Annotated in this window: 48 protein-coding genes and 1 riboswitch (1 of these 49 cut by a window edge); of the genes, 31 read left to right on the top strand and 17 right to left on the bottom strand. The window is 50.9% G+C overall.

What is annotated here, in order from left to right; translation table 11 throughout:
- Positions 1 to 173: 173 nt before the first annotated feature.
- Positions 174 to 734 (top strand): 16S rRNA (guanine(966)-N(2))-methyltransferase RsmD, encoded by a 561-nt coding sequence (rsmD, locus tag BM231_RS05750; RefSeq protein ID WP_093517510.1) that lies wholly within the window; start codon positions 174 to 176, stop codon positions 732 to 734.
- 834 nt (positions 735 to 1,568) lie between these two features.
- Entirely contained in the window at positions 1,569 to 2,870 is a 1,302-nt protein-coding gene (locus tag BM231_RS05760; protein WP_093517514.1) for a porin, read from the top strand.
- Positions 2,871 to 2,970: 100 nt separating this feature from the next.
- Here BM231_RS05760 and mutL read toward each other — a convergent pair whose 3' ends face one another.
- Positions 2,971 to 4,932 (bottom strand): DNA mismatch repair endonuclease MutL, encoded by a 1,962-nt coding sequence (gene mutL / locus BM231_RS05765; RefSeq protein ID WP_093517516.1) that lies wholly within the window; start codon positions 4,930 to 4,932, stop codon positions 2,971 to 2,973.
- A gap of 202 nt (positions 4,933 to 5,134) precedes the next feature.
- On the opposite strand from mutL, the gene BM231_RS05770 reads away from it, so the two are divergent.
- The gene (locus BM231_RS05770; RefSeq protein ID WP_093517518.1) at positions 5,135 to 5,989 is read left to right on the top strand and encodes a TIGR01459 family HAD-type hydrolase; all 855 of its coding nucleotides are present in this window, start codon (positions 5,135 to 5,137) and stop codon (positions 5,987 to 5,989) included.
- 96 nt (positions 5,990 to 6,085) lie between these two features.
- On the opposite strand, the gene BM231_RS05775 is transcribed toward BM231_RS05770, so the two are convergent.
- Both BM231_RS05775 and BM231_RS05780 read right to left on the bottom strand, forming a co-directional pair.
- Positions 6,086 to 6,760 carry a protein phosphatase CheZ gene (locus tag BM231_RS05775; protein WP_093517520.1) on the bottom strand — a complete coding sequence of 225 codons (675 nt, stop codon included), beginning with the start codon at positions 6,758 to 6,760 and terminating at the stop codon, positions 6,086 to 6,088.
- A 175-nt stretch (positions 6,761 to 6,935) separates the two neighbouring features.
- Entirely contained in the window at positions 6,936 to 7,319 is a 384-nt protein-coding gene (locus BM231_RS05780; RefSeq protein WP_008552155.1) for a response regulator, read from the bottom strand.
- Positions 7,320 to 7,599: 280 nt separating this feature from the next.
- Here BM231_RS05780 and BM231_RS05785 point away from each other — a divergent pair, with 280 nt between their 5' ends.
- The 9 genes from BM231_RS05785 to BM231_RS05825 all read left to right on the top strand — a co-directional run bounded on the left by BM231_RS05785 (position 7,600) and on the right by BM231_RS05825 (position 19,090).
- Positions 7,600 to 8,046, top strand: a complete 447-nt coding sequence (locus tag BM231_RS05785) for a MaoC family dehydratase (protein ID WP_093517522.1) — start codon at positions 7,600 to 7,602, stop codon at positions 8,044 to 8,046.
- A 233-nt stretch (positions 8,047 to 8,279) separates the two neighbouring features.
- Entirely contained in the window at positions 8,280 to 9,281 is a 1,002-nt protein-coding gene (locus BM231_RS05790) for a bifunctional riboflavin kinase/FAD synthetase (protein ID WP_093517524.1), read from the top strand.
- A gap of 24 nt (positions 9,282 to 9,305) precedes the next feature.
- Positions 9,306 to 10,244 (top strand): DMT family transporter, encoded by a 939-nt coding sequence (locus BM231_RS05795; protein ID WP_093517526.1) that lies wholly within the window; start codon positions 9,306 to 9,308, stop codon positions 10,242 to 10,244.
- 162 nt (positions 10,245 to 10,406) lie between these two features.
- A complete protein-coding gene (locus BM231_RS05800) occupies positions 10,407 to 11,381 on the top strand; it encodes a DMT family transporter (RefSeq protein WP_093517528.1) in 975 nt (324 codons plus the stop codon).
- 339 nt (positions 11,382 to 11,720) lie between these two features.
- The gene (ileS, locus tag BM231_RS05805; RefSeq protein WP_093517530.1) at positions 11,721 to 14,654 is read left to right on the top strand and encodes an isoleucine--tRNA ligase; all 2,934 of its coding nucleotides are present in this window, start codon (positions 11,721 to 11,723) and stop codon (positions 14,652 to 14,654) included.
- A 27-nt stretch (positions 14,655 to 14,681) separates the two neighbouring features.
- Positions 14,682 to 15,188, top strand: coding sequence for a signal peptidase II (gene lspA / locus BM231_RS05810; RefSeq protein ID WP_093517532.1), 507 nt, complete (start codon positions 14,682 to 14,684; stop codon positions 15,186 to 15,188).
- A 198-nt stretch (positions 15,189 to 15,386) separates the two neighbouring features.
- On the top strand, positions 15,387 to 16,124 hold the full coding sequence (locus tag BM231_RS05815) for a hypothetical protein (protein WP_208860113.1): 738 nt from the start codon (positions 15,387 to 15,389) through the stop codon (positions 16,122 to 16,124).
- Positions 16,125 to 16,311: 187 nt separating this feature from the next.
- Entirely contained in the window at positions 16,312 to 17,721 is a 1,410-nt protein-coding gene (locus BM231_RS05820; RefSeq protein ID WP_093517536.1) for a M16 family metallopeptidase, read from the top strand.
- A gap of 13 nt (positions 17,722 to 17,734) precedes the next feature.
- The gene (locus BM231_RS05825) at positions 17,735 to 19,090 is read left to right on the top strand and encodes a M16 family metallopeptidase (RefSeq protein ID WP_093517538.1); all 1,356 of its coding nucleotides are present in this window, start codon (positions 17,735 to 17,737) and stop codon (positions 19,088 to 19,090) included.
- A gap of 44 nt (positions 19,091 to 19,134) precedes the next feature.
- Here BM231_RS05825 and BM231_RS05830 read toward each other — a convergent pair whose 3' ends face one another.
- Positions 19,135 to 20,574, bottom strand: coding sequence for an EAL domain-containing protein (locus tag BM231_RS05830; protein ID WP_093517540.1), 1,440 nt, complete (start codon positions 20,572 to 20,574; stop codon positions 19,135 to 19,137).
- Between the two features lie 425 nt (positions 20,575 to 20,999).
- On the opposite strand from BM231_RS05830, the gene BM231_RS05835 reads away from it, so the two are divergent.
- The 7 genes from BM231_RS05835 (at position 21,000) to BM231_RS05865 (ending at position 27,671) form a co-directional block, all read left to right on the top strand.
- On the top strand, positions 21,000 to 22,406 hold the full coding sequence (locus BM231_RS05835; protein WP_093517877.1) for a sigma-54-dependent transcriptional regulator: 1,407 nt from the start codon (positions 21,000 to 21,002) through the stop codon (positions 22,404 to 22,406).
- 174 nt (positions 22,407 to 22,580) lie between these two features.
- Positions 22,581 to 23,156 carry a hypothetical protein gene (locus BM231_RS05840; protein ID WP_093517542.1) on the top strand — a complete coding sequence of 192 codons (576 nt, stop codon included), beginning with the start codon at positions 22,581 to 22,583 and terminating at the stop codon, positions 23,154 to 23,156.
- Positions 23,157 to 23,533: 377 nt separating this feature from the next.
- A complete protein-coding gene (groES, locus tag BM231_RS05845) occupies positions 23,534 to 23,821 on the top strand; it encodes a co-chaperone GroES (RefSeq protein WP_057464068.1) in 288 nt (95 codons plus the stop codon).
- Between the two features lie 65 nt (positions 23,822 to 23,886).
- Positions 23,887 to 25,539, top strand: a complete 1,653-nt coding sequence (gene groL / locus BM231_RS05850; protein WP_093517544.1) for a chaperonin GroEL — start codon at positions 23,887 to 23,889, stop codon at positions 25,537 to 25,539.
- 94 nt (positions 25,540 to 25,633) lie between these two features.
- Positions 25,634 to 26,080, top strand: coding sequence for a DUF4268 domain-containing protein (locus tag BM231_RS05855; protein WP_093517546.1), 447 nt, complete (start codon positions 25,634 to 25,636; stop codon positions 26,078 to 26,080).
- 125 nt (positions 26,081 to 26,205) lie between these two features.
- On the top strand, positions 26,206 to 26,859 hold the full coding sequence (locus BM231_RS05860) for an NAD-dependent epimerase/dehydratase family protein (RefSeq protein WP_093517548.1): 654 nt from the start codon (positions 26,206 to 26,208) through the stop codon (positions 26,857 to 26,859).
- Positions 26,860 to 27,077: 218 nt separating this feature from the next.
- Positions 27,078 to 27,671 (top strand): hypothetical protein, encoded by a 594-nt coding sequence (locus BM231_RS05865; RefSeq protein WP_093517550.1) that lies wholly within the window; start codon positions 27,078 to 27,080, stop codon positions 27,669 to 27,671.
- Positions 27,672 to 28,207: 536 nt separating this feature from the next.
- Here BM231_RS05865 and BM231_RS05870 read toward each other — a convergent pair.
- Positions 28,208 to 29,596: a sugar porter family MFS transporter gene (locus BM231_RS05870; protein WP_063310076.1), complete on the bottom strand. Its 1,389-nt coding sequence runs from the start codon at positions 29,594 to 29,596 to the stop codon at positions 28,208 to 28,210.
- 295 nt (positions 29,597 to 29,891) lie between these two features.
- Here BM231_RS05870 and BM231_RS05875 point away from each other — a divergent pair, with 295 nt between their 5' ends.
- Both BM231_RS05875 and msrA read left to right on the top strand, forming a co-directional pair.
- Positions 29,892 to 30,359, top strand: coding sequence for a GNAT family N-acetyltransferase (locus BM231_RS05875; protein WP_093517552.1), 468 nt, complete (start codon positions 29,892 to 29,894; stop codon positions 30,357 to 30,359).
- A 118-nt stretch (positions 30,360 to 30,477) separates the two neighbouring features.
- The gene (msrA, locus tag BM231_RS05880) at positions 30,478 to 31,107 is read left to right on the top strand and encodes a peptide-methionine (S)-S-oxide reductase MsrA (RefSeq protein ID WP_057463732.1); all 630 of its coding nucleotides are present in this window, start codon (positions 30,478 to 30,480) and stop codon (positions 31,105 to 31,107) included.
- Positions 31,108 to 31,191: 84 nt separating this feature from the next.
- On the opposite strand, the gene BM231_RS05885 is transcribed toward msrA, so the two are convergent.
- The gene (locus BM231_RS05885) at positions 31,192 to 32,433 is read right to left on the bottom strand and encodes a PQQ-dependent sugar dehydrogenase (RefSeq protein WP_093517554.1); all 1,242 of its coding nucleotides are present in this window, start codon (positions 32,431 to 32,433) and stop codon (positions 31,192 to 31,194) included.
- A gap of 286 nt (positions 32,434 to 32,719) precedes the next feature.
- Positions 32,720 to 32,850: riboswitch (SAM-I-IV-variant riboswitch) on the top strand.
- A 47-nt stretch (positions 32,851 to 32,897) separates the two neighbouring features.
- On the opposite strand from BM231_RS05885, the gene BM231_RS05890 reads away from it, so the two are divergent.
- Positions 32,898 to 33,278 carry a hypothetical protein gene (locus BM231_RS05890; protein ID WP_208860115.1) on the top strand — a complete coding sequence of 127 codons (381 nt, stop codon included), beginning with the start codon at positions 32,898 to 32,900 and terminating at the stop codon, positions 33,276 to 33,278.
- 29 nt (positions 33,279 to 33,307) lie between these two features.
- Here BM231_RS05890 and BM231_RS05895 read toward each other — a convergent pair whose 3' ends face one another.
- From BM231_RS05895 to BM231_RS05925, 7 genes are all read right to left on the bottom strand, one after another.
- Positions 33,308 to 33,757 (bottom strand): group III truncated hemoglobin, encoded by a 450-nt coding sequence (locus BM231_RS05895; protein ID WP_244527144.1) that lies wholly within the window; start codon positions 33,755 to 33,757, stop codon positions 33,308 to 33,310.
- Between the two features lie 32 nt (positions 33,758 to 33,789).
- Entirely contained in the window at positions 33,790 to 34,218 is a 429-nt protein-coding gene (locus BM231_RS05900) for an acyl-CoA thioesterase (protein WP_063299644.1), read from the bottom strand.
- A 59-nt stretch (positions 34,219 to 34,277) separates the two neighbouring features.
- Positions 34,278 to 34,691 carry a group III truncated hemoglobin gene (locus tag BM231_RS05905; protein WP_093517558.1) on the bottom strand — a complete coding sequence of 138 codons (414 nt, stop codon included), beginning with the start codon at positions 34,689 to 34,691 and terminating at the stop codon, positions 34,278 to 34,280.
- 80 nt (positions 34,692 to 34,771) lie between these two features.
- Positions 34,772 to 35,461, bottom strand: coding sequence for a Crp/Fnr family transcriptional regulator (locus BM231_RS05910; RefSeq protein WP_063295455.1), 690 nt, complete (start codon positions 35,459 to 35,461; stop codon positions 34,772 to 34,774).
- 219 nt (positions 35,462 to 35,680) lie between these two features.
- Positions 35,681 to 36,478 carry a ChbG/HpnK family deacetylase gene (locus BM231_RS05915; protein WP_208860116.1) on the bottom strand — a complete coding sequence of 266 codons (798 nt, stop codon included), beginning with the start codon at positions 36,476 to 36,478 and terminating at the stop codon, positions 35,681 to 35,683.
- 81 nt (positions 36,479 to 36,559) lie between these two features.
- Positions 36,560 to 38,065, bottom strand: a complete 1,506-nt coding sequence (locus BM231_RS05920) for an ArnT family glycosyltransferase (protein ID WP_093517562.1) — start codon at positions 38,063 to 38,065, stop codon at positions 36,560 to 36,562.
- A gap of 85 nt (positions 38,066 to 38,150) precedes the next feature.
- A complete protein-coding gene (locus BM231_RS05925; protein ID WP_093517564.1) occupies positions 38,151 to 39,299 on the bottom strand; it encodes a glycosyltransferase in 1,149 nt (382 codons plus the stop codon).
- A 260-nt stretch (positions 39,300 to 39,559) separates the two neighbouring features.
- Here BM231_RS05925 and hisS point away from each other — a divergent pair, with 260 nt between their 5' ends.
- The 6 genes from hisS (at position 39,560) to BM231_RS05955 (ending at position 50,729) form a co-directional block, all read left to right on the top strand.
- Entirely contained in the window at positions 39,560 to 41,080 is a 1,521-nt protein-coding gene (gene hisS / locus BM231_RS05930; RefSeq protein WP_093517574.1) for a histidine--tRNA ligase, read from the top strand.
- A gap of 1 nt (position 41,081) precedes the next feature.
- Entirely contained in the window at positions 41,082 to 42,203 is a 1,122-nt protein-coding gene (locus tag BM231_RS05935; RefSeq protein ID WP_093517576.1) for an ATP phosphoribosyltransferase regulatory subunit, read from the top strand.
- Entirely contained in the window at positions 42,203 to 43,168 is a 966-nt protein-coding gene (hisG, locus tag BM231_RS05940) for an ATP phosphoribosyltransferase (protein ID WP_093517578.1), read from the top strand. Before BM231_RS05935 ends, hisG begins: the two co-directional genes overlap by 1 nt.
- A 257-nt stretch (positions 43,169 to 43,425) precedes the next feature.
- On the top strand, positions 43,426 to 48,165 hold the full coding sequence (locus BM231_RS27325) for a calcium-binding protein (protein WP_093517580.1): 4,740 nt from the start codon (positions 43,426 to 43,428) through the stop codon (positions 48,163 to 48,165).
- Positions 48,166 to 48,477: 312 nt separating this feature from the next.
- A complete protein-coding gene (locus tag BM231_RS05950; protein WP_093517582.1) occupies positions 48,478 to 49,686 on the top strand; it encodes a calcium-binding protein in 1,209 nt (402 codons plus the stop codon).
- 209 nt (positions 49,687 to 49,895) lie between these two features.
- Complete coding sequence (locus tag BM231_RS05955; RefSeq protein WP_208860117.1) at positions 49,896 to 50,729, top strand: GNAT family N-acetyltransferase; 834 nt, start codon at positions 49,896 to 49,898, stop codon at positions 50,727 to 50,729.
- Between the two features lie 83 nt (positions 50,730 to 50,812).
- On the opposite strand, the gene BM231_RS05960 is transcribed toward BM231_RS05955, so the two are convergent.
- On the bottom strand, positions 50,813 to 51,469 hold the full coding sequence (locus BM231_RS05960) for a DNA-3-methyladenine glycosylase I (RefSeq protein ID WP_093517881.1): 657 nt from the start codon (positions 51,467 to 51,469) through the stop codon (positions 50,813 to 50,815).
- 155 nt (positions 51,470 to 51,624) lie between these two features.
- Positions 51,625 to 52,374: a protein phosphatase CheZ gene (locus BM231_RS05965; RefSeq protein WP_208860118.1), complete on the bottom strand. Its 750-nt coding sequence runs from the start codon at positions 52,372 to 52,374 to the stop codon at positions 51,625 to 51,627.
- A gap of 447 nt (positions 52,375 to 52,821) precedes the next feature.
- Here BM231_RS05965 and BM231_RS05970 point away from each other — a divergent pair, with 447 nt between their 5' ends.
- The 3 genes from BM231_RS05970 (at position 52,822) to BM231_RS05980 (ending at position 55,365) form a co-directional block, all read left to right on the top strand.
- Positions 52,822 to 53,532, top strand: a complete 711-nt coding sequence (locus BM231_RS05970) for a L,D-transpeptidase (RefSeq protein ID WP_093517586.1) — start codon at positions 52,822 to 52,824, stop codon at positions 53,530 to 53,532.
- Between the two features lie 208 nt (positions 53,533 to 53,740).
- Positions 53,741 to 54,511 (top strand): SurA N-terminal domain-containing protein, encoded by a 771-nt coding sequence (locus BM231_RS05975; protein ID WP_093517588.1) that lies wholly within the window; start codon positions 53,741 to 53,743, stop codon positions 54,509 to 54,511.
- A 353-nt stretch (positions 54,512 to 54,864) separates the two neighbouring features.
- Positions 54,865 to 55,365 carry a translation initiation factor 2 gene (locus BM231_RS05980; protein ID WP_093517590.1) on the top strand — a complete coding sequence of 167 codons (501 nt, stop codon included), beginning with the start codon at positions 54,865 to 54,867 and terminating at the stop codon, positions 55,363 to 55,365.
- Between the two features lie 63 nt (positions 55,366 to 55,428).
- On the opposite strand, the gene glcF is transcribed toward BM231_RS05980, so the two are convergent.
- Positions 55,429 to 56,739: a glycolate oxidase subunit GlcF gene (gene glcF / locus BM231_RS05985; RefSeq protein WP_093517592.1), complete on the bottom strand. Its 1,311-nt coding sequence runs from the start codon at positions 56,737 to 56,739 to the stop codon at positions 55,429 to 55,431.
- 3 nt (positions 56,740 to 56,742) lie between these two features.
- A protein-coding gene (glcE, locus tag BM231_RS05990) for a glycolate oxidase subunit GlcE (protein WP_093517594.1) crosses the window boundary here: on the bottom strand, positions 56,743 to 57,671 show its 3' portion. The gene runs 271 nt beyond the window's last position; the window shows 929 of its 1,200 coding nt (coding positions 272-1,200); its start codon lies beyond the right edge, outside the window; its stop codon occupies positions 56,743 to 56,745.

A 57,671-nucleotide genomic window follows, 5' to 3' on the forward strand; every position in this document is an offset into this window, starting at 1 on the left:
AAGCGCGGTTTCAGCAAAGGCCCTCGTGAAGGTGGCCGCGATGGTGGCAAGCCAAGCTTCAGCAAAGGCCCACGTGGCGGCGGCAAGAGCTTTGGCGGCGATAAAGCGCGTGGTGGTCGCCCGGGTGGTGATCGCTCAGGCGCACCTCGTGGAAACAAAGGCGGCAGAAAATCGTGAGAATTGTTGCTGGACGCTTTCGGGGAACTGCTCTCGCTACGCCCAAGACACAAAATACACGGCCTACCAGTGACCGGATGAGAGAGACCATTTTTAATGTGCTCGCTCATTCCTATGACAACCCGGTTCAGGATGCACGCGTTCTGGACCTGTTTGCAGGGACCGGCGCTCTTGGTCTGGAAGCGATGAGTCGAGGCGGCAAGTACTGCGTCTTTGTTGAAGAAGCCGTCGAGCCGCGCGGTCTGATCCGCCGGAATGTGGAGACCACCGGACTGATGGGCGCCACAAAGATTTTGCGACGTGATGCAACATCTTTAGGGGAAGCGGGAACGATTGCCCCGTTTGACCTGGTGTTTCTGGATCCGCCCTACCGCAACGAGCTGGGCGAGAAGGCCTTGGCAAGTGCAGTGGCTGGTGGTTGGCTCAATGAGGGCGCACTTTGCATCTGGGAAGAAGATGCGAGTGTTTCTCCAGTAATCCCTGATGGGTTTGAAGGGCTGGATGTGCGCCATGCGGGCGACAGCCAAATCCTCATTCTCCGCTACAACGGCGTGTAGCTCAGAGCGACCCTATATATAAAGAGTAGATGAAGGCCTTTCCGATGTGGTTTCGGGAAGGCCTTTTTTTGTTGCCCTCCCCTCTTCACGCTGATTGGACTGCTGCTGTGCCGTGTAAGTGGGCTAGGGGATGTCGCGGGACGACGAGAACTGCACGCAGAGGTGCCCTTGCGTCTTTAGCCGAGGTGTTGTGGCAGGTGGTTGCTGTCTGGCAGTTTGAGGTGGTGGCACCGTGCTGTGGCAGAGAGCTTGGTCCGGTGCAGATGGGCTGGAGGGATACATTGACCCTCGGCCTCTTAAAAAGCAGAGATTTGCGGGATTGGGCCTCACAGTTCACATAGCAGCGCGTCAGTCCTCAAAAGAACGCAAAATTCCCCAAAACAACGCAAAATACGAATACTTGTAATTACTATCAATGTACTTATCGGGGAATATTGATCATTCCTGATAGAGATCCACATTGTGCCTATGATTCGAATGACGCAGGTTGCATACGAAAAGAGCTCGCAAATCTGCGTAATGATTTTTTAACAAACAATAACAATGACTTAATTCAATGATCAGCACCCCTGAATTACGTTTGTTACATCTACTTAGTTTGGGATAAAAGCGTTGCAGGAATGAAACAGCGATTTCGATTAGCTTGATAACTCTAGGTTATTTTTAGAGTTATTATTGCATCCATAAGCATGTGCTGGCATCAATTGCTGCAGGGAATTCGCGTACACAACAATAAAATTAGTTTTGCTTAGGTAGCATTTGGGCCACCTTAAGTAGTTTCGTCAATTAACCTTGTTTGAGGAGTGGGTTTCTACCCGATTTAGGAGTCGAATTATGCGCCACTTTACAACTAGCGCCGCAGCAGCGCTTATGATGAGTGCCACTCCGGTCCTTGCAGCCGATCTTCCCGTTGCACCGGAGCCCGTAGAATATGTCCAGATTTGTGACGCCTACGGTACTGGATATTTTTATATTCCAGGCACTGATACCTGTTTGAGAATTCGCGGTCGTGTTCGTGCTGAATACCGTTTCAACAATTTTGGGGCGGCCCCAAGCGACTGGTCTGAGCGGACAAGAAATTCAACATCCACTCGTGCACGTGGCTACCTCCGCATGGACGCCCGAACTCAAACAGAATACGGCTTGCTTCGTGCTTATATCGATTTGTTCGGAACAGTCGACACACCTGGCTTTATTCAGGATGACAGCTCTGTTCCTAACGTGAACAACCCGGTCGGCTCATTTGGAGTTGAACAGGACAACACTGTAATGACGCTAGATTATGCGTTCGTACAGTTTGGCGGTATGACCATCGGTCGTGCACAGTCCTTCTATGACTTCTGGACCGGTTATGCCTACGGTGCGATCACCACCGTTGCGTACTCTGACCAAAACCTCTGGCTTGCTGGTTACACCTTCGATCTGGGTAACGGCTTGTCCACCAGCTGGTCTGTAGAAGACAGAACAGCTCGCCAGCAGAACCTCTTTACTGGTGAATATCTTGACTCAACCGGATTTAACCAAGGCTACGGTGGCATGCGCTTCCCAGACCTTGTTGCTAACATCCGCCTTGACCAAGGTTGGGGTTCCGCACAGATCATGGGTGCTTTGACAGAGATCCGTTATCTGGAATCTTACCCATCAGGCCTTCTTGGTTGGGCTGTCGGTGGTGGCCTTGAGTTCAATATCCCATGGTTCACCAGCTATCTTTCCGGCTTCCAGGGTGTTGTTCAGGCAACCTTCTCTCAGGGCGCACTTGGTTACGTTAACAGTGACTGGCAGAACGTTGTCTGGGATGCAACCTCACTTACAGATGGCGAAGACGGCATTGCAACCGGTTGGTCCATCGCATGGGGTTTCCAAGCTGACTTCTCTCCTGAATGGAATGCAGCAATCCAGGCTTCTTTTGCTAATGCACGCTCCAAGTTCCTTTGGAACCAAAACCAGTGGGATGTTGTTGGTAAGATTGGCTGGACACCAGTTAGCGGCTTCGAAATTGGTACTGAAGTTGCATACCGTAACGTAGGCTTAGGTGATCTTTATCCAGATAACTCTACTAACGGCGGCAACCCAACTCGCCCACTCGGCCAACAGGATATCATCTCAGTCCTGCTCCGTGTTCAACGGGACTTCTGAGGCCACATGTCAGAACCCATCGATCACCTAGTGTGATCGAGAATACGAACTGGAAGAGGCGGATCATTGATCCGCCTCTTCTGGTTTTTTGCTATGAAGACTAATGACGCCCAAACAAGCGCTCAATGTCGGAGAGCTTCAGCTCAATCCATGTTGGCCTACCGTGATTGCATTGCCCTGATTTTGGCGTTGCTTCCATATCACGAAGTAGGTTGTCCATCTCTTCAGGCCGCATTCTCCGCCCTGCTCTGATTGATCCGTGACATGCCATTGTCGCAGCAACGAGATCCAGTTTTTCTCTGATACGGGTTGAGCTGTCGAACTCTGCAAAATCATCCGCAAGATCCTGCACAAGCGCTTTGATGTTTAGACGTTTAAGCATGGATGGAGTTTCTCGCACCGCGATTGCCCCAGGACCGAAGCGCTCCAGAACAAGGCCGACTTCTTCCAGTTCCGTAGCACGTTCTTCCAATCGTGCAACATCCTCTTCAGGAAGGTCGACAATTTCCGGGATGAGGAGCATCTGCCGGGATACATCGCGCTTCGAAAGATCCTCTTTCAGCTGTTCATAGACAAGACGTTCATGGGCTGCATGCTGGTCTACGATAACTAAGCCGTCTTTGGTTTGCGACACGATATAGGTTTCGTGGATTTGCGCTCTGGCGGCCCCTAGCGGGAAGTTTTCGCGATCGTCCGGTAACTGGTGTCCGTGGGCTCGCGAGTCTGCGGATGGCGCATCGACCAAATGATAGGCCTGCGTTCCCTGCTCGTTCGCCTGCAGCTGTGGCTGCGATTGATCCAGTGGGCCAGAATAAGGCGCATTCGCTTCCATCAAGCCTAACTGCGTTTCACTGGATCCGACTTCAGGTATATCTGCAGCGCTCCACGCGCGTGCAGCGTCTTCTTCTGGTCGATAGGATGATTGTTGCCATGAATAGCTTTGAGGGGCCTCTCTATGACCTTGAGGTGAATGCACGGATGCCCCTGAATGAACATTAAAACCTGCGCTTTGTCCCATTGGGCGGATGGCGTTGATTGCGGATTGGGTATTTGCAGTGGATGCTCTGAAGCCAGACTGGACGAAGGCATTTTTCAGCGCACCAATCATCAATCCGCGAACCAGCTGTCCATCTCGAAAGCGCACATCCGCCTTTGCTGGATGTACGTTTACATCCACCTGGTGCGGGTCAAGGTCGATGTTGAGCACTACAATCGGATGACGATCACGCGATAGCACATCTGAATATGCTGCTTTTAGAGAACCCAAAAGCAACTTATCCCTGACCGGGCGGCCATTTACGAAGAAGAACTGGTGTTGCGAGTTGGCGCGGTGGAAGGTTGGCAGGCCTGCATATCCATACAGATGCACCCCTTCTCTCAGCGCCTCAATCTCCATGGCGTTTTTTGTAAATTCTGCACCGAGTATTTGCCCGATCCGGGCGAGATCCGCATCATCTCCGGTGCAAGCTGGCAGTTCCAGCTGCCGTCGATCTGATCCAGAGAGTGTGAATCTGACTGTTGGATTTGCAAGTGCGATGCGCTTGATGATTTCTGTGATCGCTGTTGCTTCAGCACGGTCGGACTTTAGGAACTTCAGACGTGCGGGCACGGAGAAGAAGATATCTTTTACTTCTACGCGCGTTCCAGAGTTCAGTGCAGCAGGTTCGATATCATTGTTCTGGCCACCTTCAACCTCAATTTTCCAGGCGTGAGGCTCTGAAGCGTGGCGTGTGGTTATTTCCAGGCGTGAGATCGCGCCAATAGATGGCAGCGCTTCTCCACGAAAGCCCATGGTTCGGATGTCCATAAGATCATCTTCAGGCAGTTTGGATGTGCAGTGGCGGCGGACAGCGAGTTGAAGGTCTTCCTTCGTCATTCCCGCACCATTGTCCGTGATGCGCAGCAGGCTTTTCCCACCAGTTGCGGTGACAATCTCGATGCGCGTTGCACCGGCATCAACTGCGTTTTCAACCAGCTCCTTGACGACACTCGCAGGCCGCTCGATCACTTCACCAGCGGCAATTCTGTTGATTGTCGTATCGCTAAGTTGTCTTACCGCCATAACCGCTCCGTCTTAAATATTGTCCTGCATATACATGGCGCATCCAAATCATGTTTGTGACAGAGATTTGCGTTCAGTATCCATGCGGGATGAGCAGTGATTTTATCTACTTGTCGTCGCCACTTGCTCAGGCTATGAGGATTTGGCTCAACTCTACTCTTTTTTCAAGAGCGTATCCAAGTTTCCTCCAAGAGAACATCATATGAAGCAGCAATCCCCCATCACTGGCCTCAGCCAGATTGCAGATCAGTTCAACGGCATTCTATGTGATGTCTGGGGTGTTTTACATAATGGCGTGAGCGCTTTTCCGGCAGCAATTGATGCACTTGGCACCTATAAGGCGCGCTATGGCAAACCTGTCGTGTTGATCACAAACGCACCACGCCCTTCCAGAGAGATTGAAGAGCACCTTCGCAGTTTGGGTGTTCCCAGAGCCTGTTACGACTCAATTGTCTCGTCCGGAGATGTCGTTCAAGCAGACCTTAGAGCTATTGATCACGCAAAAGTCTACCACATTGGTCCGAAAAAGAATCATAGCCTGTTTCATGGCGCCAGTTTTGACTTTGTGGAGCCAGACACTGCGGACATCATTGTCTGCTCGGGTTTGAACGATAGGCGCGTGGAAGAACCGGAAGATTATCGCTCTCACTTTGAAGACTTATTGAAGCTGGACCTGCCGCTCATCTGCGCAAATCCAGACATTGTCGCTGAGCAAGGTGACAAGCTGGTCTGGTGCGGTGGCGCGCTCGCAAAGCTTTATGAAGAGATGGGTGGCCGTGTCATTATTACGGGCAAGCCTTTCCATCCGATCTACGATATGGCGCGGGCAGAACTGAATGTACACGCTGGTCGAGCGCTTGAAAAAGGAGAGATTCTTGCAATTGGTGATGGCTTACCGACTGATATCAAGGGAGCAAATGCCCAAGGTATTCCTGCACTGTTTTTGACAGAAGGCATTCATGCGGCTGATCTTGCAGGGGATGCAGAGGCTGTTGAAAGCATGCTCAAGGCAGAAGGTCTGCAAGCGCACAGTTTCATAGGGCGTTTGAGCTGGTAAGACGAAAGCAGTCTGCGCCATTTCAGGTCAAGCAAACTGCTTTTGAAGTTCTTATTGGTGGGCTGCAGCCCACTGACAATATGATCGCAAGGAAAATCAGGCGAACAGCTTGTCGATATCATCCTGCTGCACATCACCGAGCATAGCATCAATCTCATCCTGAGAGACACCTTCGCCTTTGTGTTGCGGGCCATGGAGGATCAGTTCACGCTTGCGGCGCTCTTCCTCAGTCTCTTCGCCATTGCTCTCGCTTTGAGCTTCTTGCTCAAGACGTAAACGCTCGACGAAGTTGGACACACGCTCATCAATCGTGTTCAGGGTGCTGACAACCTTAGAAATGCGTTGTCCGGTAATATCCTGAAACGCGCAGGCCTGAAAAATCTCCATAACCTGATTGTTGACGGTGTCCTGGTAGGCTTGAGCATCATCAGAATCAGCTGCCATAATGGCCTCAGCTGCTTCCATGATTGAATGTGTTGCTTCCTCTGTTGAAGAAACAATAGCGTCCAGCTCCCGACCAGCATCAGGGATATGATTGTCTCTCATATCTGCGACACGAAGCTTACTGATCTCGGCTTTCATCCGCGCAATTTCCGCGCCGATTTCTGCCAGTTCCATGGTCACTGCAGGTTGGATATGTTCAATGATGTCCCCCATTGAACCTGTCATAACCTCTGCAAGACCCATCACATCAGTTAGTGTGACTTCGCTGGATTTCTCACGGCTTTCTTCCAGAAAATCGATGAGTTGCTGAATATCAATTTTGGTCAAAACACTCTTCCCTTTGCCTGAGTAGGGAACGTCTCCTCCAGCAGGCAAAATCGCCTGCCGGGACAGAGCTCTACCCGACCTTGTAACCGGTCAGTTGGGTGCACAGAAGGGTTGGGGCGCTATCGTTATCGCGTCCTCACCCCAGCCCATATTCTTCAATTGTGCGCAAAGCAAATTAGTCGGCAAAAACCGCTTCGATTTTGCCTTTAAGAGTTTGCGCGTTAAACGGCTTAACGATGTAGTTGTTAACCCCTGCCTTTTTGGCAGCGATCACGTTTTCCGTTTTAGACTCAGCCGTCACCATGATGAATGGCGTCTTACACAGAGCAGCATCCTGCCTGACCTGCTTGAGCAGCTCATAGCCAGTCATAGGTTCCATGTTCCAATCCGAGATCACCAGGCCGTAACGGCGCTGCTTCATTTTCTCGTAGGCCTCAGTGCCATCAGCCGCATCATCGATGTCCGTAAAGCCAAGTTGCTTCAACAAGTTCCGAATGATTCGAATCATGGTCTTATAATCATCGACAACCAAAATTGGCATCTGAAGATCAAGGGCCATGTACAACTCCATATTCTCAAGAGGCTGTCGTTGCCTCTCTGCTATACTCACGGCGACCACGACATTGTTCGGTCACACTGGACGCAGGTGTCCTTCCAAATAAAAGGGGTCCCCACCAATTCAACTTCGCGAAATTAACCGCCCTACGTTATAGTTAGGTTAATTTCTCCAATACGATTTCAATAATGCTAAAAGCCTAATTGTTTTTTAGAGGTCCGCTTACTAGCGTTTCCGCGCGTTTTACCGGCAATATTGCCTGTGGTTAATTCGAGGAAACACTATGCTCAGCCTTCGTCCGCTCGCTTATGAAGACCTTTCAGTCGGTATGACCGAAGTTTTCGTAAAGCACGTCAGCTCTCAAGACATCGTAGGATTCGCAGAGGTTTCCGGTGACAGAAACCCAATCCATTTGTCGGAGCATTTTGCAGCTAAGACCCCTTTTAAAACTCGTATTGCGCACGGTCTTTACACCGCGAGCCTTATCTCAGCCGTACTTGGAACGCGATTACCGGGCCCAGGTGCAATTTATTTGTCTCAATCTTTAAATTTTCGCGCGCCTGTGTATATCGGCGACGATATTGAGGTGCGCGTGAGCGTTGCAGAGCTGCTCGAGAAGGGCAATCGTGCTCGATTGGATTGCCAATGTTTGGTCGAAGGCAAGGTGGTTTTGGAGGGGGAAGCGATGGTCAAAGTCCCTGCCCGTGCCGACATGGATATTCCGCTCTAAGCTGAAATTCCTGCACAGAACTTAAAGTTTCTTGTGTCCGGCCCGGCAAACTCCATCTCAAGAGCTTGACGGGGCGGACTTCTCACGGCACCGTCTCGCAAAATTCTGGATATTTAGAGTGTGTTGCGCTCTATGCATTCGTGCATCAAACTCTAAATCTGTCTATTCACGCGTATTTTAATCCGAAAACCGGAGCCACTTTTCGGAAATACGCTTTAGTGGGAAGTCAATTCATGGGTGAGCCGATCAAGCAGGCACATTCTTTTCAGCATATTACCGACCTTGCGCAGTTTCCTGAAAAACTACGCGGCGGCGTTGTTGCTATTGGGAATTTTGATGGTGTTCATCGCGGACACCGAGCTGTCCTTGATTTAGCGCGAGATGAAGCTGCAAAGCGTGGTGTTCCGGCCCTCGCCATGACCTTTGAACCACACCCGCGCACCTTTTTCCGGCCTGATCAATCTGTGTTTCGTTTGACGCCTTCGCATGTCAAAGCTGAGATCTTTGAAGCAGAACATCTGGACGGCGTGATCGAACTGCCCTTTACAAAAGAGTTTGCCAGTATGGCTGCTGAGGATTTTGTAAAGGACATTCTGGTTGAGCGCCTTGGCATTTCCCAGAGCATTACTGGCTATGATTTCCACTTTGGGAAGGGGCGACAAGGAACACCTGAGTTTCTTGAGCAAGCTGGTGAAGCTTATAGATTTGCCGTGACCATCGTTGGAGCAGAGGGTGATGAAGGAGGAGAAATCATCTCCTCCAGCCGTATTCGAGCCGCTCTTGCTGAAGGTGAATTGGCTGTGGCGAACGGCTTGCTTGGGTATCGTTATTTTGTTGAAGCAACCGTTCAACATGGTGAGAAGCGTGGCCGCGAGCTGGGATACCCAACTGCGAACCTGAAGCTTGCCGATAATTGCGAGCTGAAAGAAGGCGTTTATGCCGTTCAGATCAAAATTGACGGCGTGATGCATGATGGTGTGGCCAGTTTTGGTCGTCGTCCAACATTTGATGATGGCGCACCGCTGCTTGAAGTGCATGTGTTTGACTTCACTGGTGACTTATATGAAAAGCCAGTCACAGTCTGCTTCATCGGATTTATCCGTGCCGAACTTAAATTTGACGGTATTGAAGCCTTAATTAGCCAGATGGATCAGGATAGTGCTGAGGCACGAGCAATGATTGCCTCGATGCGTCCGCTCTCTCATCTGGACCAAATGCTCAATACCGATGGGTAATCCCAGTCTTTAGAAAGATACCTCATGACATCAGCGGCTACGCGAGCTGGCACTGCCAGCTCTGATAATGTGTTGCATGGCGTGCTGCTGATGATGTGCGGGTTGCTCATTCTTTCGAGCACCGATGGCGTGGTGAAATACCTCTCAGAGTTTTTCTCTCCTTTGACGGTCGCTTTCTTCCGCTTTGCCGTGCAGCTTGTCATTATTCTGGCGATTGCTTCTTTTCAGCAGCGGAGCTGGCTTAGTCTTTTAAAGGAGACCACCCTGCCCTTGTTCTGCCGTGGCTTACTGCTCGCGGTTGGTTCGGTCTTCATTGTGTTTGGGCTGAAGTACCTGCCACTAACAGATGCGACCGCAATTTTCTTTGTGCAGCCGGTTATTCTTGTTGTTCTGTCCTCTGTATTCCTGAAGGAAAGAGTTGGGCCAAAACGTTGGCTGGCGGTGCTGATTGGATTTGCTGGTGTGCTTGTGATCATGCGCCCCGGCACCGGCGTTTTCCAACCGGCGAGCCTTCTCGTTTTAGCAGCTGCCTTTACATTTGCTTGCTATCTGATGCTGACACGCAAGCTCTCCGGGCAGGCCTCTCAGCTGGCCATACAGTTCGCGACAGGCTTTGCTGGCAGTCTCTTTATTTTGCCAATCATCATTTATGCATGGCTGACTGGCTTTGGTGGAGATCTGGTGATTGCCAATCAGGAGGCCAACTTTACTCTGCCAACAATTCTGTTGTGCTGTCTTGGTACCACTGGCCTGATCGCACATGTTTTGCTGGTCAAAGCCTTTGAGAGAGCACCAGCATCCGTGTTGGCTCCAATCAACTACGTTGAAATTTTCTCCGCAACTACAATTGGTTATCTGGTCTTCAATGAAGTCCCTGACGAGTTTGTCTGGGTTGGCGTTGGTATGCTGATCTGCAGCGGACTGATACTTGCGAATGCAGAGAGAAAACCTTCTCCCTCATAATATTGAGGGGCGGAACAGATACTCTTTAGATAACTGCACTGAATAGCCTGTTACCGGCACTTTCTTTTGGTTGCGCGAAGGAATAGCTGGTGCGTCAATATAGGCCCTTACCCTCTGCGCTGGCTTTGATATGTCAGCGTATCCCCATTATCCGAGAGCAACATGACAACAACAACCGCCTCGACAGATAGTCATACCTCTAATGCCGGGCTGCATGGCATTCTGTTTATGGTCGCCGGAATGTCTCTGGCACCGCTGATGGATGGCACAGCCAAGTATCTTAGTGCGTTCATTTCGCCAGTTGAGGTGTCGCTTGGCCGCTTCCTGTGTCAGGCGATTATTGTTCTCGTGATTGCGGGTTTCATGGGCCGTTCGTTCGGCTCTTTGATGAAAGAGGTCAACCGTATTCAGCTGGTGCGCGGTGCTTGTCTCGCGATTTGCTCAATCTTCTTCTTCACCTCTCTTAAGTACATGCCTTTGGCGGATGCGATTGCGATCTTCTTTGTGCAGCCGATGATCCTGACTGTACTTTCTGCTGTTGTTTTGAAGGAAAAAGTGGGCGTGCGCCGTTGGGCAGCCGTTGTGGTTGGCATGATCGGGGCTCTGATCATTATCCGTCCGGGATCCAGCGCTTTGGGTTGGCCCTCCCTCTTGCCGTTGGCTGCGGCCACCTCTTTTGCAGTTTATCTTGTTCTGACGCGCAAACTGGCAGGGAGTGCCTCTTTGCTTGGCATTCAGTTCGCGACTGGTATTGCTGGTGTTTTGACGCTTACACCGCTTGTTGTCATCGCAAGCCTGCTTGGGTTTGAAGCTGCCGCCTGGACAACACCGGATCTTACTCATCTGCCATTGTTCGTGTTGATGGGCATCATCTCGTTTGCCTCTCACGGCTGTATCGTGCTTGCGTTTGACCGAGCCCCTGCCTCCGTTCTTGCACCGCTTAGCTATACCGAGATTATCAGTGCAACTATTGTAGGCTTTGTGCTGTTTGGGGACATTCCGGACATGTTTGTCTGGCTGGGTGTGGCTTTGATTGCAGGTGGCGGGCTTTACATTGCGCACCGTGAACGGACCGCTGCGAAGCGTCAGGCGGAAAGTGAAGAGCTTGTCGACAGCTCACCCAAGCGCCATTACTGACGATTGGGTCGCGGGTTCCGTCTGCAGGAAAACTGCGCTTGGTCTTGAGAATATTGAGCTTTGTTGTTAGAGGCTCTTTATTCCTAGGATAAGCGCTGCTAAAAGCACTCATTATGTTAGCCGAGTTTGAAGATAACAGGACTGCTCCTTTGACCTTACTCAAGGTGTGCCAATTTCGAATTATTGGCCCGGCCTTCAGTTGAGACGCCCGCTGGCGCCCTGAAGTACCGGGAGACCTCCAACCGTCACAGAGACGGCGGGATTTTCAAACTTGCGCAAATTCCTGCGCTTTACCAAATGCCTATGGGCAAACAAATGCCCACATAAGCGGACTGCCAAATGACCGATACACCGAGCCGCGATTATTCGGACACGCTCAACCTGCCTAAAACTGATTTCCCAATGCGGGCAGGCCTTCCAAAGAATGAACCTAAGATCCTTTCCAAGTGGTTGGACAAGGACCTTTACAAGGTGATGCGCGATCAATCCGCAGGTCGCCCTAAGTTCATCCTGCATGATGGCCCTCCTTATGCGAACGGCAACATCCATATTGGTCATGCGCTGAACAAGACCCTGAAGGACATCATCAACCGCTCCATGCAGATGCAGGGCTTTGATGCGAACTACGTTCCTGGCTGGGATTGCCATGGTCTGCCGATCGAATGGAAGATCGAAGAGCAGTATCGCAAAAAAGGCAAAAACAAAGACGCCGTGCCGATCAACGAATTCCGTAAGGAATGCCGTGAATTTGCGGACAAGTGGATTGACGTTCAGCGCGAAGAATTCAAGCGCCTTGGTATTGAAGCAGACTGGGACAACCCATATCTGACCATGCGCTACGACAGTGAAGCTGTGATTGCGAAAGAACTGATGAAGTTCGCGACATCCGGTCAGCTGTACCGTGGTTCCAAGCCTGTGATGTGGTCTATTGTTGAAAAGACCGCTCTTGCTGAAGCGGAAGTGGAGTATGAAGACCATATCTCCCACACCATCTGGGTGACCTTCCCGGTTGTTTCCGGCAATGAAGCACTGATTGGCAAGAAGGTGGTTATCTGGACAACCACTCCTTGGACCATTCCAGCGAACCGCGCGATCTCTTTCTCTAACGACATCAGCTACGGCATCTACAAAGTGACTGAGGCTGCTGAAGACAACTGGGCGAAGGTTGGCGAAGAATACATCCTTGCTGACAAGCTTGCTGAGTCTGTTTTTGAAGCCTCCCGCGTTGATGCCTATGAGCGTGTTTCCGATGTTGATGTGAGCACCATCGAATACTGCGCGCATCCGCTGCGTGGTGCTGAAGGTGCTGGCGACTACTTCGACTTCAACGTGCCGATGCTTGCCGGTGAGCACGTCACTGATGACGCTGGTACTGGCTTCGTGCACACCGCTCCTGGTCATGGTCAGGAAGATTTCCAGATGTTCTTGGACAACCGGGAAGCATTTGCAAAAGCTGGCACTGAGCAGGTTCCGATGACCGTTCAGCCGGATGGTTCCTACTATCCGCATGTGCCGCTGTTTGAAGGCAAGTACATCCTTGACCGTAAAGGCAAGGAAGGCTCCACCAACAAGGCTGTTATCGAAAAGCTGACTGAGGTTGGCGGACTGATGGCTCGTGGGCGTGTGAAGCACTCTTACCCACACTCCTGGCGCTCAAAAGCACCGCTGATCTTCCGTAACACGCCGCAGTGGTTTGTTTACATGGACAAGGAACTTTCTGAGGAAGCCAAAGGTGACACACTGCGTGCCCGCGCGCTGAAGGCGATCTCTGAGACACGTTTTGTGCCAGCAACTGGTCAGAACCGTCTGAACGCCATGATCGAAGCGCGTCCTGACTGGGTTCTTTCCCGTCAGCGTGCATGGGGTGTGCCGATCACCGTGCTTGTGAACAAGGAAACCGGTGAAGTTTTGAAGGACGAAGCGGTTAACGCGCGTATCTTTGAAGCCTTCCAGAATGAAGGTGCAGATGCATGGTTTGAAGAAGGCGCAACACAGCGCTTCCTTGGCGATGCCTATGATGCTGAGAACTTCGAGAAAGTCGAGGACATCCTCGACGTATGGTTCGATTCCGGCTCAACACACGCCTTCTGCATGGAACGCCGTGAAGACCTAAACCCGAACCGTAAAGGTTTGGGTGGTGACGACTACGTGTTGTACCTTGAAGGTACCGATCAGCACCGCGGTTGGTTCCACTCTTCCTTGCTGGAAAGCTGTGGTACTCGCGGTCATGCACCATATGATGCTGTTCTTACCCACGGTTTCACCATGGATGAGCAGGGCCGCAAGATGTCCAAGTCTTTGGGCAATACGGTTGCACCTCAGGACGTCATCAAGCAGTACGGCGCTGACATCCTGCGTTTGTGGGTTGGTTCTGTCGATTATGCTGAAGACCAGCGTATCGGCCCTGAGATCATCAAAACCAACGTTGATGCTTACCGCAAGATGCGTAACACTCTGCGCTTCATGCTTGGCTCTCTTGGTCACTATGACGGCGAAGAGATTGCTCTTGCTGACATGAATGAACTTGAGCTTTTGATGCTGCACCGTCTGGCCGAGCTGGATGTGCTGGTTCGTGATGCCTATCAGGCGTTCGATAGCAAGCGCGTATTCTCTGCTCTGTTCAACTTCATGACTGTTGAGCTGTCCGCGTTCTACTTCGATATCCGCAAAGATGCGCTGTATTGCGATGCCCCATCTTCCACGAAGCGCAAAGCTTCTCTTTATGTGATTGAGCAGCTGTTCCGTCACCTGACCATGTGGCTGGCGCCAATCCTGCCGTTCACCATGGAAGAGAGCTGGAGCTACCGTTATGGTGAGGCGACCACTTCTGTTCACCTGCAGCAGTTCCCTGTTGTTTCTTCTGCGTGGAGAAATGATGAACTGGCTGCGAAATGGGAGAAGATTCGTGCGGTGCGTCGTGTGATCACTGGTGCATTGGAAATTGAGCGCCGTGAAAAGCGGATCGGTTCTTCTTTGGAAGCACATCCAACCGTTTATATCTCAGATGCGGACCTGATGGCTGCTCTCGATGGTCTGGACGCTGCAGAAATTGCGATCACATCCCAGCTGAACCTGTCTTCTGACAATGCTCCGGAAGGTGCATTCACTCTGGAAGACGTTGCAGGTGTTGGCGTTGTGCCGGGTCTTGCTGAGGGTAACAAATGTGCCCGCTCCTGGAAGATCTTGCCAGAAGTTGGCGCAGATGCTGAGTATCCTGAGCTGACACTGCGCGATGCGGATGCAATGCGCGAGCTGGATAGCGCGACTGTTTAAGCGAACGATGTGACGAGGGAATTTGTTTTGAAGAAACTGAAGTTTTGGGGACATCACAGTTCCCTCGTCCTCCTCCTTGCCGTTGCTGGTCTGGTCGTTGATCAGATTGCCAAGTTCTGGGCTGTTGCTCATTTCTCAGGTGGTGGCATTCCTACAATTCCGGTCGGCCCTTTTCTGGATCTGGTTCTGGTCTGGAACAAAGGCGTATCCTACGGATTTTTCCAGCAAACGACTGAGTTGGGCCGCTGGGGACTAGCAGCCTTTACCGTTGTTGCTTCAGTTTTCATCTGGTTCTGGAGTGCGCGTGCGAGTAATCGGTTGGAAGGCTTTTGCCTTGGGCTGGTGCTATCTGGCGCCCTGAGCAATGGTTTTGACCGCCTCTATTATGGCCAAGTCGTCGATTACCTCTATTTCCATGTTGGGGAATTTTCCTGGTACGTCTTCAATCTGGCAGATGCATGGATTGTTATTGGCGCCGCTGGTTTGCTGCTCGACACCTTATTTATTGGCAAAAATAAGGATAGCCGGCCCTAAAACTGCCTAATTCTCAATTATATGTGGGGAATATCGGGTGCTTCTGGGCATAACTACACACTTAGGGCCTTCATGGTTTCGTGATTCCTGTTTTAAGGTGGCATCACTGGATTATGAGGACTACAGATTTCGCAGGCTGTCATTTGACCCGTGATGCCTGTCAAACGCCGTTTTGATGGTGATCGGGAAACAAGGGTAATGAAATTGCAAAGCCGTAGCAAAAAATTCGTTGTTCGGGCCACTTTTGTTTGCGGGCTCTCTCTCGCACTATCTGCCTGCATGACAGGTAATGGTGACTTCGATGATGGCACTGAAACCACCGATTTAAGTTTGATGACTGGTGTGTTGAGCGCGGTTGGTCTTGAGTCTCAGAAGAACACTGACATCAAGTACAAAGAACGTGCTCCGCTTGTTATGCCGACACAGGCTGGCAACCTTCCGCAGCCAGATTCTCGCAAGCTTTCTGAAGTCGCTAGCAACTGGCCGGTTGACCGCTCTAAGGAAGAACTTGAAGAGATCCGTGCGTTCTACAAAGTAGAGCCGGGTGAACCTTTGAGCATTGAACAAATGCGCGGCCACCCTGCACTGGAAAAAGCAGCAGCTCGCCCTCGCGATTTCGCAGCTGAGAAACGTCAGCAGCAGCTTCTCGACGGTGACAAGCTGTCTCCAACTGAACTGGCTGCTCTTGGCAAACAGTATCAGGCTGCCAAAAAGCAGCTTGGTGGCAAGGATGTAGAAGCTCCGATTTGCTCACCGGGCGATCCAAGCTGTACCCCAACACGCAAATATCTGACTGAGCCTCCAGTTGCTTACTCCACTCCTGTTGCAGGCGTTGCCTTTGCAACCCCTGAAGTGGACGAGAGCGAGCTTGTACGCAAGAAACGTGAAGAAGCAGCCATTGAAGATGGTGCTCGTATCGACATGAGCAAACAGTAAGGCCCCTCTTTTACAGAGAGTTCAAGTCTTACTGAAAGCCTGAATAAACTATGAAGCAAGCGCGATGATGTTCGCGCTTTTTTCATTATAGCTGCAATAGATTACGAATAATTCACGAGGAGATTAACCACAATCACGGTATAGGTAGGGCAGCTGTGTCCTGCTCATTTTAAAGGGAGCCCCCTACGTGACTGGTCGATCTCTTGCGCTTAAAGCCCTCGCTTTAAGTCTGGTTGTTTTCGCAAGCCCAGTATTGCCCGTGGCTGCGGATACGACAGGGAAAGCTTCAATCGAAGACTTTTCAAAAATACACATCGGCGGAACCGATGTTTCCCAAACCACTCTCGACAATGGCCTTCAGGTGGTTATCATCCCTGACCGACGCGCCCCGATTGTGACCCACATGGTGTGGTACCGCGTTGGTGGAGCAGATGAAAAGCCCGGTAAATCCGGCATCGCGCATTTTCTTGAACATCTCATGTTTAAGGGAACCAAGAATACACCAGAGGGTGAATTCTCCCAAAAGGTTGCGCAGGTGGGTGGTCAGGAAAACGCCTTCACTTCTCAAGATTACACAGCCTATTATCAGCAGGTTGCCAAAGAGCATCTGGAAATGGTGATGGGCTATGAGGCTGATCGCATGTCCAACCTGATCCTGACTGAGAAGCAGGTTGATCCGGAACGGGATGTGGTGCTGGAAGAGCGTTCTCAACGTGTGGACCGCAGCCCTGCTGCCAGACTATCTGAGACGTTCGATCAGGTCCTGTTTCCGAACAGCCCCTACGGTATTCCGGTGATTGGCTGGAAAGACGAAATTCAGGCGCTGAACAAAGCCGATGCGATCGCCTTTTATGACAAGTACTACACACCAAACAACGCGATCCTGATTGTCGCGGGTGACGTGACCTCAGAAGACGTTCTGGCCCTCGCCAAGAAGACCTATGGCAAGGTTGAGCAACGTGCAGACCCGGGACCTCGTGATCGTCCGCATGTCCAGATCGTGCCAGGTAATCGCGAAGTTAGACTGCAGAGTGATCAGGTTGCGCAGCCAAGCCTGCAGCATGGCTGGATCGTACCAAGCTCAACCACCGCCGAGCCAAGTGACTCTGAAGCTCTTGAAGTGCTTTCAGACATTCTGGGCGGCGGTGCTAACAGCCGGCTGTACAAAGCGCTGGTGATTGAAGGCGAGGTCGCGACCAGTGCTGGCGCCTGGTACCAGTCTACCGCTTTGGATGACACCCGCTTCATTCTTTACACCTCTCCAAAGGATGGTGTTGAGCTTGAGGAACTTGAAAAGCGTGCTTTGGCAATCGTGAATGACGTTCTTGAGAACGGTGTGACAGCTGAAGAAGTGGAACGTTCTAAACGTTCTATGCTGGCCTCCGCGATTTACGCGCAGGACAAACAAGATGTTCTGGCGCGCATCTTTGGGACAGCTTTGACCACAGGCGGCTCCGTTGAGAAGGTACAGACCTGGCCTGCTCGCATTGCCAAAGTGACACCTGAACAGGTTCAGGCAGTTGCACAGAAGTACCTTAGTGAAACCAGTGTGGCGAGCTATCTGATGCCTGCCGCAAAACCTGAAAATGCAGAGTGAGAGGGGACGCTCTATGAAAGCTAAAGTTCTTATGGCAGCTTCTGCCTCCGCTTCCCGCATGACGGCAAGCTTGTTTGCGTTGCTGGCCTTGTCATTCCTGTTCGTCGCCACCTTTGTGCAGAACAGTCAGGCCATCGAGATCCAAGAGGTAAAAAGCCCTGAAGGTATCACTGCTTGGTTGGTGGAAGATTACACTGTTCCAATCATCGCGCTGAACTTTGCGTTTGCAGGTGGTAATTCTCAGGATTCAGATGCCAAACTGGGTGTAACCAACCTTTTGAGCACTATGCTTGATGAAGGGGCTGGAGATCTGGATTCCCAAGCCTTTCAGGGACGCCTTGAAGATCTGACTATGAGTCTATCCTTCAGTTCTGGCCGTGACTTCTTTTATGGGTCCTTCCAGAGCTTGCAGGCCAATAAAGATCACACTTTCGAAATGCTTCGTCTGGCTGTGAACGAACCACGTTTTGACAATGATCCGCTTGAGCGGATGAAAGCACAGACAATCTCTGGCATTCGTCGCAGCCTGAAGCGTCCAGACGCTCTGGCTGGTCTGAATTTATCCAAAACCATCTTCCCGGATCATCCTTATGGCCGTCCAAGCCGAGGAACAGAGGATACGGTTGCCAAGCTGACTTCTGATGATCTGAAAACACAGCGTGCAAAGATCTTTGCAAAGGACTCTTTGAAGATCGGCGTTGTGGGAGCCATTAGTGCTGATGAGCTGGCCAGCGTTCTGGACAAAGTCTTTGCTGATCTGCCTGAAAACGGTGACCTGGTTGCCATTCCCAATGTGGAGCCTGTCACAGACAAGGCTGTTCACGTTGACTTTGAGAGCCCACAGACTTCCATTCAGTTCGCTCTGCCGGGTTATGAGCGTCATGATCCGAAGTTCATGTCTGCCTTCGTCATGAACCACATTTTGGGTGGTGGCTCATTCTCCTCATGGCTCTATGATGAAATCCGTGAGCAGCGTGGTCTGGCTTACTCTGTTGGTTCTTATCTGGTTCCTTACAAGCACGCAGCGCTGCTGATGGGGTCTACTGGCACACGTTCAGACAAAGCCGGTGAAGCGATTGATATCATCAAAAAGCAGATGGTGCGGATGGCGCAGACTGGTCCTACGCCGGCAGAACTTGCAGAAGCGAAGTCTTATCTGACTGGCAATTATGCGCTTAACTTTGACAGCTCGAGCAGCATTGCCCGTCAGCTGACAGGCATTCAGACGCAGGAGTTGGGCATCGATTACATCGACAAGCGCAATGAGATGGTTGAAGCGGTGACGTTGGAAGGTGTTCGCGAGGTTGCTCAGGACATGTTTGATGGCATTGAGCCAACCTTTGTTACGGTTGGCAAACCGCTGAACTAACCTTCATTCAAAGTAAGAAAAACAAACAGGCGAGTTGATGAAAATCAGCTCGCCTCTTTCTTTAGCGAGCGTGGGTTTGGCGCGCCTTGCAGAACGTCTGCACGGACTGGACGTGGCGGTGAGAACAGGAAGCCCTGCGCACAGCGGATGTCCATTTCCAGAAGCTCCAGCACAGCGCCTTCGCTCTCCACGTGATCCACGATCAGCTCGATGCCATAGCGTTGTAGCAGGCTACCGAAGTCTGCCGGGTGGATGTTGCTCTTGGCCAGATCATCTTCATGCAACAACAAACGTGATGCATGCAGCTTTGCGAACCGGAAGCCGCGATCAGCCAAAGCACGGAAGTCCATGCGCAGGTCGGTGATGCGATCTACAGAGAAACGGAAGCCCAACTCAGCAAGTGCTGCGAGGCTTTCGTACTCAATCGCGCTCATGACAGCTACATCAGCCTGAGAGAACTCGAAGATCAGCAAATCTGAGTAGGTGTCGTTGGCGCGCACGAACTCCAAAAAGCCCGGGAAGAAGTTTTCATCCATGAGCGTGCTTGGAGACAGGTTACAGAACAAGCCTGCTTCTCTGTTGCGGGTTGCCAGACGCTTCAGGATCTGGAGAGATCGGAACAACAAAATGTTGTCGATCGCTGGCATTTGGCCGGTGCGATCCGCTTCCTGGAGGAACTCGATTGGCTCCAGTGTGTCGCCATTGGCTTTACGCAGGCGCGTCAGGGCCTCGTAATAACGAACACGGCGCTGCGGCAACGTGACGATTGGCTGGAGGTAGAGGTCCACCCTGCCCGCTTCGATGCTTGCGCGAATTTCTTCAGCCAACGCGGCATTGGGATGGTGCATGCGCGGAGCTGCCGGGCGCTTCATTTCCGGTGCACGTGTCTCAGCAAACGGTTCATGCACTGCTGCCATCGGTTGGCTTGCTGCCATTGGTTGGCCCGCAGCGCTCGCAAATGCTGCTGCAGCCTGACTGGCCAGATCAACGGATGGTTCCTTCACCGCTTGCGGCGAGGCTAAGCGTTGAGCTGGTTGAGGCTGAAACTGTGCTTGCTTGGTGCGCTGGTCCTCGATGGCGATGCCCTGATCCTCGATCCGGGTTTCCATGTCGGCCATTGCTTCGGCCATCTGCTTCACCAGAGAACCGATAACCTCCACTTCAGCAAACAGCGGGTCGATCTCTTCCCGGGTGCGGCGTGGAATGTTGTGCTCTACACCAGTAAGGCGGCCTTCGAGGTTGCCTACATCATCATCAATGACTGCAATCCGCTCTTCCAAGCGATTGACGGCGTCAGATACTGCGGATTTTTCCTGAGAGCGGGTCAACATGAAATGGATGAAGATCATGGTGCACATCGCCGTGAAGGCAACGGTGATGGCCTCGCCAACCGGACGCGCAAAAAGGTAGACCATCACAGTGCCACAAGAGGCCGCAATGGCTGAAATAGAAAACAAAATGGAAATGTTCGCCAAGCGCGTCATATCCTCAAGAGTACCTGTTGGTCCGAATCACAAAATACATACCTGAATTTTGCCGCATTTACCGAGGTCGTTCGAACCCTATACCCATTATATTTCTAGGGAAAACCCGTGTTGTCCCCGCAAGAATGACAATAGAGCTACATATATCATCAGCGCATACGATTTTCGTCACAATCCCGAGCTGAACTTAGGCGCGCGATTCTGGCGAACGGCGATATTTATCGGGTAAGAAAGTTGCTCGAAGCGTTCTGCGTGAAAGAAATTAACTGCATAATGCAATCAACCTCGAAAACGAAAAGGGTTTGTTTACCCTGTTTGCACAAACTCAGGGTGTCGAATGATTGTCGGCATGATGTATTGATTTTTGAGGTTGCCTGCCAATGGGATCCCCCAAAGCTACCAATAGGTTTTTGAACGCCTGTGTCGTGGACACTAATCGTGCAGAGGCTCGTAAAACCAGTAGTGCTTTGTCGAAGCATGTTACCAGCGGACAACCTGCGCATGTTCTTGCCAGTAAGGAACATGCCGTCGCCTTTTTGCGACATACCCCAATCAACATCGTTATTGTCGATCTTGAATGCATTGGAGGAGAAGCCGAGCTTTCTGAGATTGTCGCTGCTGCTCCACGCGCGGTTATGATTGCAGTCAGCGCCAAGGGGTCTGTGAGCCGTGCCATGAATGCCATGCGCAATGGCGCTCATGACTTTTTGACCAAACCCTACACAAGCGAAATGCTTTTGGAGAAACTTGAAGCACATCTGGGTGTCTTCAAGAGAGCGGCACCTTCCCCTTCACTTCCAGTCTCAGCTAGCCCAGAGGCAATTGTCTCCAGTGACACGTCTGGAACGGCTGCTCAGTTTGAAGGGTTTGTGGGCGCTTCCAACCGTATGCAAAGCGTTTATGCGCAGATCAACCGGATGGCCACATCCAGCGCACCGGCCTTCATTACCGGAGAATCAGGTACAGGCAAGGAATTGTGTGCACAGGCGCTGCACGCCAGATCTGCACGCAAAGGCGGGCCTTTTGTCGCAATCAACTGTGGAGCGATTCCAGCCAATCTGATGGAGTCTGAGATCTTCGGTCATGCACGCGGTGCCTTTACCGGAGCTGATGAAGCCAGAGCCGGGGCGGCAGAGCTTGCCGATGGGGGAACTCTGTTCCTTGATGAAATTGGCGAGATGGAACTCTGCCTGCAGAGCAAGCTTTTGCGCTTCCTTCAGACCGGCTCCATTCAGCGGGTTGGAGAGCATAAACCGCGTTCACTGGATCTGCGCGTTATCTGCGCAACCAACAGAGATCCCAAAACAGAGATCACCGCTGGTCGCTTTCGTGAAGATCTGTTCTATCGTCTCCACGTCCTGCCGATCCGTCTGCCCGCTCTTCGGGAGCGCCGCGAAGACATCCCGTCTCTTGCTCAAACATTCCTGAAGAAGTACGCAGCAGAAGAAAACCGCAGATTTCAGCGTTTTTCGACCTATGCAGAGGCTCTTTTGCTGCAGCACAGCTGGCCGGGTAATGTGCGCGAACTGGAGAATGTCATTCGCCAGCTTGTGGTCATGAATGACGGTGATGAAGTCACTGAGCTCATGCTCTCTCCTTTGCTGCGCGAACAGGCTGTTCCGGTCCTTTCTGACATTGCCTTCAGCACAAGCGAACCGATGCCTTCCATGGGGCGGTCTATCGAACCGCTCTGGTTTCAGGAAAAGCAGATTATCGAGACCACGCTTGAAACTTTTGACGGCAACATTGCCCTTGCAGCTGCCGCTTTGGAAATCAGCCCCTCGACCATCTACCGGAAGAAGCAATCCTGGGCTGAACGGGCCAGTGCCTGATCAATTGCGTGGTAATTGCTTAACCATCGCATGTGGAATGTCTTCGTGACGCATATCTAAGCTGCCTCAACAAATGGGGCAGTATTGTCTCCCTTAGATTTAAGAGTTATACCACCGCCAAGAATCAGGTGAGTGCCGCAGATGTTGTGTTCTGCTGGCTCTAGGGGGCTAACAATGCCATTTACAGTGAGAGGGATGTCAGCTTACGCAAAAGCTGCAGCCTGTTCTATTTTTGCGGTTGCTTTGTTGGGTAGCGCTGCATCTGCTGAAGACAAGAGCGTGCCGAGCGCTGGCTTTAAAGCTGCGCAGGACGCTTATGCCATTGCCTGGCAGCAGCAGCCACTCGCTTTTACGGCAGCAAAGTTCATCGCGTTACCAGCTGAAAGTTACGGTGCTTATACAGCTTTGGAGACTGCAGAGTTCCAGAGCGGTGACCCACTGACCGTGTACGCTGAGCCTGTTGGCTTCTCTTATAAAGAGGTGAGCGGCACATATGCGATTGATCTGAGCGTTGACTTTGAACTGCGCAACACCACTGGTCAGGTGCTTGCCTCTCAGGACGGGTTTACCGCGTTGCACTCCGCAAGCTTTAATCAGATCCGCGAGTACCAGACCTCTTTGAGTTTCAACCTTACAGGGCTGCAAGCTGGTGAGTATGTGCTGAAAGTACAGTTTAACGACGAGAACTCGGAAAAATCCGGCAGCTTCGAGCTTCCGTTTTCCATGAAGGATGCACCTCTTCAGAACTAAGAGCTGAAAGCTTCCTGTTAAAGTTCAAAAGCTGGCTTTGATCTTAAAGCCGGCTTTTCTTTTGCGCTGATTCCGGAAAATATCATGCAGGGAGCATAGACAGTCCATTCGTCTAGGGTGAGTTGTGACTGTACCCAGATTGCCCCCAATTTCTCGCAGTATTCCTATATTTTTTGGGCTTCACATTATTTTTTTGCTGCTCTCTCCTTGACTATACAAGGGTGTGAAACTACATCATTTCACGGTTGTTAGCACTCTGCCTTTGGGAGTGCTAATCACTGTGGGCCCGCAAGGTTTCACCCACTCTCAAAGTTTTTAACCTTCGCGTCCGGGCGCTGCCTAAAAGGGGCGCTCGCGTATGAGAGGAAGAGCCAATTATGAAGTTTCGTCCGCTACACGACCGTGTTGTCGTTCGCCGCATTGAGTCTGAAGAAAAAACAGCTGGTGGCATCATCATTCCTGACACTGCAAAAGAAAAGCCACAGGAAGGCGAAGTTATCGCTGTTGGCGCTGGCGCACGTAAGGACAACGGTGAGCTGATCGCTATCGACGTTAAAGCTGGTGACCGCGTTCTGTTCGGCAAATGGTCCGGTACTGAAGTTAAGATCGACGGTGAAGACCTGCTGATCATGAAGGAATCCGACATCATGGGTATCCTGGCTTAATTCCAGGCCATTGTTGAGACCCTACGATCCCTTCTGTTATTCAAGAATTTAAGTGAGACAAAACCATGGCTGCTAAAGAAGTCAAATTCGGCTCCGATGCCCGCGACAAGATGCTTAAAGGCGTCGACATCCTTGCAAACGCTGTAAAAGTTACCCTCGGCCCTAAAGGTCGTAACGTTGTTCTGGATAAAGCATTCGGCGCACCACGCATCACCAAAGATGGTGTTTCTGTTGCGAAGGAAATCGAACTTGAAGACAAGTTCGAAAACATGGGCGCACAGATGGTGCGTGAAGTTGCTTCCAAAACCAACGACATCGCTGGTGACGGTACAACAACTGCGACAGTTCTGGCGCAGGCTATCGTTAAAGAAGGTGCAAAGTTCGTTGCTGCTGGCATGAACCCAATGGACCTGAAGCGCGGCGTTGACATGGCAACTGCTGCTGCTGTTGCAGACCTGACTTCCCGTTCCAAGACTATCTCTTCTACTGACGAAGTTGCACAGGTTGGCACTATCTCTGCTAACGGCGACACCCAGATCGGTGAAGACATTGCTGAAGCAATGCAGCGTGTTGGCAACGAAGGTGTTATCACCGTTGAAGAAGCTAAGTCCCTTGAGACTGAGCTTGAAGTTGTTGAAGGTATGCAGTTCGACCGCGGTTACCTTTCTCCATACTTCGTCACCAACGCTGAAAAGATGATTGCTGACATGGAAAAGCCGCTCATTCTCCTTCACGAGAAGAAGCTTTCCAACCTGCAGCCAATGCTTCCAATCCTTGAAAGCGCTGTTCAGTCTTCCCGCCCACTCATCATCATCGCTGAAGATGTTGAAGGTGAAGCACTGGCAACTCTCGTAGTTAACAAACTGCGTGGTGGCCTGAAGATTGCTGCTGTTAAGGCTCCTGGCTTCGGCGACCGTCGTAAAGCAATGCTCGAAGACATCGCTATCCTGACTGGTGGTACCGTGATCTCTGACGATCTGGGCATCAAGCTGGAAAACGTAACCATCGACATGCTCGGCACTGCTGACAAGGTGAACATCTCTAAAGAGACCACCACCATTGTTGACGGCGCTGGCGACAAAGCTGACATCGAAGCACGCGTTGCTCAGATCAAAGCTCAGATCGAAGAAACTTCTTCCGACTACGACCGTGAAAAGCTGCAGGAACGTCTTGCTAAGCTTGCTGGTGGTGTTGCAGTTATCCGCGTTGGCGGTGCAACCGAAGTAGAAGTTAAAGAGAAAAAAGACCGCATCGACGACGCTCTGAACGCGACCCGCGCTGCTGTTGAAGAAGGTATCGTACCAGGTGGTGGTACTGCTCTGCTGCGCGCTAAAGCTGCAGTTGAGAAAGTATCTTCCGAGAACGTTGACATTGAAGCTGGTATCAAGATCGTTCTGCGCGCTCTTGAAGCTCCACTTCGCCAGATCGCTGAAAACTCCGGCGTTGAAGGCTCCATCGTTGTTGGCAAGATCCAGGACAACATCGCTGACGAAACCTTCGGCTTTAACGCTCAGACCGAAGAATACGTCAACATGATCGAGTCTGGTATCATCGATCCAACTAAGGTTGTTCGTACAGCTCTTCAGGATGCAGCATCCGTTGCCGGCCTGCTGATCACCACTGAAGCAATGGTTGCTGAACTGCCTAAGAAAGACTCCGGCCCAGCAATGCCTCCAATGGACGGCGGCATGGGCGGCATGGGCGGCATGGGCTTCTAAGCCAAGCCAACCAACGCTTAAACGAACTAGGGCATCCTTCGGGGTGCCCTTTTTTGCATTGTCACAAACAGCTTTAGCTAGGAATTAGCAACACATGAGTGAACTAAAACAAAAACACCATGACATTTGGCAAGCAGTCAAAGACCAGATGTCTGACACTAAACTGCCGATTAAACTGAGAAATAATGTTCCTGACGGAAGTTACTACGACATCAAATTTGGCATACCGAACGCTTACCTCAGCCTTCACTACCTGGATGAAGAAAACTGCGCGAAAGTTATGATCAACTTTCGGAATGAGCGCGGCGAGGCCTACTTCAAAGAACTGCTACGCCAAAAAGAACATGTTGAGACCGAGATCGGCGCATCCCTTGATTGGGACCCTGCTGAACATGCTCGATATTGCAGCATAGTTTTATGGAAAAGAGATGTTGATCTTGGCACCAACACGACAATGCCTGAGCTTGCAGATTGGTATGTAACCTGGCTTGGAAACTTCCACATGGCACTCTTCCCTCTGCTCTCAGCAATTCCCAAATAGCAATCGAAATGAAAGCACCTTAAATGGTGCTCTTATTTTTTTGCGTTACGCTTCAACCTGTTCGACCTTTAAACACTCAATCTGATCCAACAATCTGCTTCAGCTGACAATCGGAAGAGTCTTATATGAAAAATCGCGTGGCTTTGGTTTTTGGTTCAACAGGCCTGATTGGCTGTCAGGTGGTTCGGCGGTTGCTTACCAGTGAGGCGTATGGCGAAGTTCATGCCATGACTCGCAAAGAGCTGAGTATTGAGAATGCTAAGCTTCATGTGCATCTGACTGATTTCAGCGACCTTTCCTCCCTTCAACTACCAACAAACGTGACAGATGTGTTTTGCTGTCTGGGCACCACGCAGAAGAAAGCTGGCTCAAAAGAAGCGTTTTACGCGATTGACTTCCAACTTGCCTTCGATCTTGCGCGGCTGGCACGTGAGGCGGGTGCAGAGCAGTTTCTCATGGTTTCTTCGATTGGTGCTGCGGCAGACAGTTCCAACTACTATCTGAAGGTCAAAGGGGAGCTGGAACAGGCGGTTCGTGGGTTGTCTTATCCTTGCACAAAAGTGTTCCGACCGTCTTTGTTGCTTGGTGAGCGTCAGGAACAACGCTTTGCGGAAGGGCTAGCTGGATCAGTACTGCCACACCTTTCGTTTCTCTTCCAAGGCCCTTTGCGGAAGTATCGTCCAATCGAGGGCACAGCAGTTGCACATGCATTGGTTGCGGGGCCCTTGAAGGTGGGAATGGATTTCGCGTTCTGGAAGGCGACGAGATTGCAAAGTTAGCTGGCTGAGCGAAAATCTTATCCCCCTCTCCCTAACACACTCCATACGAATCCTGTGTCCATGTAAACGGGCACCTCTTGAGGTGTTTTTATGCCTCGCTGTGGTGCTCTAAGTCAGCGTTTTGGGCTCCGGCCTTTTGTCTAACTCGCCCTGTTACCGATTGAGTGATAATCGACATACCATTAGACATAACTTTGTATTTCAAGGTGTTAACAACTATGCATGTTAGATTTTTAATACATTTATTTCTATTTGGTATTCTGTTTACACCAGCTGGTACGCTCGCACAGCAATACATACCCGCACCTGTACACGCGGTTAGCTTTGATGAATGGACTGCCGCTAATGCACGTCTGGCTAATCAACAACCACTGGAAGAAATTCTTGGTATCTTAGGATTGAGCAGAAAGGACTGGGCTGAGGTCAACACAGCGTTTGAAACCGCACTCGCGACGACACCCGGTTATAAACTGGTTGAACACTATGGCGCTGTATTCACTAGTCCAGCAGTTGGCCGTTTTCAGAAAATAGAAGCTCAACCAGAACCTCACGAAGCATTGAAGAGTTATAGTGACTTTTCACGCATTGAATCACATTTGAGCGTTGCCTCTACGATTGGCGAAGATATCCATCCCGTTTTGCAGTCATATGGTTTCACGCTTTATCAGTACACACAGGAAGCTAACCGCTGGCACGAAGTGCGAGCAAAGGCGGCACGTACCGGCAACAACGCAGAAATCTATCGTCAAAGGCAAATTGACCAGCAGTTTAAGGCGCATTTCGAGAAGCTCTACAAACAGAGCGGAAATTAAGCTGGCTTTCTTCTTGTAAGATCTTATCCCCCTCTCCCTAACACACTCCATACTAATCTCATGTCCACGTACACGGGCAGCTGGCGGAGCGACCGTCGGTGTGGCGTGGGCTGGGCGGGGCTACCGGGAGACATAACGCATCCTCCGGCGGGTCCGTTGAAACACCCCTTGAAAGTCTTTAGTGCAGGGACCAAGCGGAAGCTGGTCACCCGATGGGCGTCTACACTGGCAGCTGCAGCTGTCAGGGACAAGTCAAACTGTCCTTTACAGCAACTGCCCTGACTGTGAGACCTGAAGCAAAGCCTTGTGTTTTGTAAGGGCTGATCTTGATGGGTAGGCACCTGCTCCCAATGCCTTTCGGTGGAGACCTTGTTTCATACAAAAACGCCCGGGCGAGGCGAGCAGCCAATGCCGAAGAAACTAATTTACTTACAATGCGCAGGTATTGCCTGCTCGCCTTGCTCATCCCGCATCCTGGGAACCTAAGCTTCACCACTGCATGGGAAACCATGTGGTGCCATTGGTGTTTGCAGGCCCTATTCGCCAGCGACGGGCCCTTCAGCCGTCTTGCTACCACCTTTGTGGAACAGCTCGTAGATATCTTCCAAAGACACTCCTTTGGTCTCTGGTGCGCGGCGGATGGCGTAGACGGTTCCGATGCAACAGCATATGGCGAAGAACAGAAAGATCTCGGTGATCGTGAAGAGCTGGTTCAATTTGGGGAAACCAAACACCACAAGGAATGTGAAGACCCAGTTGACGGTTACCGCCACGACCATTCCTTTGGCTCTCAGGTAATTGGGGAATACCTCTGACATATAGACCCATGGCAGCGGCCCCATGGAGAGGGAATAGGAGATCACGTAGAGGCAAAGACCTGAGACAGAAAGAGCTGTCCCAATCCCGTCCCCCATGAGAAATCCTCCCACGATCAGGAATTGAGAGAGTGCGCAGGCGGGTAAGCCGTAGACCATCAGGGGCCTGCGGCCAACGCGGTCAATGAGGAGCAAGCTGGCAGCGGCAGCGAGAGCGAGGGCTGCACCAAGACCGACCGTTGCAGACAGGCGGCTGGCTTCCTCAGAAAAGCCCAGGTCGCCGAAAAGTTCCGGTGCGTAGAGGATGACCGCATTGATGCCGCTGAGCTGCTGGAACAGGAAGGTGAAGACGCAGAAACTGGTGATAGGCCGGTTTCGTGGATTGATGAGATCCAGCCATCCCCCCTTTTGGTCTGCCACTTCGGCGAGGTCTTCCTCAATCCGCTTAACATTGCCTTTGACCCACGCCACAGATCGGGTTGGTTCAATCTTTTCAAAGACCGCCTCTGCCTCTGCCGAGCGCTTTGCCATGACGAGCCAACGCGGGCTTTCGGGGGCACTCCAGATGCCAAAGAGTAGAAACGCTGCAGGGATCGCGGAAAGGAGGAACATGAACTGCCAGCGATTAATGGCTTCTGCGCTGTAGCCGAGATCAAGCGTGATCAGGTTGGAGAGGTAGCCAATCAAGACACCAAAGGAGATCATAAACTGGAACGCGCCGAGCATACGGCCTCTGATCTTGCGCGGTGCAATTTCGGAGACATATTGGGGGCCAGCCATTGAAGACAGGCCAATCCCCATTCCGATGAGTGAGCGGGCAAATGTGAGGATGAAAAGGTCTTGCGCAACACTGGATAAGACAGCCCCGGTGATAAAGAACAGGGCTGCAATGATGACCGTTGATCGTCTGCCAAATTTATCGCTGAGATAGGCGCTCAGGTAGGCTCCAATCAAACCGCCGATGGACAAGGACGCGACCAGAAGACCTCCCCAATACGCGGAGAATTCAAACTCTGCTTTGATGGGCTCATAAGCGCCAGCGATGACGCCTTCGTTGTAGCCATAGAGCAAACCACAGAGTACGGCGATACATGCCAAGAGGATAATCATGCGCAATCCCTTTAAAGACCAAGGGAAAGTATAGGCGGAGGTCTCTAACCAACCGGAGGACACACAGCCCTGAATTGAGCTGTTTTTCGCAAGACCCCAATAACGTTTGATCACCAAAAGGAAAGGCGACATGGATATTTTTAGTTTCTCCAGGGTGACCCGGAGGCTTAAACTGCACCTGTTGGGAATTACAGCATTGAGCTTTTCGCGGCCTTTGCCTTCAATTAAGGTTCCCGTCACATGATCAGCGCAAGACCTTCCGAAGCGCTTCAACCTTTGCCAACCAGGATTTGCCATGATTGCTCTTCAGGATTTTCCCGCAGCTCGTTTTGACGAGTTTCAGATCATTTCCGTCTCTGAATACGCTCAGGACCTGATGGATAATCGCGGAATGGAAGAGCATGCTGCGTTGAAAAAGGCCGAGGACGGCTTGTTAAAGGCCTTTCCCGAGGGAAAAAGCAACGAACACAACAAGCTGCTCAGCATCATGAAAAAGACGAAGGCTGGCCAGGTGGAAGTTGGCTTTCTCTGGTACTCGCTTCAGGATGATGCGTCTGCCTTCATCATGGATTTTCTGGTTTACTCAGAACATCGGGGCAAGGGGTATGCTTCCAAAGCTCTTGAAGCATTGAAGGCAACGTTCAAGAAAGATGGCCTGACGCGCATTGGTCTTCGTGTCGCCCCTGACAATCACGGCGCCATACGCACCTACTACAAGGCTGGCTTTAACGTGACCGGATGGAACATGTCCTGCGAGTTTTAGTTTGCAGAACACGCTCTCAATGATTGACGTTTTGTTGAAGTGACTTCATTTCCGTTGTGGGCGGACGGCTGCTAAGGTTTTGGCAATTCCAATGCATGACCTGATTTAAGGATCTGAGATGATTGCACGCAAAGCTGCAAAAGCCCTTGCCGTTCTTCCTTTGCTTTATGCTGTGAGCCAGCCTGCACAGGCTGCTGAGACCGAAACCGCAATTTTTGCTGGTGGTTGCTTCTGGTGTATCGAGTCTGACTTTGACAAGATTGAAGGCGTTCTTGAGACCACATCCGGCTATACAGGTGGCCGCAGTGCAAACCCGACTTACAAGCAGGTTTCTGCTGGTGGCACGGGTCATATTGAAGCGTTGGAAGTGAAGTTTGATCCGGCTAAGGTGTCTTATGAAGAGCTGCTGACAGCTTTCTGGCATTCTGTTGATCCAACAGATGCCGGTGGTCAGTTTTGTGATCGTGGTGAGAGCTATCAGACAACCATCTTTGCAACCTCCCCTGCGCAGCTGAAAGCGGCAAAGGCCTCTAAGAAAGCGCTTGGAAAATCAGGTGAGGTCAACCGCCCGATTGTAACACCAATCCGCACTGCAGCGCCGTTTTATGATGCTGAAGATTATCATCAGAACTACTACGAGAAGAACCCGATCCGCTACAAGTTCTACCGCTACCGCTGTGGCCGTGATCAGCGCGTCAAGCAAGTCTGGGGTCCAAATGCTTACAAAGGTATCCCCGGAGAGCACTAAGGGTTTAGTATAGAACTTAAGAAGACCAGAGGCATTGCTCTGGTCTTTTCTTTTAGGTGTATTGCTGCACGTCGGGAAAGCTCCCTACTCTTGGTAGTACATGCGATAGATACCGCCGGCAGAGTCATCTGAGATTAATAATGACCCGTCGCCAAGTTCGACCACATCAACCGGGCGGCCCAGATAATCGCCACTGGCATCAATCCAGCCAGTTGCGACGATACTTGGCGCTCCTGCTTCCTCTTTCTCGTTGATGGGCACAAACACTACGCGTGCGCCAATTGGCACTGAGCGGTCCCATGAGCCGTGCTGTGCGATGAAGACGCCGCCCTTGTATTCTTCAGGGAACATATCGCCTTGATAGAACGTCATGCCCAAACTTGCGGCATGGGCGTCCAGCTCAACTTCCGGGTTCACCACACCACTTGGGACAGGCTCATCAATATAGTGAGGTGTACGGACAGTTCCACCGCCATACCATGGGAAGCCGTAGTTCTTGCCCGGCTCGGTGCCTTTGTTCAGCTCTTCAGGCGGGATGTCATCTCCCATGCCGTCCACCTGATTGTCGGTAAACCAGAGATTGCCGGAGTTTGGATGAAACTCCAATCCTACGGAGTTTCTGATCCCTGTCGCGTAGACCTGACGGTCCATGCCATCTGCGGTGATGGAGATAATGCCGCCAATGCCGAGGCTGTCATAGAGTTTCAGCTTCATCTTGGGCGGGACATTGTAAGGCTGTCCGAGCGAGATATAGATGCGGCCATCCGGGCCCTGATCACACACGCGGGAGGAGTGATTATAACTTTCTTCAGAGGGCGGGATAAGCATACCCTTGCCGACCAGCACCTTCACCGCAGGCTTGCCCTGCTCTTTGTTTTCCAATGCCTTCGGAAAGCTCAGGACACGGTTTTGCTCTGCAAGGACCAATGAGCCATCTTTGGTGAAGCACACACCATTGGGGATGATGAAGGACTGATCTGGAGCGAATTGGCGAACTTCTGCAGCTTTCTTGCCCTCTTTATCCGGAGTAACGACCCAGACTCTGTCGGTAGTCGTCCCTACAAAGATAGTCTTGCCATCAGGCGCGACTGCCATATGGCGGGCGTCAGGAACGGCAGCGTAAGGTTCGATATGGAAGCCTTTGGGCATGACCACAACTTCAGTGTTGCGAGCCAGAGTTTTCTGCTCTTCAGAGACTTGCTCCACAAACTCCGTTTTGACACCATCAACCATTTTGGTGGTCGTTGCTGCCAGAGATGTGGTTAGCAGCAAGGCGTAGGCGCACCCTGTCAGGACTCCAAAGAGAACGGGCTTTGTGGTGCACATAAGTTTTTCCTTCCTGAAAGGCCTAGAAATTTGACTGAGAAAATTGATCGGAATATTGGAATGCTCTGCTTTTTTGAGCTGCCACTATGCGCTCATTCAAAGTCTGAGGAGAATACTCAGATATGACGGGAATTCGGTTTATAGAACCACAAAAATTGAAGATATTCACTTAGCGGAAGTTGCGTTTTGTGGTGCTAGAATACGACATGACGTAAATTTGAAAGTGTGGACAAAGAACAAAGGAAAGGTGCCCACTTGCAATTGCCTCATTTTCGTGCCAAATCCTACGCATCATCAAGAGAAGGGCTGGCGCCCTCGCCAACCTGCCTAACCGGGCAAGGTGGTCTCCGCCAAAAGGGATGTGGTTTCGAAGTGAGGATGTTGTCTTCATCATTCGTAACAACCAAGCGGTAGTTTCAATGGATTTTGCGCCAGTCCTCCTCGGGAAACCGATGGAGGATTTAATGTTTGATATTGCTGGTCAGCCACAGTCTGCATGGCAATCGTATGTATCTGAATATGTGCCTCAATCTTTGAGGGAAGCCGTCGCACACCTTGCCGACGAGTTTACTGCTGCCTATTTGCTGGATTGTCTGATTCTGGAAAAAGGGCTGCGCAGTCGGCTGCTCTCCAACTCAACACGACAGCCAAACACGCCGCTGACCACCGACGAACGCTCTGACCGGTTTGCTATGTTGCTTCGCCTATGGGCAGAAGGATGCCATACCGTTGTTGACGAGCGCCTGTTTGCAGATACCGCACGCCGTCGTCCTGAAGAACTGGAAGCATTACGCGAGTACTTCAGGCAAAACGCATTGCGCTCGAGAAAGAAATTCCCGAGCTAAGTAAGCTGCACTACAATACAAACTGATTTTTAAGCTGCGCGGCTGCCGAATTTTGCAGGAGGCGTAGCAAACGGGTCTGCGAACATTGCAAGCCACAGGCTCTGTGCGATGCGCTGTGCAGTTGCCAGAAGAAGCGGTGCTGCTTCTGGCGAGAAGATCGCGTAGACCTCCTCTTCAAACAGGTCCATCCACTCATGGAAGTTCTCAGTGGTGACACCTTGAATTCTAGCGTGAGCCGGAACGGGTTTGCCCTTGTACGACCCAGTTTTTAGCAGAACTGATGCCCAAAAGTGCTTCATCTTGTGCAGATGCGGCCCCCAGTCCTCCCCCATCTCCCTCAGGAAAATGGTGCCAAGCGTTTCATGCTGGCGGACCTTGCCATAAAAGCTCTCAACCAGATGATTGATCTGGGCAGGTGTTATGGAAGGATCAAGCGGTGTCCGTTCACGCGCTGACATAACGGGAATTTTTGATGACACTGCTTGTTTCCTATTCCTGATCCGCGATCCGCTTAAGCTTTGTTGTACTTAGCACGTTGCTCTTCAGAGATCACAATCGGCTTGCCGTTATCGTCAACAGCAACAAAGGTGAACTGAGCATTCGTAACCTTCTCGCGATAGCCAAAGCGGTGACGCAAAGCCCAAGCCTCGATGGCAAGCGTTACAGAAGTTCTGCCAACACGGAGCACATTGGAGTAGACACACATTACATCGCCCACTTTAACTGGGCGGATAAAGGTCATGCTGTCGATCGCAACAGTCACAACGCGCTCCATGGCGCACTGGCTTGCTGCAATACCGGCGGCAATATCCATTTGAGAGACGACCCAACCGCCGAAGATATCGCCAGAAGCATTGGTGTCTGCCGGCATCGCCATTGTGCGCGTGGTCAGCTCCCCAATCGGCTGTTCTTCTTCGACAGCGTCTCTTGTATCATTCATAGTTCTAAAGCTCCGTAGATCCATCAAGCGAAATGCTATGCATGGCGAAGCTCAACTACTCAAGCAGGGATCATCGCCATATGGAAGCAATCAACAACCTGGGTCGCACATTTCTTGGTGTTGGCCCGAGCGGTTTCAGCAACGCATTCATCTACTGCATTCTCGAATAATTTCAACCAGCTGGCAATATCATCACTGCATACCTGCTTTGCGGCACCGCGATACTTGCCAAGTGGACGGCCAGAATAGCTTCTGTCTTTCATGAGAGCGGAGCACCAGAAACGCACGGCCTGAGCTTCGTAATCCTCCCAGTCGCACTTCATGCTATTCTGGTAGACCGATGCCAGCTCGCCATTATGGCGGAGCTTTTCTGAATGCCTTGCAACCAAAGCACGCACTTGAGAATGCGTCAGGTCAGGATGGATTGGTGTGCACTCGTCCTGTGGGCGAATGTCAAAATGCTGATAGGTCATCTCGATGTTTCAGGAGCCTTGTTGGGACAAGGCCCATGCCCTTTTTGTTAGTTCGGGTCACTTTTACTCAAATACCGAGTTTAAAGCTCTGCGGCAGCTCGTAGCACCTCTGGCTTTTCGAGGCAGTAATATCCAGAGAGGCGGCTGATAACGCCTTCTCTCTTCCAGACATTGAGCACGCGGCTGACATTCTCACGGGCACCACCAGCCATATTGGCGATTTCAGCCTGAGAGATCTTATAGTGAACGAGGATTTTGCTGCTATCGACTTTTTTGCCAAATGTTTCAGAGAGTTGCAGCAGTGTCTGCGCAACGCGTCCATTGAGTGGCAAGAACGACCGTGCGGCGAGAGCATCGTTTGAACGACGCAGGCGCGTGGCTACGATCTGCAGCATGTGACGGTAAACAGCGGGGTTCTCATCAGCATAACGATAAAATGCAGCTTTGGAGATAAATGCAAGCTGGCTCGGCTTAAGTGCCGTAACGGTAGCAGATCGCTCACTGCCATCAAGCAAAGCAATTTCACCTACCAGAGAGCCCTGCCCGAGAACTGCAAGCAGTTGCTCACTGCCATCCAACGAGACAACGGAGACTTTCATGCTGCCTTCGATGATTGCATAACAACCATTACCAGGATCCCCAGCCTTGAAGAGAACTGCGCCGGATTTCAATGACATAGGCTGAGCTATCTCAGAGAGACCATGTGCGTGTTCCTCGGCCAAACCCGACAGTGAAAAGCTGTTTTGAAGGAGTTCTTTGAACTTTGTCATCTTGCCACAAGATCCTGACGCGCCGTAGATTCAGTTTTTTAGTTTAAGCTGCATCAATATAATTGATGATTTTAATTAGGTCTATCATGCGGCCATTTTGTGACCGGAGTCACAGAGATATTCTTTAGTTTTAGGCAAATTAGGGGTGTTCATAAATACCCCAACGTTTATGGCAAATTCAAAAGGAACGATCTCTTCAACCGCAGGAAGAGATCGTTCTTAGAACAAGAAGATATCTTTTTCCATCAAAAGAAACGGAAATTCCTCACTTATCAGGAACTTCAGCTGGTTCTCTCGGGATGAGCTCTGGCGCACGTTTTTCTTTTTGACGGGTTGGGCCTGCTCTTCAGGATAGGATGGCCGACATAGGACCATCGCCGAATCCTGCGCCTCATTGATTCCGTGCCAGAAGAAATCTCTCAGATCCGTGTCTTCATCAGCCATTGGCAGATCTGGACCTGAGAATATAGTTTCTAATCCGGCTTTGGTTGCGCGCTTGGAAATGGAATTGCTCGATCGACTAACACCAGCAGGCAGTACCAGAGCGGGTTCTCGTCCTGTCATCATGCAAAGCACCGTGATGAGCGCGGAATGCACGGCAGGGTGCTTTGCGAGGTTTCCCTGAATGGCAACAAAGGCGGGTGGACGAGCATAGACTTCTTCGAACAGATCCACCTGAGCGGCGATCTCAGCGGCGATCGCCTCTTCCGGTAGCATCTTCATGGGGCTGCGCATTGCGTACCACCACGGCGCGGGGAACGTCTCTCCGAATACCGTCCGACCAAAATCAGTGAGTGGTCCGGCAGGTTTTGTCAGTGTGACTGTCAGGCCGACCATGGTTTCATGTTCGGCCCAGGCAACCACGTCACGAAGCTGGTAGAACTCCCTCGACCACATCTTGCCAGTGACAACACAGCCTACGGCAGAAAGCCGACCTGCGATGATAAGATCGCAGATCGCCCGGTCAACACCATAGCTTTGCCCAAATTCGAGACTCGTCAAGAGGATGCGCTTCATCGCGCGGATCTCCCAATCCAAAAGGTTCAGGAGTACATTTAACAAAGCCTGCAAATTTAACGCAACGGAATCTCAGCTGTTTCAGTTGGATTTCAGGGGCTGTTTGGGGTCTGACAATCGGTAGACCCGTACATTTTCAATAGCTGTTTTTCCGAATAATCCCTTATTCTCTCGGGGGATGGTCTTTAGCAGCTCAACCTGATTGAAGTTGGCTTTCAGCTTTTGAGAGCGGTCTCTTCTTTCCTCGGTGACGTACAGCATGTCACTATTTTCGGGATTTTGGAGATTATCGGGAATCATTGCATAGCGCATTCGCTCAGGAATTCCATAGACTTTGAGGTCTGTCTTCTTGAGCGCATTCGACATTTGGCCAGTCAAACCATAGCTGGTTGTGCCAATCCAATTGATGTCATTTGCGTCTGCCAACTCGGTCAGTTCATCGCCAATTTCTTGCCAACCACGCATCTGATGCGTTGGATCTTTGCGGCCCAAAGATGTGTTGAGCGGAGTGTAGGCGTGGATATAAACCAAGCCAGCTACAACGACACCCAGGCCGACTGCAGTCGGGGCAAGCACTTTGAACCAGCGGCCAACATTAGCAGGCGGATAAGCTGCTGCAATACCAGCGAACAGGGCCAGTGTCGGGTACATCGGAGCTGGCCAGTTGCCTTGAACACGCGAATGGAATGAATGGAAGGTCAGATAGACCAGGAACGGCAGGACAGTCAAAACCAGCAGGCTGGCCGTGTTGTCTTGCCTTATCATTTTGCGAGTGACGCGCCATGCACCAACCATCGCAATAATGAAGACGAGTGGGTTCAGCAGTCCTGCGACGGCGCCGATGAACTCGCCAATATATTTGGCGGAATACCCTTCTGGTACAGAACGCCCAAACTGCTTTACGAAAGAAATCCACTCATGCTGTGAGTTCCAGTAGAGTACAGGAGAGAAGATCGCGATTGCCAGTGCACCGCCGAGCCACAACTGCCAGGATAGGAAGTATCTGCGGTTCTCAGGCACCCATACGAGCCAAAGAATAATCCCTACCCCCAAGAACAACACGGAGTATTTTGAAAGAAGGCCTAATCCCGCGAAGATGCCAGCGAGAATCCACCAGTTAGCGTTTTTCGAAACTGTCAGCTCTGCCATGGCCCACAAAGCCAGTCCCCAGAAGAAAACAGAGGGTGCGTCAGGTGTCGCTAACAAAGAGCCGACATCAATCAGCAAACTTGCGTTGAAAAACAGGACTGTCCAGCCCGCGACGTGGGTATCATATAGGATTTTTGCAGTTCGCCAGAGCGCAAGGGAACCGATTGCAGCAGACAGGATACTGATAAAGCGAACACCAAGTGCTGTATCACCGAACAAGGACTGGCCAAGCCAGATCCAATAGGCAACCATTGGCGGGTGGTCATAGTAACCCAATGCCGGATAAAGCCCCCATAAACGGTAGTAGGCTTCATCCTCAACCAGATCGACATTCATGCCAGTTGCCAGCCGCGCCAAAGACAGCACGGCGACAATCAGAATCAGATTGGTCGGGCGCAACCAAAAGCTCAGCGGCTTTCCTGCGGGATTGTCCTGCATTTAAATGCTTTCCTCTAAGTGCTTTAACTTTGGTTTCCTGCGTTTCTTCTTCTGAAAAGCGGCTCTCACTATCCGGAGAAACGCTTTAGCCTTTGCGCCATGTCAGAGCGTTGGAAACAACGTAATTCCAAACCGCGCCCATAACAGCGCCAGCAGCACCAGCAAACCACCAGATTGGTTTGTTCGTGTAGATCAACTCTGCCACACCAACATTTGCTAAAATACCAAAGCTACAGATCACGTAGAATGTAAGCAGACCTTTGACCCACGCAAGCCCTGTCAAACGACGGTCACGATAGGTCAGGCGGTTGTTGAGGAAGAAGTTCGAGGACATGGCCACAAAGGTCGCAATCAACTGCGAGAGGCCAAATGGCATACCGAAGGCGGCAAGGAAGATTTTCAGTGCGATGAGGTGAACAACTACACCTGTTCCACCGACCATGGAGTACATAAGAAAGCGTACTGAAATCTTATCATCGAAGATTTTGGAGACCAGCAAGCCGAGGTAATCCATAGTCACCAATGTATCGAGCTTGCTTTCACCATGTTGACGCTCACGAAAAACGAAAGGCAGTTCTTTCACACGCAGAGCGCCTTTTCCGCTGGCGACAATATCTAGCATGATCTTGAAGCCTTGGGACGACAAACGCGGAGCGAGCTCAACAAACCTGTCGCGGCGCAACATAAAGAAACCGCTCATTGGATCGGACAGTTCTACTTTAAGAAACTTACGGGCAAGATTGTTGGCGAGGTTGGAGCCCCATGCACGGATTGAAGAAAGACCTGTCCCAACATCTCCACCTTCCACATGGCGGGAAGCAACGCAGATGTCGTAGCTTTCAGAACGAAGGGCATCAAGCATCTTGGGCAACAGGCTCTCATCATGCTGAAGGTCAGCATCCATCACAGCTACAAATTTGGAGCTGGAGGCCAGCATGCCTTCGATACATGCGCCGGACAAACCACGCCGCCCAATACGCTGAACAATGCGAACGCGTGGGTCTTGCTGCGCAATTTCTGCAGTGACTTTAGAGGTACCATCTGGAGAATTATCATCAACAACAATAACTTCCCAAGCTACGCCAGCGAGCGCTTTATCCAGCAGCTCAACTACGATGGGCACGTTTTTGCTTTCGTTATATGTCGGCAACACAACGGTTAGCTCTGTCGGTCCGGTGAGCCGGCCTTCGAATTTGCTGATTTCAGTTGGTTCGTAATTGGTGTTTGACACCATGATTTCTCCAGTGTGCAGACCTTCCTATGCATGCGTAAGGGAATGGTCCTTCCATTTTTTGGGGCGACCTTAGCTTCTCTTGACGCTATTGCAAGTATTGATTGGGAAATTTGCGCCGGATTGCATCCCCTTCGCGCCTTGCTCTCCCCTGCTCAATGGGCTAGGAGACTGACAACAGCATGCTTCCCTTGGTGCGTTCTGGGGACTTATTGTGGGAAGCGTTTGCAACAACCCTTTTATTTCATGGATGAGACGGCCTCATGGCAAAAAAGAAAAGTGCCAAGCTCAAAGCTCGTTTACCGCGCGGATTTGTAGATCGTGGTCCAGCTGAACTGCAGGCAATGGAGCAAATGCTCTCCATTATCAAGCAGACTTATGAGCTTTACGGCTTTGAGCCCGTGGAAACTCCAATGTTCGAGTACACTGATGCTCTTGGCAAGTTTTTGCCAGATCAGGACCGTCCGAACGCTGGTGTGTTTTCGCTACAAGATGATGACGAGCAATGGATGAGCCTGCGGTATGATCTGACCGCGCCCCTCGCCCGTCACGTGGCCGAAAATTTCGAAAGCCTGCCAAAGCCTTACCGCAGCTACCGCGCGGGCTATGTATTCCGCAACGAAAAGCCAGGGCCTGGCCGTTTCCGTCAGTTCATGCAGTTTGATGCGGATACGATTGGTGCGCCTTCAGTTTCTGCTGATGCTGAAATCTGCATGATGGCGTCAGACACGATGGAACGCCTCGGCATTGCTCGCGGTGACTATGTGATCCGCGTAAACAACCGCAAGGTTCTGGACGGTGTGATGGAAGTGATCGGCCTTTCCGGGGACGAACACGCTGATACCCGTCTGACCGTTCTACGTGCTGTCGATAAACTGGATCGTCTTGGTGTTGAAGGCGTGAAGCTGCTTTTAGGTGAAGGCCGTAAGGATGCTTCCGGTGACTTTACTAAGGGTGCTGGCCTTGGTGATGCAGAAGCGGAAAAGGTGCTCGCCTTTGTAGAAGCTGGTAGCGAAACCACCGACCAGACCATCGAGAACCTGCGCGGTTTGATCGCAGACAGTAAAACCGGCGCTGAAGGCGTTGAAGAACTGGCGACCATGGGCAAGCTGTTTGATGCAGCTGGCTATACCGATGGTCGTGTTCTGATCGATCCATCCGTTGTGCGTGGTCTGGAGTACTACACCGGTCCTGTTTATGAAGCTGAACTGACTTTTGAAGTAAAAGACGAAAAAGGTCGTCCTGTACGCTTTGGCTCTGTTGGTGGTGGTGGTCGTTATGACGGTCTCGTTTCCCGCTTCATGAGCCAGCCTGTACCTTCTACAGGCTTCTCCGTTGGTGTTTCCCGTCTGATGGCAGCGCTTACAACGCTTGGCAAGCTTGGTCAGGAAGAGATTGCTGGTCCCGTGGTTGTTTGCGTGATGGACAAGGACATCGATTCCCTTGCCCATTATCAAGCCATGGTTCAGGAACTGCGCACTGCGGGTATCCGTGCAGAAATGTATCAGGGTAACCCAAAGCAGTTTGGCAAGCAGCTTCAGTACGCTGATCGCCGCAACTCACCTTGCGCCATCATTCAGGGCTCTCAGGAGCGTGAAGAAGGCGAAATTCAGATCAAAGATCTCATTGAAGGTAAACGCCTTTCTGCTGAGATTGAAGATAACAAAACCTGGCGCGAAAGCCGTCCTGCACAGTTCGCAGTGAAGCGGGATGATCTTGTTGCTGAAGTGAAAAAGCTTCTGAGCGCTCAGGAAGAAGATCGCAAGAACCAAAGCGAGAACTAATATGACATTGGGGGATAACCGCAGCATGGCTTTGAGCCAGCTTTTTCGGGATGCAGGTTATGAAGAGGCAACCCCGCCAATCTTGCAGCCAGCCGATATCTTTTTGGATCTGGCTGGTGAAGACTTACGGCGGCGCCTGTTTCTGACCACAGGAGAAGACGGACAAGAGCTTTGCTTGCGTCCTGACTTTACTATTCCGATTGCCCGACATTATCTGGAAACAGGTGAAGCGGGTCGTACTGCGGCATTCTCCTATGTTGGACAAGTCTTCCGACATCGACCAGGGCAACTGGGTGAAACCATGCAGGCCGGTGTTGAATCTATTGGCCGGGTCGATGAAGAACAGGCTGATGCCGACATGCTAGGCCTTGCTCTAGAAGCTGCGGATAAGCTGGGTCTGTCCTCCCCTCGCATTCGTGTGGGCGATGAAGGCCTGTTCACAGCTGTGCTGCAAGCGCTTGAAATTCCAAAGGTCTGGCAGCGTCGTCTACGTGACGTATTTGGTGAACGTGATCGACTGGATCAGGTTATCACCCGAATGAGCGGTGTTGAAGCCAAGCCGGATGCGAAGCTCGGCTTCCTTGCAGCTCTTGAGGGTCGAGACCCAGAAGCAGCTGTCGCTGTTGTTGAAGATGTACTTTCGCTTGCGGGTATTTCTGCAGTTGGTGGACGTACAGCTCATGAGATTGCTGAGCGTTTTATGGAACAGGCCGCATTGTCAGCAGGCTCTGGCGTGGACAAGGATGTGATTTCACGCCTGAGCGAATACCTCAATGTCTCTGGTCCTCCGCCTGCGAAAGCAGTTGAGACCTTGCATGGATTTGCCACGGAAACCGGCCTTGATCTGGATGCCTCTATTGAGCGTCTGGCCAAGCGCACCGAGCTGATGGCAGAGCGTGGAATCGACATCTCCAAGCTAGAATACTCCGGTGATTTCGGTCGACGCCTTGATTATTACACCGACTTTGTCTTTGAAATTCATCATGAATCCAGTGAACATCTGGGGCAGGTGATCGGTGGTGGCCGCTATAACAAGCTGGTGGAACGCCTTGGTGCGCCAAGCACTGTTCCCGCTGTTGGCTTTACAATCTGGCTGGACCGCGCTTTTGAGGGAGCAAGCTGATGAGCTCTAATCTTATTCTTGCTATTCCTTCCAAGGGTCGTCTTCAGGAAATGACCCATGCATTCTTCGCACGTGCTGGTCTGAAAGTGAAACGTCCGGGCGGTGATCGCAATTACCGCGGTAGCTTGAAGGGCGTGGACGGTGTTGAGATCGCATTCCTTTCAGCCTCCGAGATTGCGCGTGAGATTGCTGCTGGTACGGTTCACTTCGGGATTACCGGAACCGATCTGGTCAACGAGAACATCGACCGCCCCGAGGAAAAGACGCATATCATCACTCCGCTTGGTTTTGGTCATGCAGATGTTGTGATTGCTGTTCCAACGGCGTGGATTGACGTGTCTACCATGTCCGACCTTGCTGATGTTGCTTCAGATTTTCGGGCGCGGCATGGTCGCCGTCTGCGGATTGCAACTAAGTATGTGAACCATACACGGCAGTTCTTTGCGGAAAAGGGCATTGCAGATTACCGGATTGTGGAGAGTGCCGGAGCGACTGAAGGTGCTCCTGCTGCGGGTTCGGCTGAGTTAGTGGTAGATATCACCTCGACCGGTTCTACGCTGAAAGCAAACAATCTGAAGATCCCTGAGGATGGTGTGATTGCCAAGTCTCAAGCACACCTTGTGGCATCCAGAACGGCTAATTGGGATGAGAAAGCACTTCAGGCTGCGCGCCTTATGCTGGACCGGATTACAGCACAGGACAACGCCCACAACTTCAAGGAGATGCGCACTGTTGTTGCTAATCCTGAAAAGGTGCTGGAAAAGGTCGCTTCACTTGGCTGTGTGGCTCCATTTGGTATCGAAGGCTCTTCGCTGATCCTGCACTGTCCTGCTTCCAGAGTTCCTGAATGTGCAGATAAGTTGCGCGAAGAAGGGGCTCAAATGGTTACAGTGACGCCGCTGGAATATGTGTTCCACACGGCGAACCCGCTTTTTGAGCCTCTGGCACAAAAAGTCGCAGGCTAAGATCTAAACCACTGAGAAAAATTTTCGAACGCACCTCTGACCGGGGTGCGTTTTTTATTGCGTTGATTTGCGTTACTTCCGGTAAATCTGCGTTTTTGTGTATCTGCAGACCATCTACAGTAATATCAAAATACTCATCCATCCAATTTATGTAAATTTGGCTCTTTCCCTGAGTCACCTAGACACAACCTTGAAGTGCATTTCTTATATGTGCTCAATGCACATATTTAAATATTTATGAAATTCGAGGAAAACAGATGGCTGCAGATAAAATGCCTCTTGAAGGTGACAACAGCTACGGTTTCAAGCGTGGAATAGGCAAAGACTATTTTGGAGGAGCGCCTGGTATCACCACCATTCGTTTTGATGGTGACCTCACACTAAGTGATTTTAAGATCCGCCTGGAAGGTGGCGATCTGGTTTTTTATCTTATCGATCCGGCCAATCCAAATCAGCCGCTTAATGAGATTGCTGATATTTTTTACTTCGATAACTGGATTGCTGATGATCACGGTATTGAACGGTTTGAGTTTGCTGATGGGACATCCCTGTCGAAAATTGCCATACAAAGTAACGGACGCCTAAAGCTCTATGGAACTGCTGGTGACGATGCCTTTATCGGTACTGCCGATAGAGATGAGATTTACGGCAGTGCTGGTGCGGACACTATTGATGGTAAAGGCGGTACCGACATCGTCAACTATCTTCTGTCTGATGCTGGCGTGACTGTTAATCTTGCGACAGGTGAGGGCTCTGGTGGCCATGCTGAAGGCGATCAGATCTCAAATGTCGAGTCCATCATTGGTTCTTATCATGATGATGTCCTGATTGGTGATGACGGCAACAACAACCTGTTTGCTCAAAACGGTAATGATCACCTGGAAGGTGGAGCCGGTGATGATTGGCTCAATGCTTATGGTTCAGGAGCTGACTACCTTGATGGTGGCTCAGGAAACGACACTGTACGCTATCGCTGGTCAGGATCTGCGGTTACCGTGGACCTGACAGATCAAGCAAACAATGCTGGTGATGCTTCTGGTGACGTCTACGTTTCCATCGAGAATGTCATGGGTAGTAACAGCTACGGCGACCACATTACTGGTGATGCTGGCGACAACAAGATCTGGGGCTATGGTGGTGATGACACGCTTAAAGGCGGCGATGGGAATGACACCCTCCTTGGCGGTGCTGGAAACGATACTCTCCAAGGACACGACGGGGACGATCATCTTGAAGGTGGGGCTGGCAACGATAAGCTGAGCAGTTCCGCTGGCAACAACATCCTTGATGGGGGAGACGGCAACGACACCTTCTTCAGCATCACTTATGGTGAAGATCAGATCCTTGGCGGAAGCGGAGACGACACCATTTATGCAGTAACTGGCACTTCCGTTATCACCGGAGGAACAGGTGATGATACAATAAATGTCTCCTCTGCAGAAGTTACCGTCCATTATGATCTCGGTGATGGCCACGACATCGTTGACTTATGGTATCCAGAAAAACCAATTCATAAAAATCATGAGGTAATTTTTGGCTCTAGCATCTCACCCGATGAAGTCACTGTCAGGCGTGTCGGAGAAGGCACTGATGCGTATGGGAAGAACCGTGATGATCTTGACCTTCTGCTGACCTTTAAGGATGGCGGAACGTTACTCATCAAGAACGCTTTCTTTTACGGACCTAACGGTTTTATCTTAGGTGAGCTCCACTTTGCAGATGGCACTGTCTGGAACTGGGAGACCTTCAACAAAATGCGTTTTGAGAACGCAGGGGATGAAGGTGAAGAGCTCGCTGGCACCCTAGGCGATGACGTGATTGATGGCCGAGGCGGTGACGATAAAATCGACGGTTACACTGGCGACGACCACCTCCTTGGCGGTGCTGGAAACGATACTCTCCAAGGACACGACGGGGACGATCATCTTGAAGGTGGGGCCGGCAACGATAAGCTGAGCAGTTCCGCTGGCAATAACATCCTTGATGGGGGAGACGGCAACGACACCTTCTTCAGCATCACTTATGGTGAAGATCAGATCCTTGGTGGAAGCGGAGACGACACCATCTATGCAGTAACAGGCACTTCCGTTATCACCGGTGGAGAAGGTGATGATACAATCAACGTCTCAACTGCTGAAGTGACAGTTCATTATGACCTTGGTGATGGCAACGATATCGTCGATTTGTGGTATCCAGAAAAGACACACCATAAAAATCACAAGATCATTTTTGGCTCCGGCATCTCACCAGATGAAGTAACTGTCACGCGTGTCGGAGAAGGCACTGATGTAAATGGCAATAGCCGCGATGATCTCAGCCTTCTGCTAACCTTTAAGGACGGCGGTACGCTGCTCATCAAAAACGTTTTCTATTACGGGCCAACACATCTCAACTTTAGTGAGTTTCAGTTTTCAGACGGCACTGTCTGGAACTGGGAGTTCTTCAATAAGATGCTCTATGAAAATGCCAGTGATGCAGACGATTATCTCGTAGGAACCTTGGGTGATGACACAATCAACGGCCTCGGCGGAGATGACGAGATTCTAGGCCATTCCGGTGACGATCATCTCATTGGAGGTGAAGGAAACGACAACCTCTTCGGCGGAGAAGGAAATGACCACTTAGAAGGCGGCGCTGGCGACGATAAACTGAACGGTTGGTCGGGCAATTCCATCCTTGATGGAGGAGATGGCGACGATACAATTACAAGTATTACTCATGGAGTAGACCAAGTCATTGGCGGAAGCGGTGATGATACAATCATGGTTAGGTATGGTTCTGCAGTTGTAACTGCTGGAACAGGCGATGATAGACTTAATATCTCATTGGCAGATGTCACTATTCACTACAATCTTGGGGATGGGAATGACGTTGTTGATTTTTGGTACCCAGAGAAACTGCAGAATGAAAATCATAAGTTAGTTCTTGGTGAGGGTATCTTGCCAGATGAAGTCGTAATCACACGGGCATCAGCCAACTCAGCCAGTCTTCTTGTGACCTTTAAAGACGGTGGCACGTTGCTTCTGGGTCAGGTCATGGACCGATACACTTTGCGCTCTGATTTCGGCGAGATCGAGTTTGCTGATGGTACGGTCTGGAACTGGGAGAACATCAACCAGAAGCTTCAAGAGCACATTGGTGACGGAAACGATGTTGTTGGAGGAACCTCCGGTAATGACATCATTGATGGCATGGGCGGAGATGACACCATTTATGGTGAAGCAGGTGATGATGTCCTCTCAGGAGGAGATGGAAACGACGACCTAAAAGGTGGCGCAGGGAATGATCAACTCAGTTCCGGCAAAGGAGATGACTACCTTGACGGTGGTGATGGTGACGATGTCCTCGCAGCCAACGGTATAGGAAGTGCCCAGCTTCATGGCGGTAATGGCGATGATACCCTCTATCACATACAGGGCTCATCAATCATAAACGGCGGAAATGGTGACGACACCATCCATTACTTTGGTGGTGATATCACAGTTGAGTATGGTGTCGGTTCTGGTGATGACATCATTCGCGCAGGTGGACTTGCGGGCCCCAACAACAAACTCATGCTTGTGGGAGCAAAGCCGGATGAAGTCCTTTTGAGGCATGCGGGAAGCGACTCAATTGAGTTTACTTTCAGCGATGGTGGTACATTGCTTCTTGAAAACGGCTATTTCCAATCATCTGAAAAACTGCTGTTCAGCGAAATTCAGTTTCTTGATGGAACAGTCTGGACCTGGGACGACGTCAACCAAAAGCTCATCGACAGCGCAGCAGCCCACGCTGCAGATCACGGAGTGACCGACGGTGATGACACCATCAACGGTACAGTTGACGGTGATATTATCAAAAGCCTTGCAGGCGATGATGTAATTGATGGCGGTGCAGGAAGAGACTTCATTTTTGCAGGAGACGGCAACGACACCGTCAAAGGAGGAGATGACAAGGATATACTTAGTGGTGGCGATGGAGACGATCACATTTCTGGTGGCGCTGATGATGATAACATCAACGGTGGTGCAGGAGATGATCAAATCTTCGGTGGCGAAGGCAACGACCACCTCTCCGGTGGAGAGGGAGATGATATCGTCAAAGGTGGTGCCGGGAACGACCAGCTCAGCGGCGGCACTGGTAATGACACCCTTGATGGAGGTGATGGCGATGATGTCATTTCAGCCTACCATGACGGGAATAGCACGCTTATAGGCGGAGCTGGAAACGATAAGTTCTACACGCTTCCATCACCGACGCTGTCTAACTTTGTGAAAGTTGAAGGTGGAACCGGGGATGACATCCTTGAATATATCGGCGGCGAAGTTTCATTCCATTATGACCTTGGAGATGGCAATGATACAATCCGAACAAATAGTGTGTTGAACCCATACAGCAAGATTGTGTTTGGGGAAGGCATTTCACCAGATGAAGTCGCAATAGAGCGACTGGGTAATACCGAAAGCGGCTGGTCTGGCCTCCAATACTCCTTCAAGGATGGTGGTAGCATAGTCATCACGACTGCATTCACCGACACTCCAGGCGAACTGCAGTTTGGTGAGCTTCAGTTTGCAGACGGCACTGTCTGGAACTGGGAAGACATCCATCGGAAGCTTCTGGAAAACGCAAGTGATGAAGGTGAAATCCTTTGGGGTACGAATGGCGATGACGTCATTAACGGCCTTGGCGGAGATGATATAATTGATAGTGTAGAAGGTGATAACCAGATCTCTGGTGGAACTGGAAACGACATTATCACCAGCGGTTTTGGAGATGATACAATCATATTCGGAGAGAACTTCGGAAATGACACACTCATCGATTTTCATTTCGGCGAAGGCTCTCGTGATACCATACAGTTCACAGATGGTGTGTTTGAAAGCTTTGAGGATGTGATGTCTGCTGCTCGTCAGGAAGGCTTTAATACAGTCATTCAACTTGATGAAGACAACTCAATCACTCTCCAGTATGTCGACGTTTCGCATTTACATGCTGATGACTTTGCATTTGTCTCTTAACTTTTACATATAGCACTCAACTTCGAAGCCTCGGCACTACCGTGCCGAGGCTTTGTCGTAACCACATCTTGGAAGTAATGACGGAAACTTCTTTAACCGTTTGGAATACACTTTACATCCTAGGTTGCGATGCGCCTTGTAAAAGGAAAATATCTATAAACTATTGTTATTTTTAACATTTTTTAAGCATATAAGATCGATAATTTGTATTTTCAATTCACTCTGGGTCAGTCATACGCAACCATGAGCCGCATAAATATTACGTGCAATCTGCACATTTATAAAAATTTATGAAACTCGAGGATCGTAGCCATGAAAATCCAACTCGGAAGTGGCAATGAGAACTATTCTACTTCTAGTTCTGAAGACCACCTTGTTTTAGCCGGTGCAGGCAATGACACGATCAGAACTGCCGCAGGCGATGACAAGGATGTTATTAAAGATGCCTTGGGTAGTGATGTGGTGAAGTTTGGTGCCGGCATAACGATGGATAGCATCAGGATTACTGCCGGCGGACCTGACAACAAAGATCTGAAGATTTACCTTATTGATCAAGCAAACCCAGAGCAGCCTCTCGATGAGATTACAGATGCTCTGACAATCGAAAACGGTGTGGGCAATCAAATCTTGGCAGACCAGTTTGTGTTTGCTGATGGTTCGACATTGCCAAAATTCGAAGTCCATGAAGATGGAAGTCTCAGATACTTTGGTACTGATGAAGACGACACTTTCGTCGGGTCTGATGCAGACGAAGAGATTTACGGAAGCGCTGGCGTCGATATCATCGATGGCAGTGGCGGTCGCAATGCCATCAGATACAACAACTCTGCTGAAGCGGTATCAGTCAATCTGGCGACCGGTGAGATATCCGGTGGCGATGCTGAAGGTGATCAGCTCACGAACATAAGTCAAGTTTTCGGCACAAGTTATGACGATGTGATCATTGGAGATGACAACAACAACGGTCTTTTTGGCCTTGATGGAGATGACCACTTGGAAGGTGGTGGCGGTGATGACTGGCTAAATGCCTATGGCTCTGGTTCTGATTACCTTGATGGCGGCACCGGCAATGATACCGTGCGATATCGCTGGTCAGAGTCAGCTGTCACGGTAGATCTTACTGACCAGGCTAACAATGCAGGTGATGCAGCTGGAGATACCTACGTCTCCATTGAAAACGTCATGGGAAGCGATGAGTATGGCGACATTATTGTTGGTGACGCTGGCAACAATAATCTCTGGGGCTATGGTGGCGATGATACCCTCACAGGAGGAGACGGCGACGATACTTTCTTGTTTGAAAAGAATTTTGAACATGACATCATCACAGACTTCACTGCTGGTGCCGGTTCTGAGGATGTGATCCAGTTCGCAGCTACATTCGATAGTGTTGCAGATGTTCTTGCTGCTGCGAGTGATGTTGGTGCGGATACTGTTATCTACGTAAATGATGATACTTCGATCACCCTTCAGAATGTTTCTGTAGCTGACCTTCATGCAGATGACTTTGCATTTGTCTAAGTGATTAGAAATTAGACAATTATGAAGCCTCGGCATTACTGTGCCGGGGCTTTTTTAGTAGTGCAAATCACGGGGGTTGCTTTGAGGGGTGGCGAATAGGTGACAGATGTTGCAGCACCCGTAATGTAGATAGGTATTCCCTTGCGTGCGGTGGGTTTCTTCAATAGCAATGCGCTGATTGTTAGAAAAGTTATTTTAAGGAACGCGACGTGGGAAACGGACAGGATTTGGCGCAAACGCTGGGGGTACGCAGTGACCTCCTTGTGGAGCGGAGCGTTAGTGAGGTTGTGGTGCATCCAGACCGGATTGTTCTGCGCATACCGGATGAGCCTCATTACTGGGCTGGCAATATGGTGTTCTTTCGCGGCGATAAGGTCGATCCTGAACAGCAGATCGCGCAGTTTCGTAAGGACCTTCCAGAGGCGGCGCATACGATGTTTGGGTGGGATACGCCTGACATGAAGATCGGGCCAGAGCACGCCCCCTTCTCCAGGTTTGGATACGAGCTGGAACAGATCGATGTCCTGAGCCTGGCCCAACCTCTCAACCGTGCCCCTACGCCCGATGGGATCAACATACGCCCGATCGAGACCGAAGAGGACTGGAAGCAAGTCATCGCGCTTCAGATCGATACTGCTGTTGAGCAAGGTTATGACCGCGATAGCTTCGGAATTTACGTGTCTAAACGTTTTGAGAGCCGTCGCAGACAGATTAAGGCAGGACTGGCGAACTGGTTTGGCGCCTTTGATGGGGATCTCTTGGTTGCTGATCTGGGTATCTATGCCGACGCAGCTGTTTCGCGTTTTCAGGAAGTTGAGACACGCCCCAGCCATCGTAAGCACGGCATATGCGCGGCACTCGTCACAGTTGGGGTAGATTGGGCTAAGGCGCAGGCACCTGAAACAATACCTGTTTTACAAGCTCACAGTGACGGTCCTGCAGGGCGGATCTATCGGCGTTGCGGCTTCGAGCATCGCGAAACTCTCGTTCTTGCAATCCTTCCGCCTCAAGGCACCTTTGAGCGCCCGGCTGACACTGCATGATTGAGGCTTAACGGAATAGCTGCAACAGTAGTTTGAGGTGAGTGGTCCCCCTCACCTCATAAATCTCATCACCAATACTCTTGCTAGGCCGTCACTGGACGCACGAGAGCCTCACGTTTGGCTTCAACGATGTCCCGGCAGCAGCAGCCCTCCAGGTGGTCATTGACCATGCCCATGGCTTGCATGAAGGCGTAGACGGTGGTTGGACCCACGAAAGACCAGCCGCGTTTTTTGAGATCTTTGGAGATGGCCGTGGAGATTTCGGTTTTACCGAGCGTCTTGAGGTTGGCGTAGTCACAGACCTTGGGGCGTTGGTCCTCGGTTGGTTCCCACTTCCAGAAGTAGGCTGCAAGTGAACCAAATTCCTCACGCATTTCCAGTGCACGATTGGCGTTGTTGATGGTGGAAGTAATTTTGCCGCGGTGGCGGATGATGCCGGCATCCTGAACAAGGCGTTCAATGTCATTTTGTGTGAACTTTGCGACCTTCTCAAAGTCGAAACCTGCAAAACCGGCGCGGAAGTTCTCGCGTTTACGCAGAATAGTGATCCAAGACAGGCCGGACTGAAAACCTTCGAGGCAGATTTTTTCAAAGAGGCGGATATCGTTAGTAACCGGATGCCCCCACTCGTTATCATGATAGGCCTGATAGAACGGGTCTCCGCCATGCCACCAGCAACGGTCCTTGCCGTCTTCTCCGCGGATCAGTCCTTCAGCAATCGGTGTTGAATTCTGGTCCATTGCCTTGCCCTTCATGGTCAATTGTCTCTGCGGGTTCTTGTTAGGCAATCATCAGTCACCCTCAATAACCCACTCAAAATGTTTATGTTATGTTCTCTTATAAAGCATTGGCTTGCCAAAATAGCAAGCCATCTGCATGTCTCTTTTAGAAAAGATCAATCGAACAAAGCGTCAATGTCATCCTGTGTCACGGTACCAGCTTCCACATCCAGAGCCGGGCCATGAAGCAGAGCAGAATCGTCGCCTTCTTTCTCAGAGGAAATGCGATCACTGATCTCCTTGAAGCTTTCAATACCGCCCCAAATCTCAATCATACGGATGATGCGCTCTTCAACAAATGACAAGGTGTTCACCACCTTGCTGATGCGCTGGCCGGTGAGATCCTGGAAGTTACAGGCTTCAAAGATCGACACCACCTGCTCATGAATGTCGGTTACAAGGCCTTCGTGCTCACTTGGAACCATTGGCATAACGGTTGCCGCACTCTGGTCGATGACCTCAGCTGCGGTCAGGATTTGCTCGGTCGCGCCTTCTGTTCCTGACACAATAGCACCAAGCTCCAATGTCACACGGCCACGCTCGTCATTATCAACGCTTGCCTTGCTGTGAAGAGCTGCAATTTCATTCTTGGTTTCAGCGATGGCTTGATAAATCGCATCCAGCTCGCCTTTGAGCTTTGCGGCTTCACCGATTTCCTCACGCAATTCTTCCGCGACGCGCCGGGACAGTTCTTGTGGGTCGGTCGAAGGAGATCCCACCAGCTCTTTCAGGCTGGCAATTTCTTCCATAACCTGCTGGTGACGCAACTCTTCACCATTGTCCTGAATCGGAGTGCTTACTTCGGTGCGTACGCTGCGCACTCCGAACTGAGCCTCTGCACGAAAGGTTTTTCTTACAACTGACATCCCAACCCCGAACTCATGAAGCAAATACGCTTCCTATTAAAGGCCACACCGTCGCTACTCCTGTCCGGCGATGCGCCCTCTTTTGTTTTCCGCCATTCCTTCGCAAACTGGCACAGGCTTACGAAGACAAGCTCTCAATTACAGATTTTAAACAGCAATCCCGGTCGCAAGACGCGCCCATGCACCCATATGTATGATGGGTACGATTCGCACTCCTGCACGCCGGTCACTACTCACTTACTTCTTAGAGTGTTAATTATTACCTTAGATTTATCAGCATTGATTTTTAAAGATAATTCCGCCGTTTGGCCGCATAGTTCAGTAACAATTGGTTAACCTTAGTTTGAACTAGCATAAATTACATTGATAATTTTAACAGTTACTAGAGCTGCAACTCCTAGTTTTCCGAGGACATCGGGTCATTGGCAAGGTCCAGAGGAGTGTGGAATGTTTGGGGCATCGTCAAAGAGCAAATCAAACTGGCTTGTTACTTTATTCAGCGTGGGTGGCTTGGTCTGTGCGTTTGGTTCTGCTGCTCAGGCAGAATACAAGCCGCGAGCCACTGCGCCTCCGCTTGTCCTCAGCCCTGATCTTGCAAATCCATGGGTTGTGCAAATCCCACGGTCTCAAGCCAAGGCGGTTCAGAACCTCCGCGGCTCTAAAAAACAAGCGAGGCGATCACGGACAACATCAAAGCGGTATGATCGCCGTATTCCAAAACAGTTCTTGCCGACAACAGTCAGCTACAACACCTCCTATTCACCGGGATCTGTCGTGATCGATACGACATCACGATATCTTTACCTGGTGCAAAGCAACGGCAAAGCCCGCCGCTATGGCGTGGGTGTTGGCCGTCCTGGTTTTGAATGGGCTGGCGTCCACAAAGTTACCCTTAAGCGGGAGTGGCCAGACTGGCGGCCACCTGCAGAGATGCTGAAAAGACAACCAAGCCTGCCCCGTTACATGCCGGGTGGACCGCGTAACCCATTGGGCGCGAGGGCACTTTACCTTGGCTCCACACTCTATCGTATTCATGGATCAAATGAGCCATGGACGATTGGCCAAGCTGTTTCTTCTGGTTGCATTCGTATGAGAAACGAAGATGTGGCGGAGCTGTATAATATGGTTCCAGTTGGCGCAAAGGTCTATGTGCGCTAGGCATGCAGGTTTGTTGCAATCTTGGGTGCAGGAAACTATGATAAGACAACAACTTCAAGTTGCTTGCCGTACCCCAGCTCAAGGCAAAGCATCAAAAAATAAAGGTCTGTCTTTAAACAGACTTATTATGAGAATGTGCCGTTGCTGACCATCTGATTGAGGGACTTTTTCCCCCAGACCACATCTGTGTGTTTTGGGAGTGCCGCGTATGTGTGCCAAGAAGAATGGACTAGTCATCAGCAAAGACGAAGTGGTTGCAACTCTTTCCAATATTTTGTCCAGCCCCAACTTCAGGCGAAGCCCGAAACTGACTGCTCTGCTGACGTTTCTCGTCGAGCGAAAACTCTCCAAACAGGAAGACGACCTCAAAGAGCAAATTATTGGGCAGAAGGTTTTCAACTTACCTGCAGGCTTTAATCCGCGTGAAAACCCAATTGTGCGGGTCAACATCTCGCGTTTGCGGTCTCTTCTGCGCGGATATAACGACGAACATCATGACGCCCATCATATGCAGATCCGATTGCCGGATATGGGTTATGTACCAACTTTTGTAAGTTTACAGCCAATTCCTGAGGGTACTGATGAAGTAAGTGCCGCGGAGCCCTCACAGCCCATAAGCGAGGAACGCTCGCCCATTGAATTGCTGGATGAGCCATTGAACTCTGATGACATCACCCAGATCCGCGAGGTTTTGGAGGATTGCCTGAAAGACCAGGGACCATCACTCAATCGGTATACGCTTGCAGCCATCCTGCTTGGCTGTTTCGCCAGTATCCTGAGCCTCTTGCTGCTTGCGCACGAGACTGGTTTGGTTTTTGCGGGAGACTGGCATACCCAAGTCGTCGCGGCGACACCTACGACAATTGACGAGGGTCAGCTCCCCCCCGAAATTGCAGAGGAACTACGACACATCGAAGGCGAACTTGGCGGGAAAGTCAGCTGCAAAATTCGCTCCGATGGGCATATTCACGCTGAGTAGAGCGCTTACGACGTGAATGCCTCAACCAAAACATTTAATCTGCGTTTGGATGAGTTGCAATATGCCTGCATTTTAGAGGACTGTCTCAATCATGCTTGCTAAGTATTCATCTCTTACATTGCCAGTGTACAGCCGCTCTATGAATAATCCAGGAAATCAAGGGAGAAGTTAAGCTCAATGAATTTTCCTCCTTAAAATCATTGCGTTAACATATTCAATTTCAGGAATTGCCTGAAGCTGCGAAAGGCACAAAATCAAGCTCATAAATGCATTGGGAATCAAATTTTTCACCTTTGCATGTCCCCCACGACGCCGAGAGTATCGGTTCAATTTTTTAAGGCGGGAATTTTGAGATGAAGACTGTTTTCTTGATTACGTCATTTCTTTCGGTTGGATTATTCCTTTCAGGGTGCGCCAGTGTCACACGCGGTATGAGTGAAAAAGTCCAAATCTATGCTTCTCCAGAAGATGCAAAGATCTCAACGGACATTGGAATGACCTGCAACTCCTCGCCTTGTACACTCAAGATTTCACGCAAAGAAAAGTTCAACGTCACCGTTTCCAAAAAAGGCTACAAAACGCAGAAAGTGCATGTCACCACTGAAGTTGCTGGAAGCGGTGCCGCAGCCATGGCGGGCAATGCTCTGATCGGAGGTGTGATTGGTGTAGGTGTGGACGCTTATACCGGTGCGATGCTCAATCACAAACCGAACCCAGTTCTAGTTGAGCTCAAGCCAATAAACCCAGCAAACCCAAATACACCGATCGGCGATCTCTCACATATTCGGAAGGAATACGCTGACAATGAGAAAGCTCATCAGGAGAACGTTATGCGGCGTGGCGGTGGTGTATGACCGACAAATACCTCTCAATCTTATTTGAGAGGTATTTGTATAAGGCAGCCTAAATCAGCGCGCCTACGCCTTACCCAGCAGCACTGGCTTTGGGCCACCATAGGCCCAGTCCAGCAGCTCGATGCTATGGATGACCGGGATTTGGGTGCCGCTGGAGATTTGGGTGATGCAGCCAATGTTGCCAGTGGCGACAAGCTCCGGATGGGTGGCTTCCAGATTGCCGACTTTGCGGTCTCTCAGGGCAGTGGCGATTTTGGGCTGCATGATATTGTAGGTGCCAGCCGAACCGCAGCAGAGATGACTTTCCTGAGGTTCTCTGACAACAAAGCCAGCATTTTGCAGCAGTTTTTTGGGTTGCCATGTGATCTTTTGGCCGTGCTGCATGGAACATGCAGAATGATAGGCGACGGTCAGGTCTTCATGCAGTTGCGTCTCACCTAGATCCTGCTCAATCAGAAACTCAACGATGTCCTTGGACATCTCGGAGATCTTCTGAGCTTTTGCTGCGTATTGCGGATCCTCTCGCAGCATGAAGCCGTAGTCCTTGATGGTGGTGCCACAGCCAGATGCAGTGATAATGACGGCATCCAACCCTTCACCTTCCATCTCCCTCATCCACGCATCAATGTTGGCTTTGGCTTGTTCGTTGGAGGCTTCCTCCTTGCCCATGTGATGCACGAGTGCGCCGCAGCAGCCTTCCCCTTTTGGGAAGACAACTTCGTAACCGATGCGAGTAAGCAAGCGGGTTGCGGCATCATTGATGGACGGGGCAAGCACGCTTTGGGCGCAGCCTTTCAAAATGGCGACGCGGCCTTTTTGCTGCGTTTCTGGAGCCACGCTCTCCTGCCCGATAAACTGGGAAGGCGTTGATGATTTGGTTGGTGCTAATGCTAACATAGCACCCAGTTTTGCAAGTGTTCCGCCACAGCTCTTCATAAGGCCTGCGAGCGGGCGACCATAGAAAGCAGCGGCGATGGCAAGGCGGAAGCGGCCTGGCTCTGGCAAAACGGCCTGTAGCACAGCTCTGAGTATCCGGTCTTGCAACGGGCGCTTGTAGGTGCGCTCAATATGAATGCGGGCATGATCTACCAGATGCATGTAATTTACACCTGACGGACAGGTGGTCATGCAAGACAAACATGACAGACAGCGGTCGATATGTTTGACGGTCTTGGCATCTGCGGGCCGGTCGTTTTCCAGCATCTCTTTGATGAGGTAGATGCGACCACGTGGGCTGTCCAGTTCATCTCCCAGTAGTGCGAATGTTGGGCAGGTTGCGGTACAAAACCCGCAGTGCACGCATTTGCGCAGGATCTGTTCGGATACTGCTGTGGCACTGTCTTTGAGTTGTTCTGGCGTAAAGTTGGTTTGCATGAGCTAGATCCCCGCGTACATACGGCCCGGGTTAAGGATGCCGTGTGGATCAAACTGCGCTTTTAGACGTTTTGAAAGACCCATTAACGTCTCTATCTGCGGCTGGAAGACATCAACACTGGCACGGAGTTCAGCACTCCCTCTCAGGAGCATCGCGTGTCCACCTCCATTCTCGGTGATGATCCGGCGCAGAGGAACATCATGAGGCCCTTCACCTTCCATTTCTACCCAGACAAGACCACCAGCCCAATCCATCATCCATTTGATTGCAAATCGCTTTTCCAACTCAGCAATCACTTGTTGCCCTGCAGTCGGGGAGACCGAGAGTTTCCATAGCGGCTTGTCACTTCCGGCAAACGGAATGAGGTCGCGCAGATCACCCCATGTTTTGCGGGAGGCCTGCCCTTCAATGAGCTCCTGCGATGGAAAGCGTTTCAGGATGCTACGAAGCTTATCCAAACGATAATCGATAGAAACGGGAATGCCTTCCAATCTGAGTAAGGTGATGGAATGTTCTAGTGAAAGCGGGCAGAAGCCTTTGGGCAGATAGCCTGCAGAAGAAACCTCTGCAGAAGACCCCATAGCTTCGGACATGGCACTGGAAGCTTCCTGAGGTGTCAGGCCCAGAAGCACGAAGGTGCATTCTTTCGCAGCGCGTGGGAGGACTTTGATGGAGAAACTTGTGGCAACAGCCAGAGTGCCCCATGAGGAACAGAAGCCGCGGGACAGATCGTAACCGGTCACGTTTTTCACCACGCGTCCACCTGCTTTGAAGATCTCGCCACGTCCAGAAACAGCTTCCAGACCAAGCACGTGGTCGCGCGCCGCACCGGCTTTGAGGCGACGTGGACCAGACAGGTTTGTTGCCAAAACACCGCCGATGGTGCCTGCCTGAGCTGCCACACCCAAAACAGCGCTGAGATCAGCCGGTT

The sequence above is a fragment of the Pseudovibrio ascidiaceicola genome, assembly GCF_900114245.1.
Lineage (GTDB): Bacteria > Pseudomonadota > Alphaproteobacteria > Rhizobiales > Stappiaceae > Pseudovibrio > Pseudovibrio ascidiaceicola.

Bases quoted from the DNA above. Each gene is read 5' to 3' on its own strand.
- BM231_RS05760 (WP_093517514.1), top strand. From the start codon at position 1,569: ATGCGCCACTTTACAACTAGCGCCGCAGCAGCGCTTATGATGAGTGCC.
- mutL (WP_093517516.1), bottom strand. From the start codon at position 4,932: ATGGCGGTAAGACAACTTAGCGATACGACAATCAACAGAATTGCCGCT.
- BM231_RS05770 (WP_093517518.1), top strand. From the start codon at position 5,135: ATGAAGCAGCAATCCCCCATCACTGGCCTCAGCCAGATTGCAGATCAG.
- BM231_RS05780 (WP_008552155.1), bottom strand. From the start codon at position 7,319: ATGGCCCTTGATCTTCAGATGCCAATTTTGGTTGTCGATGATTATAAG.
- BM231_RS05785 (WP_093517522.1), top strand. From the start codon at position 7,600: ATGCTCAGCCTTCGTCCGCTCGCTTATGAAGACCTTTCAGTCGGTATG.
- BM231_RS05790 (WP_093517524.1), top strand. From the start codon at position 8,280: ATGGGTGAGCCGATCAAGCAGGCACATTCTTTTCAGCATATTACCGAC.
- BM231_RS05795 (WP_093517526.1), top strand. From the start codon at position 9,306: ATGACATCAGCGGCTACGCGAGCTGGCACTGCCAGCTCTGATAATGTG.
- BM231_RS05800 (WP_093517528.1), top strand. From the start codon at position 10,407: ATGACAACAACAACCGCCTCGACAGATAGTCATACCTCTAATGCCGGG.
- ileS (WP_093517530.1), top strand. From the start codon at position 11,721: ATGACCGATACACCGAGCCGCGATTATTCGGACACGCTCAACCTGCCT.
- BM231_RS05815 (WP_208860113.1), top strand. From the start codon at position 15,387: ATGAAATTGCAAAGCCGTAGCAAAAAATTCGTTGTTCGGGCCACTTTT.
- BM231_RS05825 (WP_093517538.1), top strand. From the start codon at position 17,735: ATGAAAGCTAAAGTTCTTATGGCAGCTTCTGCCTCCGCTTCCCGCATG.
- BM231_RS05830 (WP_093517540.1), bottom strand. From the start codon at position 20,574: ATGACGCGCTTGGCGAACATTTCCATTTTGTTTTCTATTTCAGCCATT.
- BM231_RS05840 (WP_093517542.1), top strand. From the start codon at position 22,581: ATGCCATTTACAGTGAGAGGGATGTCAGCTTACGCAAAAGCTGCAGCC.
- groES (WP_057464068.1), top strand. From the start codon at position 23,534: ATGAAGTTTCGTCCGCTACACGACCGTGTTGTCGTTCGCCGCATTGAG.
- groL (WP_093517544.1), top strand. From the start codon at position 23,887: ATGGCTGCTAAAGAAGTCAAATTCGGCTCCGATGCCCGCGACAAGATG.
- BM231_RS05855 (WP_093517546.1), top strand. From the start codon at position 25,634: ATGAGTGAACTAAAACAAAAACACCATGACATTTGGCAAGCAGTCAAA.
- BM231_RS05860 (WP_093517548.1), top strand. From the start codon at position 26,206: ATGAAAAATCGCGTGGCTTTGGTTTTTGGTTCAACAGGCCTGATTGGC.
- BM231_RS05865 (WP_093517550.1), top strand. From the start codon at position 27,078: ATGCATGTTAGATTTTTAATACATTTATTTCTATTTGGTATTCTGTTT.
- BM231_RS05870 (WP_063310076.1), bottom strand. From the start codon at position 29,596: ATGATTATCCTCTTGGCATGTATCGCCGTACTCTGTGGTTTGCTCTAT.
- BM231_RS05875 (WP_093517552.1), top strand. From the start codon at position 29,892: ATGATTGCTCTTCAGGATTTTCCCGCAGCTCGTTTTGACGAGTTTCAG.
- msrA (WP_057463732.1), top strand. From the start codon at position 30,478: ATGATTGCACGCAAAGCTGCAAAAGCCCTTGCCGTTCTTCCTTTGCTT.
- BM231_RS05885 (WP_093517554.1), bottom strand. From the start codon at position 32,433: ATGTGCACCACAAAGCCCGTTCTCTTTGGAGTCCTGACAGGGTGCGCC.
- BM231_RS05890 (WP_208860115.1), top strand. From the start codon at position 32,898: ATGTTTGATATTGCTGGTCAGCCACAGTCTGCATGGCAATCGTATGTA.
- BM231_RS05900 (WP_063299644.1), bottom strand. From the start codon at position 34,218: ATGAATGATACAAGAGACGCTGTCGAAGAAGAACAGCCGATTGGGGAG.
- BM231_RS05905 (WP_093517558.1), bottom strand. From the start codon at position 34,691: ATGACCTATCAGCATTTTGACATTCGCCCACAGGACGAGTGCACACCA.
- BM231_RS05910 (WP_063295455.1), bottom strand. From the start codon at position 35,461: ATGACAAAGTTCAAAGAACTCCTTCAAAACAGCTTTTCACTGTCGGGT.
- BM231_RS05915 (WP_208860116.1), bottom strand. From the start codon at position 36,478: ATGAAGCGCATCCTCTTGACGAGTCTCGAATTTGGGCAAAGCTATGGT.
- BM231_RS05920 (WP_093517562.1), bottom strand. From the start codon at position 38,065: ATGCAGGACAATCCCGCAGGAAAGCCGCTGAGCTTTTGGTTGCGCCCG.
- BM231_RS05925 (WP_093517564.1), bottom strand. From the start codon at position 39,299: ATGGTGTCAAACACCAATTACGAACCAACTGAAATCAGCAAATTCGAA.
- hisS (WP_093517574.1), top strand. From the start codon at position 39,560: ATGGCAAAAAAGAAAAGTGCCAAGCTCAAAGCTCGTTTACCGCGCGGA.
- BM231_RS05935 (WP_093517576.1), top strand. From the start codon at position 41,082: ATGACATTGGGGGATAACCGCAGCATGGCTTTGAGCCAGCTTTTTCGG.
- hisG (WP_093517578.1), top strand. From the start codon at position 42,203: ATGAGCTCTAATCTTATTCTTGCTATTCCTTCCAAGGGTCGTCTTCAG.
- BM231_RS27325 (WP_093517580.1), top strand. From the start codon at position 43,426: ATGGCTGCAGATAAAATGCCTCTTGAAGGTGACAACAGCTACGGTTTC.
- BM231_RS05950 (WP_093517582.1), top strand. From the start codon at position 48,478: ATGAAAATCCAACTCGGAAGTGGCAATGAGAACTATTCTACTTCTAGT.
- BM231_RS05960 (WP_093517881.1), bottom strand. From the start codon at position 51,469: ATGGACCAGAATTCAACACCGATTGCTGAAGGACTGATCCGCGGAGAA.
- BM231_RS05965 (WP_208860118.1), bottom strand. From the start codon at position 52,374: ATGTCAGTTGTAAGAAAAACCTTTCGTGCAGAGGCTCAGTTCGGAGTG.
- BM231_RS05970 (WP_093517586.1), top strand. From the start codon at position 52,822: ATGTTTGGGGCATCGTCAAAGAGCAAATCAAACTGGCTTGTTACTTTA.
- BM231_RS05975 (WP_093517588.1), top strand. From the start codon at position 53,741: ATGTGTGCCAAGAAGAATGGACTAGTCATCAGCAAAGACGAAGTGGTT.
- BM231_RS05980 (WP_093517590.1), top strand. From the start codon at position 54,865: ATGAAGACTGTTTTCTTGATTACGTCATTTCTTTCGGTTGGATTATTC.
- glcF (WP_093517592.1), bottom strand. From the start codon at position 56,739: ATGCAAACCAACTTTACGCCAGAACAACTCAAAGACAGTGCCACAGCA.